General features: G+C 50.2%; 47 protein-coding genes and 2 pseudogenes (1 of these 49 running past the window's edge). 26 read left to right on the forward strand and 23 right to left on the reverse strand.

Going from position 1 to position 57,671, the window contains the following annotated elements; all coding sequences use genetic code 11:
- Window positions 1-276 precede the first annotated feature (276 nt).
- Window positions 277-1,884, forward strand: coding sequence for an NAD(P)/FAD-dependent oxidoreductase (locus AC1RVX_RS27155; RefSeq protein ID WP_493219713.1), 1,608 nt, complete (start codon window positions 277-279; stop codon window positions 1,882-1,884).
- Window positions 1,885-1,973: 89 nt separating this feature from the next.
- On the opposite strand, the gene AC1RVX_RS27160 is transcribed toward AC1RVX_RS27155, so the two are convergent.
- Window positions 1,974-2,801, reverse strand: coding sequence for an HDOD domain-containing protein (locus AC1RVX_RS27160; protein ID WP_493219714.1), 828 nt, complete (start codon window positions 2,799-2,801; stop codon window positions 1,974-1,976).
- Window positions 2,802-3,257: 456 nt separating this feature from the next.
- Between AC1RVX_RS27160 and AC1RVX_RS27165 the strand changes: the two genes are divergently transcribed.
- The 4 genes from AC1RVX_RS27165 (at window position 3,258) to AC1RVX_RS27180 (ending at window position 6,507) form a co-directional block, all read left to right on the forward strand.
- Window positions 3,258-3,743 (forward strand): CinA family protein, encoded by a 486-nt coding sequence (locus tag AC1RVX_RS27165; RefSeq protein ID WP_493219715.1) that lies wholly within the window; start codon window positions 3,258-3,260, stop codon window positions 3,741-3,743.
- Between the two features lie 7 nt (window positions 3,744-3,750).
- The gene (locus AC1RVX_RS27170; protein WP_493219795.1) at window positions 3,751-4,476 is read left to right on the forward strand and encodes a response regulator; all 726 of its coding nucleotides are present in this window, start codon (window positions 3,751-3,753) and stop codon (window positions 4,474-4,476) included.
- Window positions 4,473-5,498: an ATP-binding protein gene (locus AC1RVX_RS27175; RefSeq protein ID WP_493219716.1), complete on the forward strand. Its 1,026-nt coding sequence runs from the start codon at window positions 4,473-4,475 to the stop codon at window positions 5,496-5,498. Before AC1RVX_RS27170 ends, AC1RVX_RS27175 begins: the two co-directional genes overlap by 4 nt.
- A gap of 160 nt (window positions 5,499-5,658) precedes the next feature.
- Window positions 5,659-6,507, forward strand: a complete 849-nt coding sequence (locus AC1RVX_RS27180; RefSeq protein ID WP_493219717.1) for an EF-hand domain-containing protein — start codon at window positions 5,659-5,661, stop codon at window positions 6,505-6,507.
- Between the two features lie 109 nt (window positions 6,508-6,616).
- Here the strand turns inward: AC1RVX_RS27180 and AC1RVX_RS27185 are convergent, their stop codons facing one another.
- Window positions 6,617-7,249: a flagellar basal body-associated FliL family protein gene (locus tag AC1RVX_RS27185; RefSeq protein ID WP_493219718.1), complete on the reverse strand. Its 633-nt coding sequence runs from the start codon at window positions 7,247-7,249 to the stop codon at window positions 6,617-6,619.
- Between the two features lie 281 nt (window positions 7,250-7,530).
- Here AC1RVX_RS27185 and AC1RVX_RS27190 point away from each other — a divergent pair, with 281 nt between their 5' ends.
- A complete protein-coding gene (locus AC1RVX_RS27190; protein ID WP_493219719.1) occupies window positions 7,531-8,610 on the forward strand; it encodes an acyltransferase family protein in 1,080 nt (359 codons plus the stop codon).
- Window positions 8,611-8,646: 36 nt separating this feature from the next.
- On the opposite strand, the gene AC1RVX_RS27195 is transcribed toward AC1RVX_RS27190, so the two are convergent.
- The 7 genes from AC1RVX_RS27195 to AC1RVX_RS27225 all read right to left on the reverse strand — a co-directional run bounded on the left by AC1RVX_RS27195 (window position 8,647) and on the right by AC1RVX_RS27225 (window position 15,338).
- Window positions 8,647-9,267, reverse strand: a complete 621-nt coding sequence (locus AC1RVX_RS27195) for a lysophospholipid acyltransferase family protein (RefSeq protein WP_493219720.1) — start codon at window positions 9,265-9,267, stop codon at window positions 8,647-8,649.
- A 156-nt stretch (window positions 9,268-9,423) separates the two neighbouring features.
- Window positions 9,424-10,038 (reverse strand): nucleotide-binding protein, encoded by a 615-nt coding sequence (locus AC1RVX_RS27200; RefSeq protein ID WP_493219721.1) that lies wholly within the window; start codon window positions 10,036-10,038, stop codon window positions 9,424-9,426.
- A gap of 121 nt (window positions 10,039-10,159) precedes the next feature.
- Window positions 10,160-10,873: a pseudouridine synthase gene (locus AC1RVX_RS27205; protein ID WP_493219722.1), complete on the reverse strand. Its 714-nt coding sequence runs from the start codon at window positions 10,871-10,873 to the stop codon at window positions 10,160-10,162.
- Between the two features lie 47 nt (window positions 10,874-10,920).
- Window positions 10,921-12,915, reverse strand: coding sequence for a sensor histidine kinase (locus AC1RVX_RS27210; protein WP_493219723.1), 1,995 nt, complete (start codon window positions 12,913-12,915; stop codon window positions 10,921-10,923).
- A gap of 24 nt (window positions 12,916-12,939) precedes the next feature.
- Entirely contained in the window at window positions 12,940-13,776 is an 837-nt protein-coding gene (locus AC1RVX_RS27215; RefSeq protein ID WP_493219724.1) for a substrate-binding periplasmic protein, read from the reverse strand.
- 208 nt (window positions 13,777-13,984) lie between these two features.
- The gene (locus tag AC1RVX_RS27220; RefSeq protein WP_493219725.1) at window positions 13,985-14,590 is read right to left on the reverse strand and encodes an outer membrane lipoprotein; all 606 of its coding nucleotides are present in this window, start codon (window positions 14,588-14,590) and stop codon (window positions 13,985-13,987) included.
- 136 nt (window positions 14,591-14,726) lie between these two features.
- Window positions 14,727-15,338: a TetR/AcrR family transcriptional regulator gene (locus tag AC1RVX_RS27225; protein ID WP_493219726.1), complete on the reverse strand. Its 612-nt coding sequence runs from the start codon at window positions 15,336-15,338 to the stop codon at window positions 14,727-14,729.
- A gap of 274 nt (window positions 15,339-15,612) precedes the next feature.
- On the opposite strand from AC1RVX_RS27225, the gene AC1RVX_RS27230 reads away from it, so the two are divergent.
- The 3 genes from AC1RVX_RS27230 to acuI all read left to right on the forward strand — a co-directional run bounded on the left by AC1RVX_RS27230 (window position 15,613) and on the right by acuI (window position 18,524).
- Complete coding sequence (locus tag AC1RVX_RS27230) at window positions 15,613-16,401, forward strand: SDR family NAD(P)-dependent oxidoreductase (protein ID WP_493219727.1); 789 nt, start codon at window positions 15,613-15,615, stop codon at window positions 16,399-16,401.
- Window positions 16,402-16,442: 41 nt separating this feature from the next.
- Window positions 16,443-17,405, forward strand: coding sequence for an alpha/beta fold hydrolase (locus AC1RVX_RS27235; RefSeq protein WP_493219728.1), 963 nt, complete (start codon window positions 16,443-16,445; stop codon window positions 17,403-17,405).
- Between the two features lie 132 nt (window positions 17,406-17,537).
- Window positions 17,538-18,524 (forward strand): acrylyl-CoA reductase (NADPH), encoded by a 987-nt coding sequence (acuI, locus tag AC1RVX_RS27240; RefSeq protein ID WP_493219729.1) that lies wholly within the window; start codon window positions 17,538-17,540, stop codon window positions 18,522-18,524.
- Window positions 18,525-18,928: 404 nt separating this feature from the next.
- On the opposite strand, the gene AC1RVX_RS27245 is transcribed toward acuI, so the two are convergent.
- The 4 genes from AC1RVX_RS27245 to AC1RVX_RS27260 form a co-directional block, all read right to left on the reverse strand.
- On the reverse strand, window positions 18,929-20,122 hold the full coding sequence (locus AC1RVX_RS27245; RefSeq protein ID WP_493219730.1) for an aminotransferase-like domain-containing protein: 1,194 nt from the start codon (window positions 20,120-20,122) through the stop codon (window positions 18,929-18,931).
- Between the two features lie 55 nt (window positions 20,123-20,177).
- Window positions 20,178-20,636, reverse strand: a complete 459-nt coding sequence (locus tag AC1RVX_RS27250; protein ID WP_493219731.1) for a RidA family protein — start codon at window positions 20,634-20,636, stop codon at window positions 20,178-20,180.
- Window positions 20,637-20,875: 239 nt separating this feature from the next.
- Window positions 20,876-21,748, reverse strand: a complete 873-nt coding sequence (locus tag AC1RVX_RS27255; protein WP_493219732.1) for a DMT family transporter — start codon at window positions 21,746-21,748, stop codon at window positions 20,876-20,878.
- Between the two features lie 37 nt (window positions 21,749-21,785).
- Complete coding sequence (locus AC1RVX_RS27260) at window positions 21,786-22,397, reverse strand: LysE family translocator (RefSeq protein WP_493219733.1); 612 nt, start codon at window positions 22,395-22,397, stop codon at window positions 21,786-21,788.
- 173 nt (window positions 22,398-22,570) lie between these two features.
- On the opposite strand from AC1RVX_RS27260, the gene AC1RVX_RS27265 reads away from it, so the two are divergent.
- Window positions 22,571-23,992: an aminotransferase-like domain-containing protein gene (locus AC1RVX_RS27265; protein ID WP_493219734.1), complete on the forward strand. Its 1,422-nt coding sequence runs from the start codon at window positions 22,571-22,573 to the stop codon at window positions 23,990-23,992.
- 29 nt (window positions 23,993-24,021) lie between these two features.
- Here the strand turns inward: AC1RVX_RS27265 and leuE are convergent, their stop codons facing one another.
- Both leuE and AC1RVX_RS27275 read right to left on the reverse strand, forming a co-directional pair.
- Complete coding sequence (leuE, locus tag AC1RVX_RS27270) at window positions 24,022-24,678, reverse strand: leucine efflux protein LeuE (protein WP_493219735.1); 657 nt, start codon at window positions 24,676-24,678, stop codon at window positions 24,022-24,024.
- 49 nt (window positions 24,679-24,727) lie between these two features.
- The gene (locus AC1RVX_RS27275; protein ID WP_493219736.1) at window positions 24,728-25,813 is read right to left on the reverse strand and encodes a GGDEF domain-containing protein; all 1,086 of its coding nucleotides are present in this window, start codon (window positions 25,811-25,813) and stop codon (window positions 24,728-24,730) included.
- 389 nt (window positions 25,814-26,202) lie between these two features.
- Here AC1RVX_RS27275 and cysS point away from each other — a divergent pair, with 389 nt between their 5' ends.
- On the forward strand, window positions 26,203-27,576 hold the full coding sequence (cysS, locus tag AC1RVX_RS27280) for a cysteine--tRNA ligase (protein ID WP_493219737.1): 1,374 nt from the start codon (window positions 26,203-26,205) through the stop codon (window positions 27,574-27,576).
- A gap of 69 nt (window positions 27,577-27,645) precedes the next feature.
- Complete coding sequence (locus tag AC1RVX_RS27285; RefSeq protein WP_493219738.1) at window positions 27,646-28,266, forward strand: hypothetical protein; 621 nt, start codon at window positions 27,646-27,648, stop codon at window positions 28,264-28,266.
- Between the two features lie 25 nt (window positions 28,267-28,291).
- On the opposite strand, the gene AC1RVX_RS27290 is transcribed toward AC1RVX_RS27285, so the two are convergent.
- Window positions 28,292-29,062 (reverse strand): type 2 periplasmic-binding domain-containing protein, encoded by a 771-nt coding sequence (locus tag AC1RVX_RS27290; protein ID WP_493219739.1) that lies wholly within the window; start codon window positions 29,060-29,062, stop codon window positions 28,292-28,294.
- Window positions 29,063-29,331: 269 nt separating this feature from the next.
- Here AC1RVX_RS27290 and htpG point away from each other — a divergent pair, with 269 nt between their 5' ends.
- On the forward strand, window positions 29,332-31,242 hold the full coding sequence (gene htpG / locus AC1RVX_RS27295; protein ID WP_493219740.1) for a molecular chaperone HtpG: 1,911 nt from the start codon (window positions 29,332-29,334) through the stop codon (window positions 31,240-31,242).
- A 78-nt stretch (window positions 31,243-31,320) separates the two neighbouring features.
- Here htpG and AC1RVX_RS27300 read toward each other — a convergent pair whose 3' ends face one another.
- Both AC1RVX_RS27300 and AC1RVX_RS27305 read right to left on the reverse strand, forming a co-directional pair.
- Entirely contained in the window at window positions 31,321-31,827 is a 507-nt protein-coding gene (locus AC1RVX_RS27300) for a DUF3016 domain-containing protein (protein WP_493219741.1), read from the reverse strand.
- Window positions 31,828-32,084: 257 nt separating this feature from the next.
- Window positions 32,085-32,537, reverse strand: a complete 453-nt coding sequence (locus AC1RVX_RS27305; protein WP_493219742.1) for an outer membrane lipoprotein — start codon at window positions 32,535-32,537, stop codon at window positions 32,085-32,087.
- 175 nt (window positions 32,538-32,712) lie between these two features.
- Between AC1RVX_RS27305 and AC1RVX_RS27310 the strand changes: the two genes are divergently transcribed.
- From AC1RVX_RS27310 to AC1RVX_RS27335, 6 genes and pseudogenes are all read left to right on the forward strand, one after another.
- Window positions 32,713-33,219 (forward strand): DNA-deoxyinosine glycosylase, encoded by a 507-nt coding sequence (locus tag AC1RVX_RS27310; RefSeq protein ID WP_493219743.1) that lies wholly within the window; start codon window positions 32,713-32,715, stop codon window positions 33,217-33,219.
- 168 nt (window positions 33,220-33,387) lie between these two features.
- Entirely contained in the window at window positions 33,388-34,206 is an 819-nt protein-coding gene (locus AC1RVX_RS27315) for a spermine/spermidine synthase domain-containing protein (protein ID WP_493219744.1), read from the forward strand.
- 22 nt (window positions 34,207-34,228) lie between these two features.
- Window positions 34,229-36,010 carry a type IV pilus assembly ATPase TfpB gene (gene tfpB / locus AC1RVX_RS27320; protein ID WP_493219745.1) on the forward strand — a complete coding sequence of 594 codons (1,782 nt, stop codon included), beginning with the start codon at window positions 34,229-34,231 and terminating at the stop codon, window positions 36,008-36,010.
- 23 nt (window positions 36,011-36,033) lie between these two features.
- A pseudogene (locus tag AC1RVX_RS27325) lies at window positions 36,034-37,377 on the forward strand (CHASE domain-containing protein); the annotation flags it as partial.
- 168 nt (window positions 37,378-37,545) lie between these two features.
- Window positions 37,546-38,235: pseudogene (locus AC1RVX_RS27330) on the forward strand (histidine kinase dimerization/phospho-acceptor domain-containing protein); the annotation flags it as partial.
- A gap of 15 nt (window positions 38,236-38,250) precedes the next feature.
- A complete protein-coding gene (locus AC1RVX_RS27335) occupies window positions 38,251-38,760 on the forward strand; it encodes a sensor histidine kinase (protein ID WP_493219796.1) in 510 nt (169 codons plus the stop codon).
- Here the strand turns inward: AC1RVX_RS27335 and AC1RVX_RS27340 are convergent.
- Window positions 38,685-39,602 carry an SDR family oxidoreductase gene (locus AC1RVX_RS27340; protein ID WP_493219746.1) on the reverse strand — a complete coding sequence of 306 codons (918 nt, stop codon included), beginning with the start codon at window positions 39,600-39,602 and terminating at the stop codon, window positions 38,685-38,687. The two genes, AC1RVX_RS27335 and AC1RVX_RS27340, sit on opposite strands and share 76 nt — an antisense overlap.
- Before the next feature lie 255 nt (window positions 39,603-39,857).
- Here AC1RVX_RS27340 and AC1RVX_RS27345 point away from each other — a divergent pair, with 255 nt between their 5' ends.
- Window positions 39,858-40,598, forward strand: a complete 741-nt coding sequence (locus AC1RVX_RS27345; RefSeq protein WP_493219747.1) for a substrate-binding periplasmic protein — start codon at window positions 39,858-39,860, stop codon at window positions 40,596-40,598.
- Between the two features lie 443 nt (window positions 40,599-41,041).
- On the opposite strand, the gene AC1RVX_RS27350 is transcribed toward AC1RVX_RS27345, so the two are convergent.
- A complete protein-coding gene (locus AC1RVX_RS27350; protein WP_493219748.1) occupies window positions 41,042-42,619 on the reverse strand; it encodes a methyl-accepting chemotaxis protein in 1,578 nt (525 codons plus the stop codon).
- 473 nt (window positions 42,620-43,092) lie between these two features.
- Between AC1RVX_RS27350 and AC1RVX_RS27355 the strand changes: the two genes are divergently transcribed.
- The 3 genes from AC1RVX_RS27355 to AC1RVX_RS27365 all read left to right on the forward strand — a co-directional run bounded on the left by AC1RVX_RS27355 (window position 43,093) and on the right by AC1RVX_RS27365 (window position 47,783).
- On the forward strand, window positions 43,093-44,118 hold the full coding sequence (locus AC1RVX_RS27355; RefSeq protein WP_493219749.1) for a CDP-6-deoxy-delta-3,4-glucoseen reductase: 1,026 nt from the start codon (window positions 43,093-43,095) through the stop codon (window positions 44,116-44,118).
- Between the two features lie 296 nt (window positions 44,119-44,414).
- A complete protein-coding gene (locus AC1RVX_RS27360; RefSeq protein WP_493219750.1) occupies window positions 44,415-45,605 on the forward strand; it encodes an acetylornithine transaminase in 1,191 nt (396 codons plus the stop codon).
- 156 nt (window positions 45,606-45,761) lie between these two features.
- Window positions 45,762-47,783 carry an alpha/beta hydrolase family protein gene (locus tag AC1RVX_RS27365; RefSeq protein WP_493219751.1) on the forward strand — a complete coding sequence of 674 codons (2,022 nt, stop codon included), beginning with the start codon at window positions 45,762-45,764 and terminating at the stop codon, window positions 47,781-47,783.
- Here the strand turns inward: AC1RVX_RS27365 and AC1RVX_RS27370 are convergent.
- Window positions 47,766-48,659, reverse strand: coding sequence for a LysR family transcriptional regulator (locus tag AC1RVX_RS27370; RefSeq protein WP_493219752.1), 894 nt, complete (start codon window positions 48,657-48,659; stop codon window positions 47,766-47,768). The genes AC1RVX_RS27365 and AC1RVX_RS27370 overlap by 18 nt on opposite strands.
- A 140-nt stretch (window positions 48,660-48,799) precedes the next feature.
- Here AC1RVX_RS27370 and AC1RVX_RS27375 point away from each other — a divergent pair, with 140 nt between their 5' ends.
- Entirely contained in the window at window positions 48,800-49,813 is a 1,014-nt protein-coding gene (locus AC1RVX_RS27375; RefSeq protein WP_493219753.1) for an NADP-dependent oxidoreductase, read from the forward strand.
- A 62-nt stretch (window positions 49,814-49,875) separates the two neighbouring features.
- Here AC1RVX_RS27375 and AC1RVX_RS27380 read toward each other — a convergent pair whose 3' ends face one another.
- Complete coding sequence (locus AC1RVX_RS27380; protein ID WP_493219754.1) at window positions 49,876-51,660, reverse strand: glycoside hydrolase family 44 protein; 1,785 nt, start codon at window positions 51,658-51,660, stop codon at window positions 49,876-49,878.
- Between the two features lie 213 nt (window positions 51,661-51,873).
- Here AC1RVX_RS27380 and AC1RVX_RS27385 point away from each other — a divergent pair, with 213 nt between their 5' ends.
- Window positions 51,874-55,224 carry a S41 family peptidase gene (locus tag AC1RVX_RS27385; protein ID WP_493219755.1) on the forward strand — a complete coding sequence of 1,117 codons (3,351 nt, stop codon included), beginning with the start codon at window positions 51,874-51,876 and terminating at the stop codon, window positions 55,222-55,224.
- A 188-nt stretch (window positions 55,225-55,412) separates the two neighbouring features.
- Window positions 55,413-57,263 (forward strand): hypothetical protein, encoded by a 1,851-nt coding sequence (locus tag AC1RVX_RS27390; RefSeq protein ID WP_493219756.1) that lies wholly within the window; start codon window positions 55,413-55,415, stop codon window positions 57,261-57,263.
- Window positions 57,264-57,282: 19 nt separating this feature from the next.
- Here AC1RVX_RS27390 and AC1RVX_RS27395 read toward each other — a convergent pair whose 3' ends face one another.
- Window positions 57,283-57,671, reverse strand: partial view of a DUF2189 domain-containing protein gene (locus tag AC1RVX_RS27395; protein ID WP_493219757.1) — the final stretch only. 430 nt of this gene lie beyond the right edge of the window; the window shows 389 of its 819 coding nt (coding positions 431-819); the start codon falls outside the window, past its right edge; it ends in the stop codon at window positions 57,283-57,285.

Genomic DNA, 57,671 nt, shown 5'->3' on the forward strand with positions numbered 1-57,671 from the left:
ATTGGCTTTGTAGGGTGCGCTGCGCGCACCGGACTTGGGCTCGCATCAGAATGTCACCGGTCGTATGCCTTGCTTGTATATTCGGTGAGAAAGGGTGCGCGTGGCGTACCCTACCAGGCTTCGTGGATTATTGGGTCTGTATATACAGGGATTTCCCTTCAATGAAATCCTGATGCCTCTGTCACATGCGGTTAAAATACGGGATTCATCAAACCATTCCACCAGCCCGCTGCTATATACGAGCAATGGGCGCTTAGTGTTATCCGGACCGAATTTATGTTGCGCATTACCGATTTACAACTCCCGCTAGACCATACCGACGCCGAGCTGAGGGCAGCCGTATTAACAGAGCTGGGTATCGATGACAAGGAGCTTGTCAGCTTTTCCATTTTTCGCCGTGGTTATGATGCACGCAAAAAAACCGCGATCGTTCTTATTTATACGATCGATGTCACCACTACGCTGGATGAAGACTTACTGCGCCGTCACAAGAATCGCACCCGTCTGTCCCCGACCCCGGATACAGAATACAAATATGTCGCCCGCGCTGGTGATACGCCATTTCAACGCCCGGTAGTCATCGGCTTCGGCCCCTGCGGTCTGTTTGTTGCACTGCTGCTTGCGGAAATGGGTTTTCGCCCTATCGTTCTGGAACGTGGAAAACCAGTCAGGGAACGTACCAAAGATACCTGGGGACTGTGGCGAAAACGTGAATTGGATCCAGAATCGAACGTGCAATTTGGTGAAGGCGGTGCTGGTACTTTTTCTGACGGTAAGTTGTACAGCCAGATCAAAGATCCCAAGCATTATGGTCGCAAGGTATTGGCAGAATTCGTCAAGGCTGGGGCACCGGAAGAAATTTTGTATGTGAGCAAGCCGCACATCGGCACATTCCGCCTGGTCAAGATGATAGAGGAAATGCGCCACAATATCGAAGCCATGGGCGGAGAAATACGTTTCCAGCAAAAAGTGACTGATATCGACGTAGTGGACGGCAAAGTCCAGGGCGTACATCTGAATGACAGTGAATATATAGCCACATCACACGTGGTGTTAGCTATAGGCCATAGTGCCAGAGATACTTTCAAGATGATCGCTGATCGCGGCATCTATGTAGAAGCCAAACCATTTTCCATAGGCTTTCGCATTGAACATCCGCAATCCGTCATAGACAAGGCCCGCTTTGGCCCAAATGCTGGCAACAAGATTTTGGGGGCAGCAGACTACAAGCTGGTTCATCACGCAAAGAATGGTCGTTCAGTGTATAGCTTTTGCATGTGCCCCGGCGGCACCGTAGTGGCGGCCACATCCGAACCAGGTCGGGTAGTGACAAATGGGATGAGTCAATATTCACGCAATGAACGCAATGCCAACAGCGCCATCGTGGTCGGCATTACACCAGCAGATTACCCCGGCGACCCACTGGCCGGCATTGATTTGCAAAGAAGGTTGGAAGAAAAGGCGTATGCCATGGGGGGCAGCAATTACAATGCGCCAGGCCAGTTGATTGGCGACTTTCTGGCCGCGCGCGCCTCGAACGAACTTGGTAGCGTAGAACCATCCTATAAACCGGGCATTACCTTGTGTGACCTGGCCGAAGCATTGCCAGAATTCGCCATTGAGGCTATGCGTGAGGCTATCCCGGAATTTGACAAAAAGATCAAGGGCTTTGCCATGAAAGACGCGATACTGACAGGCGTCGAAACACGGACTTCTTCACCAATACGTATCAAGCGCAATGACGATGACTTGCAAAGTCTGAACACCCGCGGCTTGTTTCCGGCAGGCGAAGGTGCTGGATATGCGGGCGGTATTTTATCTGCTGCAGTAGATGGTATCCGTGTTGCCGAAGCAGTGGCGCTTGATATACAAGGCAATGATTGATCTTAAATCAATCATAAACAATCATAATCAACAGAGGGAAATAGCCGTTCAAGCTATTTCCCTCTGTTTTAGTTTGCCTGCATGTTGAATCAGCCCAACAAATCCTCCAGACCGGCACTCAACTCACTCAGAGGCGGCATATCGACCATGACCGCATCGGGTTTAAACCCTAATTTTTGCGCCACATCTGCTGGGAAGGTCGCATCCTGCTCTTCTTTTGAATAATGATTTTCTTCGCACCGCGCGCACCAGGATGCCACGTGAACAATGGCGCCGACCTGATCAAATGCAGTCTGCTGCAAAGGTTCCGCACAGGCTTTGATGGCCGTCGCAAAGGTATCAGGGAAACGCCAGCGCTTTGAGAGCTCGGCACCGACATCAAAGAAATTATACCCAAACGAGGTTTGCTCTACATCTGGCCTGCGTACATCAAGAGGCCCCGCTATTTTATCTATCTCCAGCATTTGCTCTGGCATGCCCGCATGCATCACCAATTGCCCTATGGCATGCATTAAACCAACGGTAAAGGCAAAGTCCGAATTGGCATGCGCTTTTTTTGCCAGCCATTTTGCCACCACAGCAGTATGCAAGCTATAACGCCAGAATTGCTTGAGATCAACACCTGGCATGGATTTGAAACCACTGGTCAGACCGCTACTAACGACCAGGGTACGTACCGTCATAAAACCCAGCATCATTACGGCATCATCCACAGAACCGACTGTTCTTGAGGCATGGTAGTAAGACGAATTTGCCAGACGCAACAACTTGGCACTCAGCACCTGATCGGCAGAGAGTTTTCTGGCAATTTCCTCGATAGACACTTCATCATTATTAAAACTGTCTATCACTTCCTGCACAACCTTGGGAATGGAAGGCAAAGCATTTTGTTGCTGGAACAGTGTCTCGATTTTCATAGGGCATCTCCTTTCGATTAGGGGACAGCTACTACACGTCTCTCTTGCATGTCTGGAATTGATATACCAGTCAGTAAGTTGCCCAGAACTCATTTCATCAATCAAAACGAAACGCGTTCTAATAATGCGAAGGCATTAATTGTTGCTATAAAAAATCATACTCTGATATGCGTTTTTCAGAAATGTTTTTTTTGATATCAACTGTGTTTTAAACATAAGGCACAATTGATGCAACGTATTTATTCATCCCTATGGTGTGAATTCTGAGGAATTTTCATGTATCCGTCTTGATTTGTGTCTAAACATAAAGCGAATATAGACTGACTTTCCCTTCTTGCTTCCTCAATTCCAGATGATTTACAAACACTATGCTGTCTTTGCTTCACTTCCTGCCAGACATGGTGGTAAAGTAAGTTTATGCAAGTCATGCCGCAGTAACCAGACAGGAGACAAATCATGAAAAATGCACTTGAACTCGCAGCGAAGGTCGGTGAAGAGCTCAAATCAAGAAAACTCATACTCACCATTGCTGAATCATGTACTGGCGGCGGTGTCGCCCACGCTATCACAGAAATTGCCGGCTCTTCAGAATGGTTTGACTGTGGTTTCGTCACGTATTCGAATTCATCTAAAACTGAATTACTGGATATTCCTGCGGCACTCATCGCCCAACACGGTGCAGTCAGCGAGGAAATCGCTGCTGCCATGGCGCAAGGCGCTATCGCCAATTCGGAAGCACATATTTCCCTTTCCACTACCGGCATTGCGGGGCCTACCGGTGCAGTGCCAGGCAAACCTGTAGGTACCATCTGCTTTGGATGGCACATTGGCGGAATCACGCATACAGAGAGATTAGTGTTCGCTGGTGACCGCCAGGCTGTACGTGAGCAGACCGTGGTGCATGCTCTCGATAAATTACTCAGGTTTGTCAAGGAGTTGTGACTTGTCAATGAACACAGGGCGTCTCCAGGTATTACTGGTTGATGATGATGCAGACATAGGTCAATTGTTGAGCAATTACCTGGGAAAATTTGACATCGCCTGCGTCGCTGTGCAAGATGGTGTGGCGATGCAGGCGGCAATGCAAACGCAAGACTTCGATGTCATTTTGCTCGATTTGATGCTGCCAGGCGATGACGGCCTGACTTTGTTACGGAAACTGCGCCGCCATGCAAGCACGCCCGTCATCATGCTAACGGCCAGAGGTGAATTCGCCGATAAGATACTGGGACTGGAATCTGGTGCTGATGATTATCTGATCAAACCACTGGATGTCCGTGAACTGGTGGCGCGCATACAAAGCGTGGTCAGACGTAGCAGCGCCGCGATACGGCAAACTCAAGAAGTGGTTGAACATCAGCAAACGGAATTGCGCTTTTCATCCTGGACCTTGCATCTGGCAAGCCGCCAGTTGCGTAGCCCCGACAAACTGGTCATCCCCTTGTCCAACGCTGAATTTCGCCTGTTGCATGCCTTCATCCACCGGCCTGGCCAAGTGCTTAGCCGCGACCAGTTGCTGGACATTGCCCGCAATAAGTCCAGCGAAGTATTTGACCGCAGCATAGACTTACTGGTATCCAGATTACGCCAGAAGCTGGGAGATGATCCACGCCATCCAAGCATGCTGAAGACCATACGCGGCGAAGGCTATATGTTCAGCGCCAGCCTGAAATGAAACGACTGGTTCGCGACACCATCTTCAGTCGCCTGTTTGGCTTGGCCATGGCCGCTGTCGTGGTCAGCCATATCGCCACTTTCGTCTTGTTGTTTGTATTTCTGGGTGATCACCGGCCGCCACCCCAACCAGGACCACACCTGCATCATCATCCTGAGCCCGGCTTGCTGAATGGCCCCTTTATGGGTTTTACCCTGAGCATGCTATTGCAACTGTTGGTGTTGGCAATCGCAGCATGGATAGGTTCACGCAGTCTGGCACGCCCCATGCAGGAACTGGCTGCTGCTGCCAGTACACTCGGGGATACAAAAAAACCCACGCCCATACCAGAGACAGGTCCGGAAGAGGCACGGCAAAGCGCACTGGTATTCAATCAGATGCAGCAACGTCTGTATCAGCAAATGGAAGAAAGAGAGCGCTTTCTGGCAGCGGTTTCCCATGACCTGCGTACCCCACTGACACGCATGAAATTGCGCATTGCCCAGTTACATGAAGACGATAATGGTGAAAAACTCTTGCAGGATGTAGAAGAAATGCGACTCATGCTTGACGCCACTCTGGAATACTTGCGTGGTAGCGAAGAAACACTGCAGATGCTGGACGTTGCTTCTCTGGTTGCCGCGATTGTTGACAATATGCAGGACGAGGGTAAAACCGTCACAATGCATGGCACAGCCAGGCCGCTGCCAGCACTGCCAAACGAACTAAGACGCTGCCTTTGCAATTTGCTGGAAAATGCCATTTTTTACGGTAAGTCTGCAGATATCTGTCTGCAGGATAGCAACGCAGAACTGTTAATACGTATCACAGATCAGGGGCCAGGTATTCCCGAACAGGAACTGGAAAACGTCTTTTCACCTTTTGTCCGTCTGGCTACATCGCGCAATAAAAATAGTGGCGGTGTTGGTCTGGGCCTGAGCATCGCCAGAGAAATCGCCAGGCGGCATCGTGGTCTATTGACACTAAGCAATCGTACAGATGGTGCTGGTCTGGTCGCAGAATTGCATCTGCCGCGCCATTAGAATTCAAGCTCACTTGTTACAGACTGTACCTTCCTCACTACGTATCTTTACATTTCCCCTCACTTTGTGTCAGCACCGATACAAAGCCGACACAAGCAGGCAACATCGGAATGACACACTGACATCTGACTGATAGTGGTTTGACTTCAAGGAGGATGCGATGACAAGCGTAAGTGGCGTTAGCGGCAGCAGCAATTATTTTTCCCAGGCCAGCAGTGGTGTTCAAAGACATGGACGCGGCGATCCTGCAAAAATAGCAGGCAGCGTATTTTCCAAGCTGGATACGAAAAACCAGGGTTACCTGGAAATTTCAGATCTGGAAACGGCTTTCGGAAGTATTTCTGACACCTCGTCCAGCACAACCAGTTCAACCACTGCCAGTACCGGTACGAGCAGCACCTCCAGTTCATCTACGGTCAATGATTTGTTCAAAAAACTGGATAGCAATGGCGACGGTAAAGTCACCAAGGATGAATTCACCAGTGGCATCAAGAAATTGAGTGATGCGCTGGAAACCCAGTTCAATGCTCGTCGCACAAGTGGTTCGCCTCCGCCCCCACCACCACCTGATGAAGGTGGTCAAGGTGAGGATGGTGGACTGGACAAAACCCAACTCACAGACCTTGCTTCGAAAGTAGGTGAAACTAATAGCAGCGCCGGTGCAGCATTGACTCAGGTAGCCCAGAACTTTGAGGCCGCCGATACGAATCAGGACGGCAAGGTCAGCATACAAGAATCAATTGCTTATCTTGAAAAAACAGCGTCTGCTGCCAGCGCAGCGACAAGTGGCACTACCAGTACGAGCAGCAGTTCTTCCAGCACGTCAACCAGCAACGACAGTACTGGTACCAGCACTACCTCGGGCACCAGCAGCACGACTGCAAGCTCTGGCACGGATAGCGCAAGCAGCACCAGCGATGCCGCCATCTTCAAAAAGGCTCTGCAATTGTTGCGTGCCTACGCCGTCCCGCCACAAGATCAGACCCAGGGTCTTTCAGTAACGGCCTGATTGGATTGATGCAGCGCTGATATATCTGCAAGCAGATTATATAAGCAAAAAGCCAGAATGGTCCTTGAAGACTATTCTGGCTTTTCTACCTGCACTCACCCAACCTGATCTAACCTGGATCGCGGTTTTGCATGAGCAGCTCATTAATCAATACTGATTCTATCTTGTCGGTTTCCAGTGCCTTGTTCAATCCTTCTTTCAGTTGCGTCCTGACCAGTTCAAATCCAGCTTCCGAGTGCAAGTCGTCAGGGTTCACTTTCGCCAGTTCTATCTGGTAAAAAGTGGCCAGGGCCTTTTTGTTTTCAAATAACCACTCTTTGTCCTCATCCCTGACCTGTATGGTGACCTGCATGCGTATTACTTGGCCGTCAACATAGGCAACCTGCTGCGGTAACACGATATAGCTAAGACCAGCCGCATTACCATTTACTGAACGGAAATAGAAAAAACCCGCTAATAAAACAGCAAATCCAAACAAGATGATCAGCGCAGCATATCGTCCAAAATGATCAGACTCTGGAGCTTTTTTTACTCTATTAGCAAGCTTTCTTTCCAGTGCTGGCTTTTTAGATGCTACGTCGGAAGAAGATCGACTGTTGCCGGGAACCGGTCTGGCCGCAGGCAATGGCGGATCGGCATCAACATCTGGCGCAACAAGATCAGGCGCTTTGGGTTCGCCATCTATCGATTCAAAATCCAATTGCGCACTTAGCAAGCTCGCCTTTGACCTGTCTTTCGGCATACTAACCTTATCCACCAAATGTCATGTGTCTGGATATTATATAACTTTCCTCAAAGAAACTTTATGAGGAACTAATTTACCTTTGATTTTCGTTCCATTTTACTGAAATTAAGTGACCGCTTGATAAAATCGACGCAATCGCCATCACTGGAATCCGGTTTATTTTTATCAGAAAAACAAACTTCCTATGGTGCCGCGTCAACATTCGTTACAAACTAAGGGTATAAAACACTAGCTGATTTCGCTATCATGGCGACATTTCAAGCCTTTGTATTAGCCGCATGTCAACCTCCACCACACTTTCTGACCGAAATTCCAGCATAGACAATATCAAAGCCGTTTTGATATTTCTGGTGGTTTTTGGTCACCTGATTGAAATTTATGTCGGTGAAGACCATATGCTGCGCTCCATCTGGATCTTTGTATATGCTTTCCACATGCCGATGTTTGCGCTCATGTCCGGTATGTTTTCCAAAGCCCAATGGAATGAAAAAAGTGCAAGTCAATTGATTTCTGGCGTTGTTGTCCCCTTGCTTGCCTTTGAGATCATTTATGAACTGACTGAATTTGCTCTTAAAGGCAGTGTCAGCGTGTATGCCAACCTGGTGGCCCCTTATTGGATGCTGTGGTATCTGTTGAGCCTGTTGTGCTGGCGGCTGCTATTGCCGCTGTTTGCGCGCATACAGTTCCCGGTCATGCTGGCCCTGGCCCTGTCTCTGGTGGCGAGCTATTCCGAACATGCAGGTTATTTTCTTGGTGCCTCCAGGACCCTGGTTTTTTTCCCTTATTTTTTATTGGGCTGGCAACTCGGGCATCATGGCTTAACAAACAAGAACAAAGGGAAACTGGTTTTCAGCACACTCATTGTGCTGGCTGCTTTTATTGGCTCATTCATGCTGCAAAGCGATTTCGATTATCGCTGGTTCTACGGCAGCTATTCCTTGCACAGACTGGAAATGGCGACGCTGGCCGGCTCAGCTTATCAGTTACTGCAATATGCAGTCTCGACCATCATCGGCTTATCTGTCCTGTATTTGTTGGCACAAAAAGATTTGCGCCTGTCCGGTATAGGAAGCCGATCCATCTACGTGCTGGTATGGCACGGCATGGCGCTGATTATTTTGCAGGAAACAGGTGTCTTACGTCAAATTTTCAAACTTGACCATGGACTGGCACTGCTCATTTCGGCTGCTGTTTCAATGGCTATTGTCTGGCTATGCGCTCACGAAAAATGCGCGGCACTGACCAAGCGCTTTATTCTGGATCCCATGCGCTGGCTGCTGATAGCACAAGGTAATGGCGGTAAACCGATAACAGTCGCTACAGAAGCGGGCGAAAAAGCACTGCATCAAGAACCTTAATTCATTCGTGACCATGTGCTGACATGGCTATAGCTGTCAATCCTTGTTTTGAACTTTGTTCCCAGTCTGTATAGTTTCACTGTCAAACTGTTGAGGATTTTTGCCAGAAATACTGCAATAGAACTGTTGAATCTCTGCCATATCTGCACCTATATCGCCCGTTGGCACAAACATCTTGCCTATCCCACCTGTTTTACGCTTGAAATCCAGATATCCCAACGCAATGGGTACCCCGGCACCCAGGGCAATGTAATAAAAGCCTGTTTTCCAGTGAGTTACCTTGCCCCTGGTACCTTCTGGTGGCACGATCACAGTCAAGCGCTGATTTTCATTGAAAGCATCCACGGTTCCCTGCACCAGGTTACCGGATTTGCTACGATCCACTGCAATTCCGCCTAACCAGCGCATGATACCGCCTACGAACCGGGGAAACAGACTTGATTTACCCATCCAGTACACGCGCAGGCGCAAGGCAAAACAAACCATCAGGGTAACCGGAAAATCCCAGTTGCTGGTATGTGGTGCAGCGATCAATACATATTTCTTTTCTGTCGGGACTATGCCTTCAAGCTTCCATCCTGCTAGCCTCAAACAAAAGAGCGAGATATAACGCATGAATGCATTGATGACAGGAGTTTCAAAAATAGTAAGATGCATGCCGTAAGTCTTTGATAACAAAAGAGAATTCTGCCTTCTCTTCAAGCAAGCGGCATTATAGTGAGCTACGGCAAATATGGGGGAGTAAATCTGGAAGTTTTTCCAAATTTCACGAAGTTGCAATAACCTGTCACATTGACTGAAATGCGGAATGGCTTAAGTATTTCTCAGCCATTTCAATACGCCTTCCCATTGCGGCAAGTCTTTCTCGACGCGGGAGGGTGCCACATCCCAAAGCGTGGCACCATGGGCTGCCAGTTGTATGTAGTTCTGGGTGTCGCGCAAAAACCCAAGCACTGGCAAACCCAGTTGACCAACATAATGATCCAACTGATCGGCGGCACGGCTACGGGTATTCACACGCATGCCCAGTATGCCAATCTGACCATTCAGCTTCATTTTGGACAGAGATTTCAAAAACTCTTCAGTCGCCAGAATATCGAAAATTGATGCCTGCAAAGGGATGATGATCTTGTCGGCCAGCTTTAACACGGCTTCCAGCTTGTTGCCCTTCAAGCCTGCAGGGGTATCCAATACCACATGAGTGGTTCCCTTGGGTGGTTTCAACACATTGCCGTCGGCAATATCCCAGGGGTGAATAACAGGCAAGTTGTCAGGGCGCAAAGACAACCAGGTACGCGATGACTGTTGCACATCGGTATCACCCAGCATGACCTTGTGCCCCTGCGCAGCAAAATAGCCCGCCAGATTGGTAGCAACCGTGCTTTTTCCTACCCCACCCTTGGGATTGACAATGGCAATGACTGGCATGTGTGTTCCTTTTATTCAATTCATGGAAGTGATGTCTGCCAATCAAGCAGGCCAGCTTCCCAATTTCATGTCTGAAACCAACAAACTACAAGCAAAGCATTTACGTCAACAACAATTGTACCTATGGTACCAGCAAGCCAAGTTGTTCGGGTGTCAGGTAACACCATTCGCCTTCCGCAATACCCAGCGAAGCCAGCGTCAGCTTGCCTATGGCAGTACGCTGCAGGGCTGCACAATGGTTGCCTGCTGCGGCTAACATGCGCTTGACCTGGTGATATTTGCCCTGTTCAAGCACGATTTCTACCTGATGTTCATCCAGCTTCAGGCAATGCACTGCGGCCAGCGGAGCAGGTTCATCGTGCAGTTTAACGCCTTGCAACAACAATTTGACCAGTTCCTCGGTCACCGGTTCCGCCGTTGTTGCCTGATACACCTTGGGCACATGTCGCTTGGGTGAGGATTGCGCATGAATAAACGGCCCGTCATCCGACATCAGCAACATACCCGTCGTATCATGATCCAGACGCCCAACCGGCTGTACGTCACGCCAGCTGAATTGTTCCGGCAACAGGGTCAGCACACCGGGGTGATGACTGGGCTTGCGTGAACATTCAAAATTCGGCGGTTTATTGAGCACAATATAAACGCGTTCACGGTATTCCCAGTTTTCTTCAAAAATCTGGAATTGCAGGCCACTTGTTTCAAAGCTCAGCTTGGTACTACGTACCACTTCACCATTGACACTCACTTCGCCATCCTCAACCAGATCGCGACAGTATTTCCGGGTTCCAAATCCTTGCGACTGCAAGATTTTATCTAAGCTTAATTTTGTCATGACGCGACTTTATCAGATGTAGCCCCTACCTTGCTAGCAGGCTACGCTCATTCAACACTGACCAGTACATCATCATTCAATTTTGGGACCAGTGGCAAGGTGATTCTAAAAGTGGTTCCCTTGCCCAGCTCACTTTCCACTGCGATATTGCCACCCAACACGCCGGTAATCAGGTTGTACACAATATTCAGGCCCAGGCCGCTCCCTCCCTGTCCAAGACGAGTCGTAAAGAAAGGGTCAAAAATGCGGCTGAGATTTGCTTCTGGTATTCCCTTGCCATTGTCACTGACCAAAATTTCCACGAATTCCTCATCAACTATCTGAGCAGAAATAGACACAATCCCGCGATAATCCCCTTCAAAAGCGTGGATGAAGGCATTGTTGATCAAGTTGGTCAGTACCTGGCCCAAGGGCCCTGGATAACTGTCCATCAACAGCTTGGGCGGCACTTTATGAACAATATCATGACGTGTCTTGCGCACCATCGGACCCAATGTGACAAACAGCTCAGACAACATTTCATCCAGGGCAAAAACGCGCCGGTTTGCACTGGTGCGATCTACCGCTACCTGCTTGAAGCTGATGACCAGCTCTGATGCCTTGCTCAAGTTACGAAGAAGCAAGTCAGCCCCAGTCTTGGCATTCTTTAAATATTCTTGCAGTACCGACCGGCGCATCCCTTTATCAAATTCCAGCAATACATCGTCAGTGTGCTGTGCCAGTGTGCTGGCCACCGTGACACTGGTGCCGATAGGTGTATTTAATTCATGTGCAATGCCTGCCACCAGAGAACCTAATGCAGCCATTTTTTCAGTGCGCAAAAGCTCACGTTGGGCCCGCTGCAGGTTTTCCAGCACCACCGTCAACTCACTGTTTGCCGCTTCCAGCGCCTGGGTCCTTTCTGAGACCCGTCTTTCCAGCGTGGTATTCATATTCCGGATTTCCTGCTCATTCTGGCGTTTTTCGGTAATGTCTTCCTGTACCAGAATAATCAAGGGTTCATTTCCCAGACGTATCATGCGTCCTGATATTTGGCAGAGAATGATTTTTTCCTGGCGACCGCAGGTCAGCCATGCCTCGTAATCATGGATTTCACCATCACGCTCGACAATACGCAAAATTTCAAAGAAGTCATTTTCGCTGCGCCACAAAGCTTTCTGTGTTTCGGTATCACTCAGAATTTCATCATGTGACCATAGAAACTGCCTGACCCAGGCGTCGTTGACGTCTATCATGTTGTACTGCTGAGCCTTGCGTATAACTGTCATGGCGACTGGCGATGCCTGGAAGATGCCAGTGAATTTTTCTTCAGTAACCTTCAAAGCTTGCTCAGCACGCAAACGTTCATTCAATTCTTGCTGCAAAACAATATTTTGTGCCTCACGCTCAGTAATCAAACGCCCGAGATTCAATCGCATTTTATCGAGTCCCTGAGCCAGATTACCGATTTCATCCTGACGCAACCATTCCAGCGGCTGATCAAGCTTGCCCCGCGCCAAGCGACCCGTTGCCATCTGCAACTCCTGTATGGGTCTGACGATGCGGCGTTCGAACAACAACCAGATCAGGAAGAAAGAAAAGATCACCTGTACCAGCAAAGCAGCCCCTAGTTTCAGGAAATCTGCCCACAATTCTTTTTCTATGTGTTCCGTGGTCAGTTCCAGCATGATCGTGCCTATCACTTTGGTTTCCAGCAAGATAGGTCTTTCCTCATGCAGGAATTTGGCATCGGCTTTCTTAAATTTGGCACTGCGCGCAAAAATGGATTTGGATTCGTCAAATACTTCTACGCTGACCACCTCCGGGTTACGCATGACAGCCTGGATAAATTGATTGGCCACAGCCTTGTCTAAAGTCCACACTGGCACTGCCATTGCTCTTGATAACATATCAGCATACTGCGACATGGGGTTGCGGACGCGTAACTGCAACTCGCGTTCGTAGCGATCCTGTACCAGAAAACGTCCCAGCACCATTGCTGGCAACACAATCCCAACTACAACACCAAGAATAAGAATTTGCCTGAGAGAAAGCGTACGCAAAGGGTTACCTGTCGTAAGCGACAATTACTTCGATTGCTGCTTGCGCCATAACTGTATATTTGACGCAATCAACTTATTCATCACGTTCTGCTTGTCCAATTTATAAACGGCCTTGGCAATTCGTCCACGCAATTCTGGGGTGTTGCAGGGAGATTTATGTGACAAGGTCAGATACAAATTTTCATTCGTGATGGGCGGCGAGACAGTTTTCAGTCCCGTGATATTCAACTTGGCCACATACGCCAGGCCAGGGTCTTCTTCGTAAATCAGATAATCGGCACGTGAGAGACTCAGCATCTTCAACGCCTGTTCAAGGCTGGGTACCATGGAAATTTTCAGCGATTCCTTGGCATAGCGGTCAAATTCTTCGCCAAAGCTATTGTTGATGACAGTTACCCCTTGCTTGCCAGCCAGGTCCGCCCATTTTTTGTATGGAAGATTAAAATTACCGCGAGTCCAGATCACGGTGCGTGTCTCGCGAAAAGCGGGATAAAAATAATCCATGTATTCTAGTCGTGGCAAGGTAAAAAATGCACCCGCCAACAAATCGACACGTCCAAGTTTCGCTTCTTCCTGTACCCGTCCCCAAGGACCAACATATTTAACGTCAATGGGTATACCAATTTCCTTGGACAGTAATTGCATCCATTCAGCATTGGCACCAATCAGGCGATTTTCATCTTCAGGGTCGCGCCACAAATACGGCGGATATTCAGGGTTACCCGTTGCCAGCAATCCCTTACAGGATTCGTTTGCATGAACAGCAAAGCTGACTACCATCAATGCTGTCAGCACCACCCAGCTGGCAAGCTGCCATGCAGCGTTGGTGGAAGGAATAGCTTTGCAAAAGTACTGCTTCATAGCATAACCTTCTCAGCATAATTGGTGGTAAATAGACGCTTAAGTCTAACTGCTGGAATTAGGCTTGGCAAGAAAGTAGTTGTGCCTGAGGAACGGTTTCCAAAAAGAAAATAATGACCAGCTATTGCTGGTCAATTACTTCGGCCAACGGACAACCAATATACGCTATCGGCTTAAATAGGCCTGGTCTAAATCAGCCCTGCTTGATTCAACGTCTGGTGATACTGTTACCATTACCTTTCACCAAGTCACCGGAAACCATCCCGGGGTCATGCTCAAAACTAAAAGTTTGTTTGTTGCCACCTTCAAACACAACCGTGACGTTCCAGATCTTGGTCGTTTTCACTTTCTGCTCGATTTTGTGGCCAGCCATGGCACCACCAGCTGCGCCGGCAATGGTAGCCAAGTCACGTCCAGTCCCGCCACCCACCTGATTTCCTAGCAAGGCACCCGCAACCCCGCCAGCAATGACGCCCAGCGCACCGCCCTCACCTTCCTTCTCTACCATCTCTACCGCCACCACTTTGCCGCATTCCGGGCAGAGGGGTTCTGCTCTGGCTGCCGCAGGCTGAGATTTGCTCATGTTTTGCCTGGCCTGGGACAATGCTGCATTGTATTCTGCCTTAGCATCACGCAAACATTGCATCCTGGCCGATGATGTGGATGCATCTGCACACAATTTTTTATCATCGTTGTAACGGACAGAAGCGCGCTTACTTTCCTCGGCATAACGCTGCTTGGCTGTAGGGTTTTGCGCAAATGCGCCAGTCACTGCTGTCAACATCAGACTGGCTATCAGCACTTTTTTATTCATGTAAAGCTCCTTGATTGAAAATTGGATGCACAGGCACCGTGATCGCATTAGCGACAACTATATAACGGTGAGAAGCAAAAAATTGATGACATAAATCACAATAATTGACAGTTCTTGTTCTATTTTAAGCCAGAGGTTAACCAGGGTGGCGCTCGCCCACAGGCGTGTTCGTTGTCGCGGACGGGTTCAATGATGCGAGAATCTTGTCGCGACAGATCAACAGGATTTCGTCGGCCAGGGGCGAATCGTCCGGGCAGGCGCGCGACATTGCAATGGCGCCGACCGCGTGCGCCAGTACGTCGAGAGACCTGGCTCGCGCCCGGTCTGCATCTGCACCGTCCAACGACATGTCCTGCTGACTCAGCGCAGCCAGCAGGCTCTCGATGCCAGCCGCAAACGTGGTCCTGACCGCTTCTGGTTGACGTGCAGCATCCCCGCACAGCGCAGCCATCGTGCAGCCGGCCCCACGGGTGTCACGGTGCTCACGAGAGAGATAAAGCCGCACGAACTTGGACATATCCACGCCAGCGGTCAGCGCCGCAGCTTGTGTAATGGCGCAGGCCGCCGATTCCGCCATCAGATCGGCCTTTGAGCGGAAGTGCTTGTAGAAACCGCCGTGGGTGAAGCCAGCAGCAGCCATCAGATCGGCAACGCCAACTCCATCGTAGCCGCGCTCCCGAAACAGGGTAGATGCCGTCTCGACAACGTGTGCCCGGTTGGCCTGCGCCTGGGCCTTGGTGATCTTCATTTCTCGTCCTCGGTGGATTTAAGCATGTATGAAGGCCTCATTATATATTGATGATGATCATAATCAAAGTCTTGACAATTTAGATTATGATCGTCATCATTATGAAAATTCTCAACATCAGAGACTGAAACGACATGATCAGGAACACAATTTTCGAACCGTACGACTTGGACGATGGCGCCAAAGGCTATGTTGACTACCCCACCCTTGCAGACGCTAACACCCAGTAAGCTCAGCAGGAACTATTCACCTTCACAACCCAAAGAGAAAAAACATGACTACATCTACCTCCGTTCTTATTACAGGCGCCTCCACCGGCATTGGTGCCACTTACGCCGAGCGTTTCGCACGCCGCGGCCACGACCTCGTGCTGGTGGCGCGCGACAAAGTACGACTGGATACCCTTGCGGCCCGCCTGCGTCAGGAACATGGCGTTGCCGTCGATGTCCTGCCAGCTGACCTGACCAAATCCAGTGACCTGATCGCCGTCGAAGCACGTCTGCGTGATGACGAGCACATCGGAACGCTGATCAATAATGCCGGGATCGCACAGTCTGGCAGTTTCATTGAGCAGACTCCCGATCAGGTCGAGCAGGTTATTGCGCTCAACACCGTTGCACTGGCACGGCTCTCAAATGCGGTTGCTCCGCGCTTGGCGCGTGCTGGTAAAGGCGCAATCATCAACATCAGCTCAGTCGTTGGCCTGGCGCCTGAATTCAGCATGTCGGTCTATGGTGCAACCAAGGCCTTCGTGCTGTTTCTTTCGCAAGGCCTGCACTTGGAACTCTCGCCCAAAGGCGTCTATGTCCAGGCAGTGCTTCCCGCTGGAACCTACACTGAGATTTGGGAGCGTGCGGGTATCGACATCAGTACCTACTCCAAGATGATGAAAGTAGACGACCTGGTTGATGCTGCGCTGGTCGGCTTTGACCGTCGTGAGCTCGTCACCATTCCGCCGTTGCAAAACGCTGCACGCTGGGACACGTTCGATACGGCGCGGCAAGCGCTGCTTTCAGATATTCAACAAGCGAACGTGGCCGGGCGCTATCTGCCACAAACCTGACCTGACCGTCTTCCCCCCAACCTTACCCGAAGATCCACGCCATGCCGTCTCTAATAAAAGCCACCCTTTGCCTCCTTGCTCTGTCCGCAGCGCTTGTTTCACCTTTTGCTGCAGCCAGCAATGCGATTGCAGCGGACGTCGATACCACCACTGCGACCACACAACAGGGGTTGACGTGGAAGGATGTACCTACGCAGAGCGTGTCCGCCAGCGGCGTGGACTTCGCGTATCGTGAACTCGGGCAACACAACGGCGGCACTCCAGTGGTGTTCCTTGTTCACCTGGCAGCTGTTCTGGACAACTGGGACCCACGTGTTGTTGACGGGTTTGCTGAAAAACATCACGTGGTCACATTCGACAATCGTGGCGTCGGGGCATCGACGGGCACGCCTGCAAACACGATTGAACAAATGGCGGACGACGCCATCACTTTCATCAAGGCCAAGGGATTCAAACAGGTCGATCTTTTCGGCTTCTCGATGGGAGGAATGATCGCGCAAGAGATCGTGCTGAAGGAGCCTGATCTGGTACGCAAACTGATCCTGGCTGGCACAGGACCTGCGGGTGGCCCGGGTATCAGCACGGTAGCGGGTGTGGCCAACTACGACTTGCTCCGTGCGACCTTCACCGGCCAGGATCCAAAGCAATATCTCTTCTTCACGCGCACGTCGAACGGTATCGAGGCTGGAAAATTCTTCTTGAAGCGCTTGCAAGAGCGCACCGAAAACCGCGACAAAGAAATCACAGTGCGAGCCTACGTGGCGCAGTTGCAGGCACTCGGCGCGTGGGGACAGAAGCATCCGGCCGATCTCTCGGTGGTCAAGCAACCCGTTCTTGTGGCAAATGGCGATGGCGACCGGATGGTTCCGACCAGCAATTCGTATGACCTCGCCAAGCGCCTTCCGAATAGCCAGTTGATTATCTACCCTGACGCTGGCCATGGTGGGGTGTTCCAGTACCACGACGACTTTGTATCCAAAGCGCTGGTATTTCTGGCGCAGTAACACAAAGGGGGAGAGCCGCATCCCGACGAACGAGCGCACCGCACCCCAGCGGCGGACTAAGTTTTCTTCCCTTTTTTCTATTCTGAATGATGCTTAGCATATTAAACCCGTGCCCCCAAAGGAGAAATGACCATGACATTCAAAGCGCTGCTTACCACCAAGACGGGCGATGTAATTTCTACCGCCTTGATCGACTTCGACGAAGCCGACCTGATGCCGGGCGACGTCACCATCGCGATCGACTACTCGACGGTGAACTACAAGGACGCGATGGCGATCAGCGGCCACTCGCCGGTGATACGCCAGTTTCCGCTGATTCCGGGCATTGACTTCTCGGGCATCGTGGAAGCCTCGTCGCACGCAGGATTCGCTGTGGGCGACCGCGTTGTCGCCAACGGCTGGGGTCTGAGTCAAACCCACCATGGCGGTTTCGCGCAAAAGGCGCGCGTTAGCGGCGACTGGCTGGTCAAACTGCCTGACGTGTTTTCAACGCGCGATGCCATGGCAATCGGTACGGCAGGGTACACCGCGATGCTGTCAGTGCTCGCTCTGGAGCATGCGGGAGTGACACCGGACAAAGGCGACGTGCTGGTGACTGGGGCTGGCGGTGGCGCCGGCTCCATCTCTATCGCTTTGCTGTCCAGACTGGGTTATCGGGTGGTCGCCTCGACCGGGCGGCTGGAGGAGACTGAATACCTGCGCGAACTGGGTGCGGCCGAGGTGATCGATCGCCGCACGCTGTCCGGGCCAGGCACCCCGATCGCCAAGGAACGCTGGGCCGGCGCGATAGACTCGGTGGGTAGCCACACACTGGCCAACGTGTTAGCGCAGACCCGCTACCGCGGCGCGGTAGCGGCCTTCGGGCTCGCGCAGGGCGCGGACCTGCCCGGCTCGGTGCTGCCCTTTATTTTGCGCAACGTGACCCTGGCCGGCATCGATTCGGTCAACGCGCCCCAAGATGTGCGGCTGCAGGCATGGGCCCGTCTGGCCACAGATCTGGACTTAGGCAAGCTTGCACGCGCTACGCAGGTGGTCGGCCTGGCCGATGTGCCCGGCCTTGCAGGTCCGGTACTCCAAGGTCAAGTACGTGGCCGCACGGTCGTGGACGTCAACGCGTAAAGGCCGAACCCTACGACATCACATCAATTAACTGACACATGGGCTTGCTCCGTTCACCAGCGTTCGCGTGGTATTGAGCATGAATACACTGTGACCTGCTGGTACAACCTCACACAGAAAGCTGGGTATCAGCGTATCGCGCGGGTCGACGGGCGGCACCTGAGCTTGTGCCGTCTTGTCCGCAAGAACGCCTAAAGAAGCCCCGTTTTCTGGCTGTCAGCTAAAAACCAAACGAAGGAAAAGCAGAACGGGTTGCAGAAAGCACCGCATATGAAGAACCCGGTTCCCCAGGAAAGCTCGTTGTGGCAAGCCTTAGCGAATATCAGCCGAAACAGGCGCTAACGCCGCGGTTAAATAAAAAAACCCGCCATCTGGCGGGTCTATGCCGAGGATAACAGAGACACTTACAGTTTTGCCTTGATCAGCTTGCCGAGTATTTCCACACCTTTATTGATACGCTCTGGTGATACAGTCACGAATGACAGGCGGAAGGTATTGGGTGCTGGGTTATTGGCATAGAAAGGTCCGCCAGGAACAAAGGCCACGTTTTGCTGTATCGCTTCATCCAGCAACTGCTTGCTGTCCATGTGTGCTGGCAAGGTGACCCAGATGAACATGCCGCCTTCTGGTCTGGTCCACTGCACGCCGTCAGGGAAATACTTGCTCATGGCTTCCAGCATGGCATTGCATTGCTTGGCGTACAAAGTACGGATGGTAGGAATATGCTCAGTCAGGAAACCGTCCTTGATGACTTCATACACCACCATCTGTGTCAATTGTGCAGTATGCAAATCTGCCGCCTGCTTGGCTTGTTCCAGCTTGCGTATCAGCGGTGCAGGGCCGACTACATAACCAAGACGTATGCCTGGTGTCAACACCTTGGAGAAAGAACCCATGTAAATTACGCCGCCCGGATTCATGTTCAGCATCTTCGGCAAGGGTTCGCCGGTATAGCAAAGATCACCATAAGGATTGTCTTCGATCAGCGGTATGCCCATGCGTGCGCAGGTTTCCACTAGCTCAAAGCGGCGTTCTACGGACAGGGTGCGACCGGTAGGATTCTGGAAATTCGGCAGTGCATACATCAGGCGTGCGCCTGCCCCCTTGGCAGCGACAGATGCTGGCACAACGCCATGCTCATCCGTATCCACCGATTCAAATTCAGGGCGATACACAGAAAAAGCCTGCAAAGCACCCAGATAGCTAGGTGTTTCCACCAATACCTTGCTGCCTTCGTCAACCAGCACCTTACCGATCAGGTCCAGACCCTGTTGTGAACCAGACACCATCAGCAATTGCTCAGGCAGGATTTTGGAATCACTGGTAGACAAAGAATCCGCCAGAAATTCGCGCAATGGCGCATACCCATCGGTAGGACCATATTGCAGGGCCGACTTGCCCTGTTCCGACAATACCTTGTCAAAGGCAGCACGCATGCGTTCTACTGGGAAGGTTTCAGGGGATGGCAATCCACCAGCGAAAGAAATAACTTCAGGACGCATGGTCACTTTCAGAATTTCGCGGATGGCCGAGCTTTGCAACTGCTCTGCACGTTGGGAAAATTTCCAATCTATCGGGCTGGGATTCTCAAGTTTCATGCTGGTCTCACTGTATAAGGATTGCCATCACAGGCAGGTTATCGTTTTATAAAATTTAAGCGATTTCGGCGATCAATTCGATTTCCACACAAGCTCCCATAGGGATTTGTGCCACACCAAAAGCTGAACGGGCATGCTTACCCTGTTCACCAAAGATTTCGCCTATCAGTTCGGAAGCACCGTTGGTCACCAGATGCTGCTCGATATAGTCAGGTGTGGAATTTACCAGGCTCATGACTTTGACGATGCGTTTGACACGGTTCAGGTCACCACCGCAGGCAGCCTGCAAGGTCGCGATCAGATCAACCGCTACGGCACGTGCCGCCAGTTTGCCTTCTTCGGTGGAAATATTTTTACCCAGTTGACCTACCCAAGGCTTGCCGTCTTTTTTGGCAATATGGCCAGACAGGAAAACCGTATTTCCGGTTTGTGCATACATTACATAAGCCGCAGCCGGAGTTGCTACTGCTGGCAGTTCAATGTTCAGTGCTTGAAGCTTTGCATAAAATGACATGTGTGTTTTTCCAGAAGAAGTTGGACAGCCCTCACTGGCCTACTTGATTAAATTAAGTTTTAATTATTATTTTTTGCAAAAATCTGCTTCTGCAAAACGAAGAATCTCGCTCACCACTGGCAAAATGAGAAATCTTCTTTATTGGGCCTCTATTGTAAGCCCCTGCCTTCCCGATTAACACCCCCAAAGCTGGCGTTGAAGGCAGATTAAATTTGGTCATGGCATTTTTCCAGGCAGGTTCAGCGTTGAATATTCATACGCCGTCCCAGACCCACCACCACAATGACCGCCAGGGCAAACAGGATTTCTGTGCCATTCAGGGCTTCACCCAATATGACGGTTGCCCCAAGCAAGCTTAAAAAAGGTTGCAGTAATTGCACTTGTCCTACACGAGCAATCCCGCCTAGCGCCAGCGCCTTGTACCAAAAGAAGAAACCGATAAACATGGAAAACACGGATACATAGGCAAATCCGGCCCAGGCACGGCCCGATGCCTGAACGCCGTAATGCCAGCCCAGCCATACGGTTATTGGCAACAATACCGGCATCGCCAGTAGCAAAGCCCAGGAAATAACCTGCTGCCCGCCCATACTTTGTGACAGACGTCCACCTTCGGCATAGCCCATGGCGGCAGCGATCACGGCTACGAACAGGGCCAGGTCAGCCATCTGGAAAGAGCCACCACCCTGCATCAAGGCAAACACGATCACCAGACCACTACCGAGCAAGGCCATCAGCCAGAAACCCGTGGATGGTTTTTCATTAAAGCGCAGTGCCGCAAACAGGGCCGTTGCCAGCGGCAAGATACCCAGCACGATGGCACCGTGCGAAGCTGGCACATGTGCCATGGCGATAGAACTGAACAAGGGGAAACCCACCACCACACCCAGCGCCGTGATCAGCAAGGGCTTCATTTGCGCACGTTGCGGCCACTTACCACCCTGCATCAATAACAAGACACCGGAACAACATGCTGCCACCACGGCCCGCCCAAGCGCCACAAATACCGGATTCAATTCCGCCACTGCCATACGGGTGAATGGCAGGGTCAGGCTGAAGATGATGACCCCGACCAAACCCAATACCATGCCCTTGTTTTCCTGTATCACCATAACGAACCTGTCTGTTCAAATAAATTATCAAGCATAGTCATGAAGTCACCAGCATGGGATACAAGGACAATACCAGCAGCAAGGCCATGCCATAGTTGAAGATGCGCAGATTACGTTCCACCTTCAGCAAATGCCTGACTTTGGCACCAAACAACACCCATAAGCTAATACTGGGTAGATTGATCAGGGCAAACAGACCGGCTGCCAAAGCAACGATCCAAAAACCGCTCGAGGCCGGAATATAAGTACTGAAAGCACCCAATGCCATGATCCAGGCTTTGGGATTGATCCATTGAAACGCAGCCGCGCCCATAAAACTCATGGGACTAGCTTTATGTGTACTGTCTGGCGTCTTGCTTTCCAGCGGTCCGGCATTGGCGATATTCCAGGCCAGGTATAGCAGGTAAGCTGCACCGCCCCATTTCAAGACAACATACAGCCACGGAAAAACCGCAAACAGACTGGCAAGGCCAACACCAACGGCCAGCACCAATATCATAAAACCTAAGTTGATACCCATCATATGTGGCAAAGTGGCACGAAAACCGAAATTCACGCCAGAAGCCAGCAGCATCAGATTATTTGGACCCGGAGTAATCGAAGACACCAGGGCGAACAAGGCAAAGGCCATCAAGGTATGAATTGCCATATCAATCTCCCTGCCTGCGACATGTATTTGCTAGTCTGCTCATTTGTATTCTCCTGTTTTTGCTTTAGTGTTGTGCTATCCTAAACGCAAAAACCAATACAGTACCAATACACTATAACCAATAATATTCGTACTGTAATGGCCTCTCACCCATTACAGCCGGGAGACATGACATGCTGACGCCAACTTTTTATATTTCACGCGACTCTGGCGGCTCGCTGGTAGAACAAATCGTTAATGCCGTCGCAAACCGTATTGACGACAAATTGTTGCGCACGGGTGCCCGCATGCCTTCTATACGCCAGTTTGCTGATGAGCAGGCAGTATCCCGCTTTACCGTGGTGGAAGCCTATGACAGGCTGGTCGCCAAGGGTTATCTGGAATCACGTCGCGGCGCTGGTTTTTTTGTACGTGAACGTGCATCGATGCTCAACAATGTGCCGAGTACACCACAGGCGACTCCCCCCACCCAGCAACTGGACGTGGTGTGGCTGGTACGCAATATGTTTCGTCAGTTGCCGCCACAAAAAATGCCAGGGTCAGGTGTCTTGCCGCATGACTGGCTCGACGGTGAACTGGTCGCCAATGGTCTGCGTGCCATCAGCCGCCTGAACCAGAACCTGTTACTGCATTACGGTACCCAGCAAGGTTTTTTGCCTCTGCGTCAGCAGTTGCAACTGAAACTGGCAGAACTGGAAATTGCCGCTTCGCCCGAACAGATAGTCATGACCAGTGGTGTCACTCAGGCGCTCGACCTGGTAGCACGCGAATTCACCCAGCCCGGCGACACCATCTTTGTTGATGATCCTGCCTGGTTTTTGATGTTTGGCTCTTTTGCCATACTGGGCACTAAGGTGATAGGCATACCGCGCCTGCACGATGGCCCGGATGTCGCCAAACTGGCAGAGCTGGCCGCCTTGCACAAACCCAAGCTGTATATCATCAATTCGGTTTTGCATAATCCGACCTCGACATCTTTGTCTGCCGCCAAGGCTTTTCAAGTCTTGAAAACCGCTGAAGAACATGACTTCATCGTCGTTGAAGATGATGTGTATTGCGATATGCACCCTGGCCCGGCAGTACAGGCAGCGACGCGCATAGCGGCACTGGACCAATTGAACAGGGTGATCTATCTGGGTGGTTTTTCCAAGACACTGGCAGCAAATCTGCGAGTGGGCTTCATCGCCACCTCGCCCGAACTAGCAATACGCCTGGCAGACCGTAAAATGCTGTCAACCCTGACTACAACCGAAATTGGCGAAAGAGTGGTCTACAAGATACTGTCAGAAGGGCACTACCGCAAGCACGTTGACCGCATACGCGTGAAATTGGATGGCGTCCGCGATGACATCACCAAACGCATTGAACAACTGGGAATGAAGGTGGACTATCGCACGCCGGCAGGCATGTTCTTGTGGACAGAAACCGGCTGCGACACCAACAAGCTGACAGAGAAAGCCATGGAACAAGGTTATTTGCTGGCGCCTGGCAGCCTGTTTTCACCCAGCCAGTTACCCTCCACCAAGATGCGCATCAATATTGCAGCGATGTCCGACCCTGGTGTGTGGGAATTTTTGAAACGCGAAGTGGGTTGATGTCTGCGCCCTTTCGCCGGAAATGTATATCAATGCAAGCTGGCGTTCGCCAGCTTGACACCAAACCAGACAAACAGGCTACCAACGGCACTGGACAGGCTGGCCGACAAACGACGGCGCTGGCTGAAACCGCGCGCCAGACGAGCCCCCAAAAAAATCAGTACGGATAAATATAATGCGCTAAAGAACATCACTACTGCACTAAGGATAAGGAAGGGAATCGCTGGTGTCGGGTAATTGGGATCAATGAACTGCACGAAGAAGGACAGCAAGAACAAAATCGCCTTTGGGTTCAATAAGCTGATCACCAAAGCACGCTTAAACGGATTCTGCATATTCACGGCTACCGTCTGGTTTTCAGTCACCGTCACCGCCTTGTTACGCCACTTCTGAACAGCGCCCCAGATCAGATTAATACCCACCCAAGCCAGGTAGGCAGCACCTGCATACTTAACCACCATGAATAAGGCCGGGTAGGTACGCAAAATACCAGCAGCACCCAGCGCCGTCAGCATCAGCAAAACACTGTCACCAACAAAAACACCCATTGCGCCTTTATAGCCCTCACGCACGCCACGTGCAGTTGCAACTGCCAGCACATAGATGGAATTCGGCCCTGGCAACAAGATGATACCCAGTGCCCCCAGCACATAAGTCCATAAATCGGTTACGCCATAAAAACTCATTTTTCCTGTCCTCACAAATAGCTGAATGATGCTGTAAATTTGCTACAACTTATACCGGTACAGTCTCAAGATTACCAGTTTGTTCAGCATGCTGCTCATCTCTTACCAATGCCTCGCCAGCTCTGCGCATCAAGCTCAGTGCAGTATCGCCTTCACGCAAGGTTGCCGTGCGTACCGAAGCACTGATTTTCATCTCCCTGCCAGATACTGAAATTGGCATGGCCACCACGGTTGCACGTGCGCGGTCGGCAATTCTATTAGCATCTTCCGCAGATGCTTCCGGCAAGAGGACACAGAATTCCTCGCCACTATACCGTGCTATGCAATCATAAGAACGCATGGCACGTTTGACACGCCGAGTGACCTCTACCAGGATTACATCCCCGACCTGAGGTCCATGGATGTCGTTGATATGCTTAAAATCATTCAAATCCAGCACCAGAACCGATAACTGTTTGCCAAGACGTAAGTGGCGTTGCAACTCTACATCCGAAACACGCATGAACTCACGCCAGTTCGCCACACCAGTGACCGGATCGGTGTTTGCCTGTCTTTCCAGCTCCTCTTCGGCACTCAGCAGTTTTCTTCTGTACCTATGCACATAAGCAGCAATGGCGTGACCCGTAATGGCAATCGCAGGCAAAATCAATACCACACTGGCAGCCTGGGAAAAAGTAGACGACTGTTTGTACAACAATAAAAAACAGGATGCAGCCACAAATGCAAACAGAGGAGTACGCAGCTGGTTCAAAGCGAGCGGCAGAGAGATGAATGCCATCAGTATCAGCCAGGCATCGACCATGTAATGCCCAAAATAGTCACGCGGCAAACAGGCATTGCTGATAAATTGTGTCAGTAACACCGCCACTATCCAGTTCATGGCGTAACGGTCCAGTACCGGTACATTCTCTACCCTGACATATTGCCTGACCAGCCATAGCGAATAGCCAAATACGGACAAGCGCAGCAGCAACAGAACAGCCAATGTCCAGCCAATATCATGGAACAAGACATCCACCAGTGCCAGCGGTAAAAATGCCCACAGCATGATACGCATGACCCGGCGTACTTGTGCCCTGTCCTGCTTGGTGTATTGAGAACGATAATTTTCTTCGCTAACGTCTTTGTAATTCATTTGCATTCCAAAACCTGTTTTTATGTCGTTTTTACTTCTGGCTGCAACTTGTAAATCCAATACCATTTTTAGCTATCTGCGCATATCTATGCTACATTCTCATCCTGAACTTCTGCCATCTCAGATAAGCCAGATTAAATCTTACTTAATTATATGCCCCACTTGGACCAGCAACATGTTAAACATTGCATAGGCAATATGCCTGTGTCATACATGCGTGCGCCAGCAAACATATACACACCAACTGACATGCCAATCAGCACACTGATCTTCTGCTCAAGCTGTTCTTGTTGTTGAGCCTGCACGATTAGCGCAGACCGGCCTGGCTCTGTCCTGTGATGCCCCAAGCCCCACCCAACGAATTCTGACTTTCATATTTTTCTAACAAGATGGACATACTTCTCTACGACAATTGGGAACGCCGCCTGCGCCCCTTCAGCCCACTGAACAAAGACTGGGTCGGCCTGTACTGCTGCGGCCCTACCGTGTATGACTATGCCCACATCGGCAACCTGCGCACCTATCTGTTTGAAGACTTGCTGCGTCGTGTTCTGGAATGGAATGGCTATACCGTGCGCCATGTCATCAACATCACCGATGTCGGCCATCTGGTGTCGGATGGTGACGATGGTGAAGACAAGATGGAAAAAGGTAGCCGCAAAGCGGGTGAATCTGCCTGGCAAATTGCAGACCGCTTCACAGCCGCCTTCAAGGATGACTTGCAAAAACTGCACATCCTGGAACCGGCCATCTGGTGCAAGGCCACTGACCATATCGCAGAACAGATTGATTTCATCGCAGCCATAGAAAAAAATGGCTATACCTATCGCACCAGCGATGGCATTTATTTTGACACCAACAAGCAGGATGACTATGGTTTCCTGGCACGCATCAAGCGTGATGCCATCAAGGCTGGTAGCCGCGTAGAACTCGGTGAAAAACTGCATGCGACCGACTTCGCCCTATGGAAATTCAGTCCGCCGGACGAACATCGCCAAATGGAATGGGACAGCCCGTGGGGCCGTGGTTTCCCTGGCTGGCATATAGAGTGCTCGGCCATGTCGGCCAAATACCTGACACCCTGGTTTGATATCCATTGCGGCGGTGAGGACCATATCGCCATCCACCACAGCAATGAGATTGCGCAAAACCAGGCTTGCCATGGTACCCGCCTGGCCAATTTCTGGATGCATGGTTATTTCCTGCAAATCGATTCTGGCAAGATGTCCAAATCCAGTGGCGAATTTTTGCGACTGCAAACCCTGCTGGACCAGAATATTGATCCGCTGGCATATCGCTACCTGTGCCTGACCGCGCATTACCGCAGCCAGATGCAATTCAGCTTTGAAGCTCTGCTGTCGGCACAAACTGCCTTGCAGCGCCTGCGCGAGACTTATCATGCCTGGCCAGCAGGCGGCAACGTCAACGCCGAATACCGCGAGAAATTTACAGCCTTCATCAATGAAGACCTGAATGTCCCGCGTGCATTGGCACTGGTTTGGGAAATGCTGAAAGCAGATTTATCTGACGCCGATAAAAAAGCCACGCTGACCGAATTCGACCGGGTATTTGGTCTGGGCCTGGCACAGTGGCAACCCAGCGTACTGGAAATTCCGGCGAAAGTACAAAACCTGGCAGAGCAACGTCAGGCTGCGCGCAAGGCCAGGAACTGGGCCGAGGCAGACCGCCTGCGCGGCGAGCTGCATGCACTAGGCTATGAAGTGGAAGATAAAGCCGACGGTATGCAAATCAAGGCACTGTAAATTTAATGTAGTGAACTTCAGGGGAGACAATCGTTTCCCCTGTTTTTTTTCAAGACATGAGGAAGCATCATGCAAAAAATTCAGCTGCTGAGCAAAGCAGCGATCATCGCCAGTTTGGTCATGTTGCCAGGTCTCAGCCAGGCTGGCACTTATATAGAAGGCAAAGACATCCCTGCCGATTTACTCCCTTTTATAACAGCCAACACCAAGCTGCTTGCCTTTGTCAGTGCGGACCTGAATGGCGACGACAAAGCTGACTATGTGTTTATTCTGGAGAAGCAAAAGAAACTCCCATCGGATGAAGATATGGAACAGGGTCAACGTCCTTTACATATCGCCATACGCCAGGCTGACGGCAAATTAAAACTGGTCAAGACCAATGAAAAAATCGTCCTTTGCTCTACCTGCGGCGGCATGATGGGTGATCCATTTGCGGACCTCACGGCAGGCAAGAAGAGCTTCACGGTATCTCATTACGGCGGTAGCGCCTGGCGCTGGGCGAATGACTATCAATTCAATTATTCGCGCAAGGACGATACCTGGCAATTGGTGAAAGTGTCTGAATCATCCTTCCACACCAGCGAGCCAGATAAAGCCAAAGAAAAGATTTATACACCCCCGAAACATTTCGGGAAAATTGATATCGCCGATTTTGACCCGGAAAAATTCAAGGGCGTGGGTGTCAGGTAAAGATCATGCAGACTATCCCAACGGATTATTTTGCTGGTAACAAACCTGCCCTGGGGTCTTTCATGAAATCATCGAGTATGCGCGCAATACTGCCGTCATTTTTCATCGCCAGTAAAGTCGCACTAATGGTTTTTGAAGTCACGCTGCTGGCAAACTCTGGTCTGACACGCATGACATGGGCGCCATAGGAAATAACCAGACTGGGGCCTAATAAGTTTGTTGATGCGGCTTTCCCTGCCGCCGCCAGGATCGCCGGCTGACTGCCGACAATACCTGAAATGCGTCCGGCTTCAAGCATACGCATACCATTCTCCAGCGTATTGATTTCGACCTTTTTGATGCGCTCATCCTGTCCGAATGCCCCATAGTTCAGTCTGCGCATCATGCCTATACCCCGCTCCATAGACAGGGCAATCAAATCCTCATAACTTTTCAGCACTGCACCACGGTGAGCGACCACCAGAATAGGGAATTGCGTCACCTCAGACAAAACACTGCCATCCTGATCGCTGAAATTTTCAGTCTGTGAAATACTATAAGCTTCTTTATCAGCGGGAAACATTAATACATGACGGGAACTGGGCACCACCAGAAGTTCCAGCGGCACACCCGATCGCCTGCGTAATTCATTGACTATGCGTACATTGATGCCGTCATAGCCTCCCTTTCCATCCTTGCTATCTTTGGCAAAAGCAAAAGGGGCAACCTCTGTCAGATAGACGTTGACGGCACCAAGTGCAGGTACGTAGCCGCAGAGCAGGTAAAAACAGAGCAGACTCGTTACTTTAAGCAACATTGCTACTACCCTATACCAATGAAAATATCCAAGGAATATGCACTGCTATATAAGGGAAGTCTAGTATTTTTTACAAAAAACAAGTGTTCACAAACATCTTAAATCTAGAAATACCAAGAAATAATATTGACATGCATTTTAAGCAATCATCTTGAAATCCGCCAAAGCGGCCTCACCTTCCCTCTGCTCAAGCATTTGCCACAAAAAGCAGCAGGCAAGCAATTGCCACCTATACCAATGAAAAACCATTGAAATCTTTGAGGGAAACCATGTCAGAAAAACAAACCCTGGGCTTTCAGGCCGAAGTCAAACAACTCTTGCAGTTGATGATTCATTCCTTGTATTCAAACAAGGAAATATTTTTACGTGAACTGATCTCGAACGCATCCGATGCAGCAGACAAACTGCGTTTTGAAGCCATCAATGATGCCAGTCTGTTTGAAAGCGACCCTGACCTGCAAATCCAGGTCAGCTTCAACAAAGAAGCGCGCACCATCACCATTGCTGACAATGGGATAGGTATGAGCAAGGCAGATACGATAGAACATCTGGGTACGATCGCCAAATCCGGCACCAAGGAATTTTTCGGCAAACTGTCAGGTGACCAGCAAAAAGACGCGGCCATGATAGGCCAGTTCGGCGTCGGCTTTTATTCTGGCTTTATTGTCGCTGACCGCATCACCGTTGAATCCCGTCGCGCCGGTCTGCCTGCAGACCAGGCTGTACGCTGGGAATCTGAAGGTGCTGGCGACTTCAGTGTGGAAGACATAGAAAAAACCGGTCGCGGTACCAGCATCACTCTGCATCTGCGCGAAGGTGAAGATGAGTTTTTGTCGGCATGGAAACTGAAATCGGTGATCCGTACCTATTCCGACCATATCTCCCTGCCTATCAAAATGCAAAAAGAAGAATGGGACGAAGAGAAAAAAGAACAGGTATTGAAAGACGAACTGGAAACCGTCAACCAGGCCAGCGCCTTGTGGGCACGCAGCAAATCTGAAATTTCGCCTGAGCAATATGACGAGTTTTACAAACACGTATCGCATGATTACACAGCGCCACTGACACATACCCACAACCGCGTTGAAGGCCGCAGCGAATATACGCAATTGCTGTATATCCCGGCACGTGCGCCGTTTGACCTGTGGGACCGCAACAAGCGTGGTGGTATCAAGCTGTACGTGAAACGCGTCTTCATCATGGACGACGCCGAACAATTGATGCCGGTCTATCTGCGTTTTGTCAAAGGCGTCATTGATTCGAATGACCTGCCTTTGAATGTCTCCCGCGAAATCTTGCAGGAAAGCCGCGACATCAAGGCTATCCGCGAAGGTTCCACCAAGCGCGTACTGGGTATGCTGGAAGACCTTGCAAATGCTGATGGTGATGAAGATGCGCAGGCCAAGAAAGACAAATACGCAAGCTTCTGGAAAGAATTTGGTCAGGTGCTGAAAGAAGGTATCGGCGAAGACAGTGCCAACAAGGAGCGCGTCGCCAAACTGCTGCGTTTTGCATCTACCCACAATGACAGCGATGTGCAAAATGTTTCGCTGGCAGATTACCTGGCACGTGCAAAAGAAGGCCAGGACAAGATTTACTATGTCACGGCTGAAAGCTATGCCACAGCCAAGAACAGCCCTCACCTGGAAATCTTCCGCAAAAAAGGGGTCGAAGTCTTGTTGCTGACTGATCGTGTGGATGAATGGATGTTGTCCTTCCTCAATGACTTCGAAGGCAAGGAACTGGCATCCGTCGCCAAAGGTGGCCTGGACCTGGGTCAGCTGGAAGATGAAGCAGAAAAGAAACAGCATGAAGAAACGCAGACCGAGTTCAAGGATCTGGTCGAGAAAATGAAAACAGCCCTGGCCGATAAAGCCAAGGATGTACGCGTCACTTTCCGCCTGACTGATTCACCAGCCTGCCTGGTGGCAGATGAACATGATTTGTCGGGCAATCTGGCACGCATGCTGAAAGCTGCAGGCCAAAACGCGCCGGACTCCAAGCCTATTCTGGAAGTCAATCCTGACCATCCACTGGTTCAGAAATTGAAATATGAAGAAGCTAAATTCAGTGACTGGTCACACATCCTGTTTGACCAGGCCTTGCTGGCCGAAGGTGGCAATCTCAGCGATCCTAGCGGTTTCGTGAAACGCCTGAACGAATTGCTGTTAGACAAATAAGTTGATCCTTTAAGCAAGTCAGCTCAAAAAAAACGGACTCAGTTCAAACTGAGTCCGTTTTTTTATGCCACATCAAAATCAGCGAGCAGGAAAAATCTTTTCCTTTTGCTGTTTAATGAACCAGTCATGCAGCATCTGTTCTTCATACTGGAAACTGGTATGGCCGCTGGCAACCCCCATACGCATGAGGAAACTCATGTCCTTCACATCTTCATCGCCAGATGCTACGACTTTTCCCTGCTCATCCTTGAGACTGAAACTAAAGTGCATGCGTGGCCAGTATAAGTCGCGGATCACACGAACATCACTCACCATAGGACTAAAGAATGGTCTGACATCGCCAGCCAAGTCCACATCTGTGACTGTAATATCCCATTCATAACCATCTGGCAGTTTTTTTGCCAGATCATCAAACATGCGGTCAAATTCCTTGATGACCCTTTCCTGAAAACTGACCTTGCTTTCATTCGTAGGACGAATATCGGTAAATTTCTCCGGCTCTTGCCAACTGACCTTAGCGCTACCAGCATATGCCGGTCCGACCAGAAAGGTGGTCAGCAACAATACGGTACAAATCTTTTTCACTTTGACCTCCTTTTACCTGTGCACTGATGACACATTGATGCGTCCGAGCCCTTACTATACTTGAATTCCGGTTATTTCCAACCCATGCTGCATAGCGAGAGGGTGTACAGAAAATCAAGCCGCTTTGCTCTTCAAGCATAGTCGATGAAAACAAAAACGACCAGACTAGCTGGTCGTTTCCGGGGGCAAATTTGTGACAAGATTTTTCAGTCCCTGGCATCAATCTGCCAGGTTAAAGATGCTATTTCCTGCCCGAATCAATGCGTTACACGGGTGGTTCTGCCATTCGACAGCAAACGTACTCTGTCGCCAACACGGAATGGTTCATCCGCATCCTGGGTAATGGCCCTCAATTCGCCATTATCAAGTTTGACTGTAATTTCCAGACCAGGCACCTGGGTCGCGTTCTTTTCTACATTCTGTCCTATCATGCCGCCAGCAATCGCGCCGACAATACCGGCCGCCAGGGCACCGTTACCCTTGCCTATCGATGATCCGGCAGCAATACCACCCAATGCTGCACCTGCAGCAGTCCCAACACCGCTTTGACCACGGTCTATGGTGACATCGCGTATCGATTCTACATAGCCCATACGCACACTTTGTTCATTCTGAGTCTGTCTGGCGTTGTACACACTACCTGAATTGTGTGACGTGACGGCACAGGCACTCAGGCTGGCTACCGCAGCCAGAATAATAAGACGCTTCAAGATAAACTCCTTTGTCATTTCAATCAATACATCACTACTAAACGCACTACTGTTAATAACGTTGACCAGTAAAAGACGGGGTAAGTTCAAAACCCAGATTACAGAGGCAAGCGAAATTGGCAAATGCTTGCTAAGCTGCTAGCAGATTCCACCCCACCCCACGAAAGAGCAAGGCATGCAGGCCGAAACAACTTTGCCACTATTACAAGGCTTTCCACCCGTCATCGATCAGTCCACTCAAACCCTGATACTTGGCAGTTTTCCCGGAGAAGCCTCGCTGCATGCAGCTCAATATTATGCGTATAAACAAAACCAGTTCTGGCGCCTGATGTCAGCCTCGCTAGAAACCGATATGCTGGCCCTCAATTACCCGCAACGGCTGGATTGCTTGCTGACGCATGGTGTCGGTTTGTGGGATGTATTTCATTCCTGCATACGATCTGGCAGCCTGGATTCGGCCATACGTCAGGGCAAGCTGAATGATTTCACCAGCTTGCAGGCACAACATCCGCAGTTGCGGAAACTCTGTTTCAACGGCCAGACGGCGGGGAAAATGGCTGGCTATTTCAATGAACGCGGCTACCAGACCGCAATCCTGCCCTCATCTTCCCCGGCTTACGCCATGCGTTCTTTTGAAGACAAGCTGCTGGAATGGAAAGCGCAATTCAAATCAGAGATGTAATGACTCTCTTAACAGCGTAGTGCGGACATTACAGACGACGTGACTACTTAGCCAGTTTATGCCCAAAAATCTGCCCAAATGATGCATTTTCAGGCAAAAATCATGACTGGCAACAGGAATCATGTAAATTTCCTTTTTAAGCGCCAAGTGACTGGTTAAAATAAGCCCATGCTAATCAAACGAAAATCCATAGAAGCCGAAGCAAACCATCGTTCCGGCCCCAAAGCTGCGGTTACCCAAAAAGCCAACCGCAAACCCAAATTTGCCCCGGTTACCCTGTCTGAATTCGACGGCGTGCGCTTTCTCCATTTCGGTACCGAATGGGTGCAAGGTGCCATGCGCCTGCGCAAACCAGATGCCTTGGAACTGGAATACGCTCAACAGATGATGGCCTGGATGCTGTTCATTGACACACCTGAACATCTGGTACAACTGGGTCTGGGGACTGGCGCGCTGAGCAAATTCTGCTACCGCCAGTTTGTGAACGCCCGTGTGACCGCAGTGGAATTGAATCCCTCGGTCATTGCCATTTGTGAAAGCATGTTCAAACTGCCAGCGAACGACGAACGTTTGCAAGTGCTGGAAATGGATGCCCTGGATTATGTCAATGATGAAAACAATCACGGCAGCGCTGATGCCATGCAGGTAGACCTGTATGACGCCACCGCACGTGGCCCGGTACTGGACAGTGCAGAGTTTTATCAGTCCTGCGCAGCCTGTCTGAAAGACGACGGCATACTGACCGTAAACCTGTTTGGCGACCACCCCAGTTATGCCCGTAACCTGAAAGCCATGCGCTTTGCCTTTGACCAGGTACTGTGCCTGCCAGAAGTCCACGAAGGTAATGTGGTTGCCATCGCCTTCAAACAAAGAAAAACACTGGACTTTGACAGCCTGTATGAGCGTGCTGAAAAGATCAAAGCCAGCAGCAAACTTCCAGCCAAGTCCTGGGTCAACGGGTTAAAAGCCACCCGCAATCCAAACTGATTATTTGAGACGCCAAAAGAATATGAATAAACCCGCACACCGCAGCTTGAATCTTCAGCAGATTTTTACCTGGCTGATGGCAGACGGCATCGTCCTCAAGGAAGAAGCCAAAAGCCATTTTAACGCTGCCCAGGGATTGCTGAAAAATGGCCCCGCTTCCATGCATCCGCTGACGGCAGTTGCGCAGGTAAAATTACATTCAGCCATTGCCCCACATATTTTATTGACGCTGGACTGGCTGACCGAATGGGCAGCAGGCAAAGTCAATATGCCTTTCTACCGCATAGACCCACTGAAAATTGATTTCACCAATGTTTCAGACGTGATGTCGTCTTCGTACGCGACACGCTTCAACATCTTGCCGGTAGAGTCCAACGCCAATACCGTCGTCATCGCCACTACCGAACCGTTCAATCTTGAGTGGCAACAGGAAATCCTGAAATTCACACGCAAGGAAATTCGCCTGGTGTTGGCGAATCCGCTGGAAATTTCACAATACATTGTTCAGTTTTTCTCGCTGGCCAAGTCGATCAAGGATGCGCGCAAGGCCAACAAAAATGATGCTGCTCTGCGCCAGAACTTTGAACAATTGGTCGAACTTGGCAAAGCCAACAAACAGGTTGATGCCAACGACCAGCACGTCATCAATATTGTTGACTGGCTGTGGCAGTTTGCCTTTGACCAGCGTGCCTCAGATATTCATCTGGAGCCAAAGCGCGATATCTCCATCATCCGTTTCCGTATCGACGGTGTGCTGCATCAGGTCTATCAGGTACCAGCCACGGTCATGATCGCCATGACGGCACGTATCAAATTGCTGGGTCGCATGGACGTGATCGAAAAACGACGCCCGCAAGATGGCCGTATCAAGACCAGGACCAATGATGGCCAGGAAGTGGAGTTGCGTCTGTCCACCCTGCCTACTGTCTTTGGCGAAAAAATGGTCATGCGTATTTTTGATCCGGAAGTCGTGGTCAAGACACTGCCCGAACTGGGCTTCCCCATCAATGATGCGAAGCGCTGGGATCACCTGACCAGCAAACCGCATGGCATCATCCTGGTGACCGGGCCTACCGGTTCTGGTAAAACCACCACGTTGTACACCACCCTGAAAGCATTGGCGACACCAGACGTCAACGTCTGTACTGTCGAAGACCCTATCGAGATGGTGGAAGGCTCCTTCAACCAGATGCAGGTACAGGCTTCCATCGACCTTGGCTTTGCGGACGGCATACGAGCGCTGATGCGTCAGGATCCTGATATCATCATGGTGGGTGAGATCCGTGACTTGCCCACGGCAGAAATGGCGATACAGGCAGCACTGACCGGCCATCTGGTTCTGTCCACCCTGCACACCAATGACGCGCCTTCTGCCATCATGCGTTTGCTGGAACTGGGTGTACCATATTATCTGCTCGAAGCAACCATCATCGGTATCCTGGCACAAAGGCTGGTACGAACCCTGTGCATACATTGCAAATCTCCTGATGGGGAAATGCAGGATGCCGTCTGGTCATCTTTGGTGGAAGACTGGGGCATTCCCAAGCCACAAGCTATTTATCGCCCGGTCGGCTGTCCAGAATGCAGGCAAACCGGCTTCCTGGGCCGTACCGGACTGTATGAATTGCTGACGGTCACCATTCCGTTCAGCAAACTCATCACCGAAGAAGCTGACATCCACGCACTGCGCCTGCAAAGTATCAAAGATGACATGAAACCCTTGCGCATCGCCGGTGCCTATAAGATCATAGAAGGGGTAACCACCGCCGATGAAGTATTGAAAGTGACTTCATCACTGATTTAGCGACGTTTTCAGGGCAAGCAGGAATGCATCCAGTACCGTCCAACACTTCCATCACAAAGCGGCGACTACTCCTGCAAACCCTGGTGGTTGCCTTAGTCTATGCCGCACTTGGACGGCTGTCCTTGTTGCTGGCGATTCCGCCCGGCTACTCGATCGCGATTTACCCATCTGCAGGTATCGCGCTCGGGGCGGTTTTAACAGGTGGCTACCGCTTATTGCCCGGTGTTGCTGCAGGTGCCCTGTTCGCGAATCTTCTCATCAATCTTGAAATTAGCGGCAGCCTTGATGCAAGCGCCTGGATAGCTTCATTTGTCGTCGCTGCCGGCGCGATGCTGCAAGCTGCCGCTGGCTGCCGCATGATAAGATTTCATTTGCGGGATGACCTGTCACTCGGTACCGACAAGGTTATCTTTCAATTCTTTTTTTACGGTGCCCTGATCGCCTGTCTGATCAATGCCACCATCAGCGTTACCACTCTTGTGGTGCTCAATATCGTACCCTGGCCGGAATTCATCAACAACTGGATAGGCTGGTGGACAGGTGATACCTTCGGTGTGCTGACGATTACCCCCATTGTCATGGTCATGTATGGCAAACCACGCGCAATTTGGTATACTAGGAGATGGAGCGTCATGTTGCCACTGCTGGTCTGCCTGTTACTGGTCATTACGGCGTTCTCTTTTACACGCTATCGTGAAGAGCAAAAGCAGCAACTTGAATTTCGCCTGAAAGCAGAACGTGTGGCCCAGAGCCTGCAAAACAAGCTGGACAGCCATTCCGACATCATGCGTAATGTCGAACGCCTGTACGCCAGTTCAAATCATGTGGACCGGGGCGAATTTGCCACTTTCGTCAGCCCCACCATTGCCGATAAAAAAACCATCTCCTTTTTGGCCTGGGTGCCTAAAGTCACGCAATTGGAAAGGGAAAATTTTGAAGTATCCGTCCTGCGTGAAGGCTTTGCCAATTTCCAGATACTGGAGATGGATGAGCAGCAGCATCTGGAAGAGGCAAAAGTAAGAGATGATTATTACCCAGTCAAATACGTAGAACCGTTTGCCCGTAATCAGCCGCTTTTTGGTTATGACATGGGCTCCAGCATATTACGCAGGAACGCCGTCGAAGATGCCCGCGACAGTGGTAGTCTGACTGTTACCGATCCGCTTACCTCTTTCGATCCCGCTGATCAGCAATTACATGTGTTGCTGTTCGCCCCTGTGTATGAACACAGCAAGCCCTTGGACAATATCGAACTAAGAAAGGCCGCATTTTCCGGTGCTGCGGTCAGCATGTTACGCATGGGGAACTTGGTCAAAGACACGCTCTCTACCGAAGACCTGAAAAATGTCAGTGTCAAATTCTATGACCTGTCTTACCCAGGGAAGAAAGGCATCTTTCTTGACGATATTGCAGAAATCGACAATCGTTACCTGTTCCAGGCCACCATCAATTTCGGCGGCAGGCAATACGCTTTCCTGGCTCAGCCTTCTTCAGAATACTGGAAATCTCATGTTGCCTGGATTACCTGGATCACCATGGTGGGCGGCCTGCTGTTCACCGGGCTTTTAGGTGCTTATCTGTTAGTCGCCACCGCACATACCTATGGCATAGAAAAACTGGTGGCGCAAAGAACCGCACAGTTGCATGATAGCGAAGAAAGATTGCGCACCATACTCGACAATGCGGCTGAAGGCATACTCACTACCGACGAATATGGCATCATCGAATCGGTCAATCAATCAGCGGAAATTTTGCTCAAATATACGCATGGAAGCCTGACCGGCCAAAACATGCTGAGTTTGTTTCCCGATCCCGATTCGTGCTCGGTACTAACACGTCATTTGACAAGTTCGCCCCCCAGCATGTCGCTTGAAGAAACGGGCGGAAGTGACAGAGCAGAAGTTACTGTCAGAAACAAAAACAATCATGACGTGCCGGTAGAACTGGCCATTACTCGCGTCCAACTGGGACTGAAAGTGTTATTGGTCATTATCATGCATGACTTGTCTGAAAAAAAACGGGTGGAAAAACTCAAGACTGAATTTGTCTCTGCCGTTTCACATGAATTGCGTACACCATTGACCTCCATACGTGGCGTACTTGGTCTTTTGGTTGGCGGGGTAGCCGGGGAAATTCCGGACAAAGCACGCACCATGCTGCTCATGGCAAATGACAATGCCACCCGTCTGACCGCACTGATCAATGACTTGCTGGATTTTGAAAAACTCGAATACGGCAATATGCAGTTTCATTTTGAAACCTTGTCACTAGACGAACTGGTACAAAACTCCATACAGTCAAATCTGGGATACGCCCAGAATTTTGGTATCGATATACGCTGTAAACTGTTGGCTGAACGCATCTTGCCGGTCAGGGTAGATTCGCAGCGCTTCACTCAGGTTTTGTCAAATTTGCTGTCGAACGCTGTCAAGTTCTCACGCGAAAATGGGAGGGTTGATGTCACCGTCAGTGCAAACGCGAATCATGCACGTGTTGAAGTGCGGGACTATGGCATTGGTATTTCAGAGGCATTCAAAAGCAGCATTTTTCAGAAGTTTACACAGGAAGATGCCAAGGCGACCCGCAAATATGCAGGTACCGGTCTGGGGCTTAGTCTGAGCAAGACCATGATAGAAAAAATGGGTGGGGAAATCGGTTTCCACAGTGAAGAAGGTCAGGGTTCCGTCTTTTTCGTCATCTTGCCGCTGGAATCCAGCGCAGCCAGTACCCCCTCCCTGACCGAGGCATAGCGCAGGCGTGCTCCTAACTCCTGCTTGATACGCTGATTTTGCAGTCGCCGCGATTCCGACATAAAAGACATCAGCACCGGGCTGACCTGTTGGGCCAGTTCGTTTCGTGGCAAGCGTGGCGGGCGTGATAGTTCAAAAGCATCTGCCACCAGGTCAAAATAACTAGCCATCTTCATGTCGCTGTCATCCACCGCATGATAAACACGGTTCGGTGAAGCACGAAACAGGGCCAGCCGTATCAACTGTGCCAGATCATCGGCATGAATATGATTGGTGTACACATCATCAGCATCCATCAGTGCTGGCGTGCCTTTGTGCAGACGTTCCAGCGGCAGGCGATCTGCCGCATAAATGCCTGGCACGCGCAAGATGGACAGACGCGATTTGGTGCGTCTGGCCCAGGCACGCAAGCAGCGTTCAGCAGCAACACGTCGCGTCGCACGGGCATTTTGCGGCTTCACACTTCTGGTTTCATCAAATTCAGCACCACCACAATCACCATACACGCCGGTGGTACTGACATACACCATATGACTCTTGTCAGCCAATACCGCAACCAGGTTTTGGGTGCGGATGTCGGTATCACCCTCGCTGCGCGGCGGGGCAAGATGTACAACCCGCTTTGCCAAACCCGCCAGCCGCGCCAGGCTATCTGGTTCGTCAAGATTCGCCAGAATGGGTACAGCCCCTGCCGACCTTAATTCGGCGCAGCGGGCTACGTGACTTGTCACAGCGAATACACGGAAATGCGTCTGCAATAAAGGCAGCAAACGCATGCCCACATCGCCACAACCCACGATTAGCAAGCGCGGCTTGCCGATTTGCATACATTGTTTTGTCATGTTCAGAATTGTATGCCAAAGTCTATCTCTGTGATTTTCACAACAGGCACCGTCAAATTTGAGGGATAGATAAAACACATTTCATGGCCTTGCGCCCACAAAACGAGGTGCAAAAAAATTTGCGCTTTTACCACAGTCAAGTCACAAGGAATATGGCAGTATCTGTCCATACACCCGTCAAATCTGTTATAGGGACTGCATTATATCCCTGATGTTAACTTGTACAAATGCCTGGAGACATACGAAGGACAGTTAATGAATATGATGGCCTTGCTAATCGCGACGAGTCTCGCCACAGAAACACCTGCGACTTTGCAGATTTCTGTCAATGTTGACTCTGCAACCGGCGTCATCGCCGCTTCCATTCTAGGTGAAGTATACAAACAAGCCGGACTACACTTTTGCATTATCAATCTGCCTCCCCTGCGCGCGACCAAAGAGGCCAAAGCCGGTCATATTGACGGTGAGGTGCTGCGACCACCCAATTATGCTGCGGCACACCCAGAGTTGCTGCGTATCGATCCCCCTTATATCGTGGTTGAAACGCTTGCTTTTGCGAAAAAAAACCGCGATCTCAGCATCAACAATAAAAGTGATTTGCGCCCCCTGAAAGTAGGTATAGTCCGTGGAATCATGAACGCTCAAAATGCCACTGACGGCCTGACTGGGATCACGTTTGCAGACACTTCAGAGAGCCTGTTCAAAATGCTGGTAGCTGGTCGCATTGACGTGGCAGTTGATTCCAGATACAGCGCCTATAGGGCCATGAACAAAATTGCGGCAACCGATGCAGTATCAGAAAAAATGGTCTTACTGACACAACCCGCTCATCACTATCTGAATATCAAGCACAAAGCACTGGCTGCGAATATCGCCAGTACGATCAGCCAGTTCACTGTCAATGGAGATCTGCAGCGACTGACAAGAATTGCTGAATCGGATCAGTTGAAAAGAGACGCTACCACAGCAACGCTTTCTATCAAGAATTGCAACTGAATTGTATAAACAGACTCAGCAGATAGTTGTGTGCGACCTGTTCACAAGCAGCTTGTTCAAGCCAGTGTAAAAACGCAAAAACAGAATCGTCAAACTTGAAATACAAGCCTTATGCCTCCCCCTATCGAAGGGGATATCATGAAACATCGCTTATTTTTATCAGCAAGCCAAATCAGACAAAGGGCTTGATCGCCTTGCTTTTGTCGGTACAAAAACCAATGCTGGTACCCCGACCGTGGGTCGCCAAGCCACCATACTTTCCGATCGAATTGTGCTCATCTTGCAGTCCAGCGCGGGTTATGAGGCAAACCCTCCGGGAGCTGGCCGCATTTACTTTTTTGCGGGCGCATTGAAGCGCGATGTGACACTGTATCCCGAATCGCCTTGCTCGCACTCATCCCTATTTATGAAATGAGTTCTAATATTAATAACAGAAGCTGAATTTATCTTGGTGTCGCCCTGCGTACAGGATGTGCATCCAGCCTGAATACGCTGACCGCATTGGTCAAATGCACTGCCTGGTCTTGCATGGATTGCGCAGCGGCGGCTGCTTCTTCCACCAGTGCGGCATTTTGCTGCGTGACTTCATCCATCTTGATGATGGCCGTATTGACTTCTTCAATGCCACTGCTTTGTTCTGTCGTGGCAGAGCTGATCTCATTGACGATATCATTGACTTTACGCACGCTGTCAACCACTTCTTCCATGGTACTGCCAGCCTGGGTAACCAGCTTGCTGCCGACACCGACTTTTTCTACCGAGTCATTGATGAGTTCCTTGATTTCTTTGGCTGCGGCAGCACTGCGTTGCGCCAGATTGCGCACCTCGCTGGCAACCACGGCAAAGCCACGGCCCTGTTCACCTGCCCGTGCGGCTTCTACCGCAGCATTCAGCGCAAGAATATTGGTCTGGAATGCGATGCCATCAATGACACTGATAATATCCACAATTTTGCGGGATGAATCGTTAATGGAACTCATCGTCGCGATTACTTCGCCAACTACCTCACCGCCCTTCCCTGCCACGACAGTAGCGGTCGCAGCCAGACTATTGGCATGACGTGCATTGTCTGCATTTTGTTTGACGGTGGAAGTCAGTTGCTCCATTGCAGATGCAGTTTCTTCCAGCGATGCTGCCTGTTGTTCGGTCCTGCTGGATAAATCAAGATTGCCAGTAGCAATTTCACGCGACGCGATAGTAATGGCATCAGTACCTTCACGCACCTGGCCCACCAATTTCTGCAAGCTTGTATTCATCGTTTGCATGGCTCGCAACAACTGGCCGATTTCATCTTCGGAACTTACTTCAATTGATACAGTCAGATCGCCACTGGCAGCGCTTTCTGCAATACTGACTGCCGCACGCAATGGCCGGCTGATCAGGCGCGCAATCCACAAGGCCAAAATCACACTCAGTAACATGGCAACTGCCATGATGCCAAATATCCATAAACGTGACGATGTAAACAGGCTGTCATTCGTCGCAGAGGCGCGCTCACTTTCTGCCTGACTCAGTTCAACCAGTTTATCAACCAGATCATTTACACCACGAAATAACTTAACGGAGTCACCCCTGATGGCTTTGCGTGCCTCTTCGGTATTTCCAGCACGTGACAAGGCCAGTAATTTTTTGCTGGCCTCACCATATGACGCGAAAGACTGAGCCAAAGAATCGAATAACTGTTTTTCTTCCGGCGAGCTGACCAGCAAGCGATATTTGGATTCATACCCCATAAATTCCGTGGTGCGGGATTGTAAACTTTTTTCGTAATAGCTGTAATCAGCTTCTTCGCTCGACAGAATGTGCTGCAACTCGGACACGCGCATGCGGTTGAGGGTTGCCTTCATGAGAAGTGCATAACGCACGCTGGGTAAAGTGTCGGTAAGAACACCGGTGGAAGCCACATTCAGACGCGAGATTTGAACAATCCCAAAAATGCCGGTGGCCAGTGTCAGACTCAAGGCTACCAGAAACGAAAGCAACAATTTGTATGCAATCTTCAAATTCAGGAACCAGCTCATATAAACTCCTTTAAAGTTTTATACGACGACACTGTCGCCGTGTTTTATACTGCATAGCACAATTTTTATTTTCAGACAGCGCTCTGCAAATAAGAAAACCGGGACTTGGATCAGCTAAGGACCCATTCAACAATTGTACTGTGTTCCATGTCAAAAAATAATTAAGATGCGTTAAATAAACACTAAAAATGATAATGGCGGCATGCAACTTCCCCTGGGCTGTGATTAATCACAGCAAGCCCGCGTTTCCATGTGCTGCTTGCCAGCGTTGAACTTTTTCCCGTTTGCTGCCAATTTGTGCACGCTTGTTGGTCTTGCCGGATTTACGCTATCATGTGCTCCCGCTTGATTCCTGTTTGATTCCTGCCTGGTTCGAGTTCAGCGCTCTGCGAGCAGCGCTAATCGAGCTTGATTCTCCCGGTTTCAACACCTTGAATTCAACAATAGACAACACTTATTTCAAAACATATCCGATGACTTTTCATGTAACTGTCACCCCTAGTGGCCGTCAATTCAGCTGTGACGAAGATGAAACCGTGCTGTCAGCCGCCCTGCGCGCTGGCATTGTATTGCCATATGGTTGTAAAAATGGTGCCTGCGGCTCTTGCAAGGGAAAAGTTGCCAGTGGTATGGTTAAACACGGGCCACACCAGGAACGTGCGCTGCCAGAAACCGAAGAAGCACAGGGCATGTCCCTCTTCTGCTGTGCCAAGCCGCAATCTGACCTGATCATAGAAGCACGGGAAATCGTTGCTGACGGTGATTACCCAGTCAAGAAAATGCCCAGCCGCGTCGCCAAACTGGAAAAGCTGTCTGACGACGTGATGTTAATTGCCCTGCAATTGCCAGCCAACGAACGCCTGCAATACCGTGCCGGTCAGTACATAGAATTCATGTTAAGAGATGGCAAGCGCCGCAGCTACAGCATGGCAAACGCGCCCCATTCGGACGAACATATCACCTTGCATGTACGTCATATGCCAGGTGGACTGTTCACTGACCAGGTCTTTTCCACGCTGAAGGAACGTGACATTCTGCGTTTTGAAGGCCCGCAAGGCACCTTCTTCCTGCGCGAAGATAGCGAAAAACCAATTATCCTGCTGGCTTCCGGCACCGGCTTCGCACCGATCAAGGCGTTGGTAGAGCACCTGATCCACATCGAATCGAAGCGCCCTGTCAGTCTGTACTGGGGCGGTCGTCGCCCAGCTGATTTGTATATGGATACCTTGTGCAAGGACTGGGCAACGCAATTACCAGGCTTCAGCTATTTCCCAGTCATATCGGACGCCTTGCCGGAAGATGGCTGGACTGGTCGCCAGGGCTTTGTACATCAGGCTGTCATGGCAGATCATGCTGACCTGTCGGGCTATCAGGTTTATGCCTGCGGCGCACCTGTCGTGGTGGAGTCAGCCAAACGCGACTTCACGGCACTGTGCCAGTTACCTGCCGATGAGTTCTACGCAGATTCCTTTACCTTAGAGGCTGATCTGGCGAACTGACCAAGTTTTAGCTGTCACACCTTGCTATAAATGCATGACGTAAGAAATCATACAAATTTATTTTGACGCAGTGCGCAAAAAGTCCTACTATCCGTTTTATGAAAATTTTTACTGACATGTCCTCACCAAATATTGCACGACGTCGCAACTCGCCAAGCGAGCCTGGGCCGATGTAAGAGTGAGCGTGCGCGTAAAAAGCTGCACCACGAATATCCAGCCACAGGTTCCATCCTGTGGCTTTTTTTTACCTTGAATTTTTGTCTTTCCCCCACTGTAACGACCTTAGGAGTCTCGAAATGGAATTCAGTCAGTACAACGTAAATTCCCTGATGTACATCACACCGCGCCCCGAACTTGTGTTCGTCGAAGGCAAAGGCATGTACTTGACTGATCACAAGGGCAAGCGATATCTGGATTATCTGCAAGGCTGGGCTGTCAATTGCCTGGGCCACTGCCCCGACGTGATCCATGAAGCACTGGTCAGTCAGTCTAAAAAATTGCTGAACCCGTCACCAGCTTTCTATAACGCACCTATGGTGGAGTTTGCCGATCTGTTGACTAAAAACTCTTGCTTTGACCGCGTGTTTTTTACCAACAGCGGTGCAGAAGCCAATGAAGGCGCAGTCAAACTGGCGCGCAAGTGGGGCCAGTTGAACAAGAATGGTGCGTTTGAAATCATTACCTTTGACCATGGTTTCCATGGCCGTACCCTGGCGATGATGTCGGCATCCGGTAAACCAGGCTGGGATACGATTTTTGCCCCGCAGGTCAGCGGCTTCCCCAAGGCTGATCTGAATGATATCGCTTCGGTAGAAAAACTGATCACCGATAAAACTGTCGGCATCATGCTGGAACCGGTACAAGGCGAAGGCGGCGTGATCCCAGCCAGCCCTGAATTCATGCAAGCCTTGCGTGCGTTGACCAAGAAACATGGCATCCTGCTCATCGTGGATGAAGTGCAATCCGGTATGGGACGTACTGGCGAGTTGTTCGGCTACCAGTTATCAAATATAGAACCAGACATCATGACCCTGGCCAAAGGCATCGGTGGTGGTGTACCGCTGGGTGCCTTGCTGTGCCGTGAAGATGTGGCCTGCTTCGTCCCGGGTGACCAGGGTGGCACCTACAATGGCGCACCTTTGATGACAGCGGTGGGCATCGCCGTATTCAATGAACTGACCAAGCCCGGCTTCCTGGCATCGGTCAAGGAAAAAGGTGAATACCTGGGCCAGCAGTTGGAAAAATTGTCTGCAGAATTCGGCATGCAGGGTGAACGCGGCTTCGGCTTACTGCGCGCCCTGAAGCTGGGTGACAACATCGGCGGCAAGCTGGTGGAAGCTGCACGCGATATGGAGCCGGTAGGCTTGCTGATCAATTCCCCTCGTCCTGATCTGTTGCGCTTTATGCCAGCATTGAATGTGACGAAAGAAGAAATTGATCAACTGATCAGCATGCTGCGTGTGGTGATACAGCAAGTCAAAAGCTAAGTTTCACTGGCTGCTTTATTTAATGATGGTCTGTGCGGCAAAGTCTGTGCAGATCAATTTTACATTTTTATAGCATCATAAATATTGCTTCCACAGCATGTTTGCTTTTTTTGAATGTGTATAATGCATGATTCAAATTAAACAATGGAAGCGCACATGCACAACTTGTATAGGCCTCTGGCCTGCCAAATCGCCTTTGGCGTTTTCAGCAGCCTGTTTTTACTCCACACCCCGGCGTCCCATGCGGCGACTGAGCCCATCCCGATCGCCAGTTTTTTTAAAGAATCCCAATTCAGTGACGCCCGTCTGTCACCTGACGGCAAAAACATTGCCATGATCATGAAGGGTGCCAACGACCGCATGGTGCTCGCAGTACTGGAAGTTGGCAAATTGCGTCCTGAAATTATTGCCAATTATGAAGATAAAGATGTCAGAACTTTTCATTGGATTAACAATGACAGGCTGGTGTATGACCTGACAGATCTGCAATACAAGGAAGTTCAACGTTTTTTTGGCCATGGCCTGTATGCCATCAATAAAGACCGTAGCAAGCGCCTGCGTCTGGTAACACATCAGTTCACTGGTACACGTACCAAGGTAGTAGGTAATGAATTACCCTGGTACACCCATTTCCTTGATATTGCACATGGCTCCGCGTCGCCAGACATCTATGTCATACAGGCAGTAGAAGCAGGTTCCAACGTGTTTGATTTGTATCGACTGAATACAATAACTGGCAATACCGAACTGATCCCCCGCCCTGGCAAGGTCAATACATGGCTGATAGACAAAGCCGGTGTACCACGTATTGCTGTAACAATTGAAAACGAAAAATCTGTCATTAATTATAAAGATCCAAAAACTGACGCATGGCGTAAGCTGGCCACAGCAGACTGGACCTCGTATGACAGGATTACTCCTGTATTTTTTAGCCCTGAAGGTGATTTATACGTACGCGCCAACAATGGCAAAGACTTAAGTTCATTGTACCGCTTCAACCTGGAAAAGAATCAACTGGACCCAGAGCCAATCATTTCACTCAAAGGCTATGATTTTGCTGGTCAATTGATATATAACGGACCGCAAAAGAAAGTGCTGGGCCTGCGTTATGAGATGAGCAGACCAGCAACTATGTGGTTTGATGAATCCATGGCGGAAAAACAAAAGCAGATTGATGCGCTTTTGCCCGACACCTTTAATTCTTTGCACTTCCCTTTTGATTTGAAAACCAATATCGCCCTGGTCCATTCTTATTCAGATGTTGCACCAGGCACATGGCAGCTGTTTGATTTCAGTACAAATAAATTGACACGCCTGGGCGTCAGCAAACCTGAGATTAAGCCGGAACAAATGGCAGAGAAAGAAATGCTGAACTATACGGCTCGCGATGGCATGCAGATACCGGTTAATCTGACTTTGCCAAAAAACGGCACAGGCAAAAACCTGCCAGCCGTTGTTTTGGTGCATGGTGGCCCCTATGTACGTGGCAATCATTGGAGTTGGGATCCGCAAGTTCAATTCCTTGCTTCACGCGGTTACGCAGTGATAGAACCTGATTATCGGGGCAGCGTAGGTTATGGTACAAAACATTTCAGTGCCAGCATCAAGCAATGGGGTCTATCCATGCAGGATGATATCGCTGATGCTGCTAAATGGGCTGTGGCCAAAGGCTACGTCGATCCTAGCCGTGTTTGTATCGCCGGAGCCAGTTATGGTGGTTATGCGAGCTTGATGGGGCTGATCAAAGACCCGGATATATTCCGTTGTGGCATAGAATGGGTAGGCGTCACTGACATCAATCTGCTGTACGACATCCACTGGAGTGATTTTTCAGATGAGTGGAAATGGTTTGGTATGCCTGTACTGATCGGCGATCAGGTCAAGGATGCTGCACAATTGAAGGCCACTTCTCCTTTGCAAAATGCCGACAAGTTGACCCGTCCTTTGCTGATGGCCTATGGCAAACGCGACCATCGTGTACCGATAGAGCACGGCACCAAGTTCTATAAAGCCGTCAAGGAAAAAAATGCCAATGTGGAATGGGTGGAATATCCAGAAGAAGGCCACGGTTTTTACCTGCTCAAAAACAATATCGATTTTTGGGGCCGCGTAGAAAAATTCCTTGAGCAAAATATTGGCAAGAGTCAACCACTGGCAGCGTCAGACACTGCTAAATAATCGCTCCTGTAAGAAGGCCACGAAAGTGGCCGTCTTCAATGCCAGCCAGTCACGTGCCGGATAGACTGCATATACCGGTGAGCCACTGGGCAATTGGTAATTGTCCAGGACTGCCACTAATTCCCCGCTTTGCAAGTGCTTGCTGACTATCAACCTGTCTATCTGCAAAATACCGGCACCAGAACAAGCGGCAGTCACCAGGGCAATGCCATTATTTGATTGGAAGTGACTGCTCACCCTGACTTTTCTGACTTCACCATGCTGTAGCAAAGTCCATTCATCATTTGCCCGGCCAGCGTTGATGTACAGCAGACAGGCATGCCGGGCCAAATCTTCTGCCACAACAGGGTAGCCTGCACTTGCCAGATAGGCAGGTGCTGCGCAAAGTATGCGCTGACTATCCACCAGCTTGCGCGCGATCAGGTTGGAGTCGTCCAGGTGAGCGACACGGATAGCGACATCAATTTGCTCTGCGATCAAATCCATCAACCTGTCTTCAACTTGCAGAACAAAATCAATTTGCGGATAGCGCTGGCAAAACTCGGTCATGACCGGCACCAGCCTGGCGACGGCAGGCATGGGACACGTGACACGCAAGCGCCCTCTTACTTCTTGCTGATGCTGGCCAGCCATTTGCTCAATGTTCGCCAGCGCTGCTTCAATGCGCTGTGCTTCATGCAAGACCTGCTCGCCGATCTCGGTCAGCGTCAACTTGCGGGTGGAACGCTGCAGCAACCTCGCCCCCAAATCCTGTTCCAGGGCAGCCAGTTGTCGCGACAGCAATGACTTGCCACAGCCCAATTGTATGGCGGCCTTACTGATGCTACCAGCACGCACAATGGTGGCAAATGCAGCCAGATGTTGTGGATTCAGCATGAAACATCCTTTTAATTGTCCTGTTTTTGGCAACAATATTATGCGATACAGTTACCTTATCAGGCAACAATATCCTGCCTATACTGTTGTTCATGGTTAGCGCTTTGCTGCCTTATTACATCACCCAAGGGAAAAACCAAATGAATACCATCAATCACCAGTTTCAGCTTGCCAGCCGCCCTCAGGGCAATGTCAAAGCCAGCGATTTTAACTATGTCACCGAGCAATTGCGCGATTTGCGGGATGGCGAAGTATTGATCAAGAATCTGTACATTTCACTTGACCCAGCCATGCGTGGCTGGATGAATGAAAGCAAAAACTCTTATATGCCACCGGTCGCCATAGGCGAAGTCATGCGCGCCCTGGCAGTCGGCCAGGTCGTCACCAGCAAGAATCCAAAATTTGTCGTCGGCGACCACGTCAGTGGCATACTGGGTATGCAGGAATATGCGTATTCCGACGGCAACGGCATCACCAAGGTGGATGCAAAACTGGCCCCCTTACCCTTGTATCTGAGCACACTAGGCATGCCTGGCATGACGGCTTACTTCGGTCTGCTTGAAGTCGGGCAACCTAAGGAAGGCAATACGGTGGTGGTGTCCGGCGCTGCCGGTGCCGTTGGTACCGTTGTCGGGCAAATTGCCAAAATCAAAGGTGCGCGCGTAGTAGGTATTGCCGGTGGTGCTGATAAATGCCGTTACCTGACCGAAGAGCTGGGTTTTGATGCCGCTATTGATTACAAGGCTGAAGATGTCAGCGCTGCTTTGCGCCAACATTGCCCGAATGGTATAGATGTGTATTTCGACAATGTCGGCGGTGATATTCTTGACGCCGCACTGGCACAACTGGCTTTTGGTGCCCGCGTTGTCATCTGCGGTGCGATTTCGCAATACAACAATACGACTCCAATCAAAGGCCCGTCGAACTACCTGAACCTGATGGTAAAGCGTGCCACGATGAAAGGTGTCATGGTGTCCGACTTTTATCCACGTGCCATGGAAGCTGCCATGGTCATGGGGGGCTGGATCAGCTCTGGAAAACTGAAAAGCCGTGAAGATATTGTCGAAGGTCTGGAAACATTTCCTGCGACATTCCAGAAATTATTCACAGGTGAAAATAATGGCAAGCTGATTCTGAAAGTCGCCAAGGCTTAAAGCGCTGACAAAAAAGCCGCTAGCATGCTAGCGGCTTTTGCGTCATTGACGTTTTCCAGAAATCAGGGCTTCAGTACAAAGTGCAACACCGAATGTGCTGGCAGGCTATAACTGAATTTGTTTTGCGAAATATTGCTCAATCCGCTTCTGGCAGTGACCGCGGTATTGGTGCCACTGACACCCCAGACCTGGGCAGATTTCAGGCTTACTGGATGGCTGATCTGGAAACTGCTGTTGAGTGAGCTGGTCAGACGATTGATGGCAATCACATGGACAACATTGGGATCATTGCTATCGATTGCTGCATATACCGCAGCGTTTGCATTATTGCTGGCTACTGCCTTGATCGAAGTGGCAGGAAAGACCGATTTATTGCCGTCATAATTTCTATAAATTTTGAAGCCGGAGGCGATAAAGCCTTCCGCGTCACCAAAATAGGTAGCCAGGTAAACACCCTGCTTGCCAAAACTGCCCAGAGCATCTGCCTGTGCAATGGCACCGGTGATATCTGACTTGCCACCAAAGTCATATTCGGTCACCGCCAATTTGGTGCCTGGATAAAAATCAGTAATGGCCTGCTGCAGCTTGGGCAGCATTTGCAAGCCACGACCATCGGTAAAACCATTGCCTGACTGTGTGATCCAGGTAGGTTCTACATAGGTCGCATCCCACAAACTGCGCGCAGCCTGCACCCGGTCAGTGGTGCTACTTGAAGCCTGCGGATAATAGTGAAATGAAAACACATCCAGCAAGCGCTTGCCCGCTGACTGGGAAGCCTGCTGCATCTTCGCCAGATAGGCACTTGCCATGGTCATGCCGTTATAGCGATAACGGTCACCACTGCCATTGCTGATATAGGGCTCAACATTGTATTGTACCCAGTCGGCCGGTTGATGCGATTGTGACCCGTCCCAAATTGCCCACAAGCTGAACAAACCCAGGTAACCACTAATGGCTGGGCCATAAGTTTCGGCCCCGCCGTCCATACGCTTAATGGTATTCGCCAGCGCGATATTTTTTTGTATGACATCGCTGACAGTTGTCACTTGCGGATAAAGATTGACGTGGGTACCACTGTCACCACTGCTGGTTGCCCAGTGGTGCCACAGATCAGGCTCATTATCAAGTTCATAGCCTTTGACGCCGCTGGCAGTCGCTGCTGCACCATACTTCTGCACCAGAAAATTGAGTTCTTCATCAATATAAACAACACCACCAGTCAATCCAGGAGTCTGGCTCAAGGCACCGACAGAGGCGGGCTTATCGTTGACGATATCCACCCAGCGTGCAGTATCTACATTGGAAGGCCCAGCAGTGCTTTGCCACAACTGCGAGCCATTGCAACTACCCGGCGGATTTAAATTAATAATATCTTTTGGTAACTTGCCAGCAGCAGGCAATTGGAGCAGGGAATAAGTACCCAACACCAGTGACTGGTCATGAAAACTCTTGAGAGCAGCACCAGGCGCATAATAAGCCAGGCCGGTAGTCTGGCTGGGATCGCCAGCACCAGTCATCGCACTCACGCCAGCATTCGACGAATTGCACCAGTCAGCACCTGAATTACTGACGCCATTTGTCCAGTTATAGCTGGTCATATTGTTTCCGCCCAAACGGCGTGACCGCAGGTTCAAACTTTGCAAACTGGCTTGTCCACCCTGATTTGCCCAACCAGCACGGCTGGTGCCGTCGGCATAGGCGTTATATCCATAAATCAACGGACTGATGGTTTTGTGCTCTGACTGACTATCAATAGAGAACGTGACATTCTGTGCCGAAGATGTTGAAAATTCTGCCGAAATAAAGAGAATTGCAAGAACTTTGCAAACGCTGACTTGTCTCATCATGACTCCTGGCCTGCTTGCCACAACATTTCTATGTGGAAACATTAAAACCAAAGTATGCCAGAAGTTTGCAGCCACCAATCAGCAGATATCTCATATTTTTTAACAATTGATGCAATTTTTGCCGTTTTATCAACGAGATTTGCTGCATATTTGGTACAAAAACTCAAAACATTCCCCCCATTCTCTTATATCCATACAGATACCAGACAACAAATGAGACTTTCGACACTTGCGCTTACCCTCAGCCTGGCAGGTTTGTTCACTTCGACCTCCTTTCCGGCGCTGGCCACACCGGCCTATTATCGTTTCCCCAGCATACGCGCAGACGCAGTGGTGTTTACTGCAGAAGGCGATTTATGGAAAGTGGCAAGTAGCGGTGGGCAGGCACAAAGGCTGACCACGCACCCGGCAGCAGAGGTTTTGCCAGCCATCTCGCATGATGGTAAATGGCTGGCATTTTCTGCTGCTTACGAAGGTCCAACTGAGGCCTATGTCATGCCCATGAGTGGTGGCGTGCCCAAGCGCATCAGTTTCGAAAATGACCAGGTGAACGTATTAGGCTGGACAACAAACGGCGAAGTGCTGGTCAGCACGTTGAACAGCACCGGCCCATCCTCCCATCGCGTAATCGCCGCCATCAACCCGCAGACCATGTTGCGCCGTGTCTTCCCGGTGGCAGATGCGAATGAAGCAGTGCTCGATGACAGCGGCAAGTACCTGTACTTCACCCGCTTTGGCCTGCAAATGACGAATGACAACGTCAAGCAGTATCGTGGCGGTGCCACGGCACAAGTCTGGCGTTATGACATCCAGGCCAAGACCGAAGCTACCCAGCTGTTTGCCGGCGACACCAGCAATAACCGCCGCCCCATGTGGTGGAAAGACCGTCTGTATTTTGTCAGTGACCGTAGTGGTGCTTTCAACATCTGGAGCGCCAATCCGGATGGCAGTGATGCCCGCATGCTGACCCAGCATAAGGATTGGGAAGTGCGCAATGCCAACCTGGGAGATGGCAAGATTGCCTATCAACTGGGGGCAGATTTGCACGTGCTGGATATCGCCAGTACCAAAGACCAGGCCATCGATATTGACCTGGTTTCTGATTTTGACCAGTTGCGCAAACGCCAGATCAAAACACCGCTGGAATACCTGAGCAATGTAGACATCGCTGGCAAGGAAGAACGCCTGCTGTTCACCGCCCGTGGTCGCGTGACAATTGCCAGCACCGGCCCACAACGCCGCATCGACCTGCCTATACCTGAAAATGCACGCGCCCGTGAAGCGGTGTTTTCGCATGATGACAAATCCGTCTATGCAATAGTCGATACCACGGGTGAAAATGAGATATGGAAATTCCCGGCCAATGGCGTAGGCAAACCGGAAATGCTCACCACCAATGGTGATGCCCATCGCTACCATATCTTTCCATCCCCGGATGGAAAATGGCTGGCACATACCGACAAGCGTGGCAGACTATGGTTACTCGATCTGGCGACCAAGGCCAATCAGCTGATTGATGACGCTGGCAAAATTGGGGCCGAAAAACAGGAAGAAATCGTCTGGTCACCAGACAGCAAGGCCATTGCCATCGTCAGGGCAGACAACAAATTGCAAAGGCCGCAAATAGGTTTGTATGCACTTGATAGCAAACAATTGCACTTCGTCACCAGCGACAGATATAACTCGCATGCACCGGTATTTTCAGGTGATGGACACTGGTTATATTTTTACTCTGAACGTAACTTCCAGGTCAGCAATCGTGCGCCATGGGGCGACCGCAATATGGGTCCACATTTTGAAAAACGCACTGGCATTTACGCGCTGGCCTTGCAGGCTGGCAATCGCTTCCCTTTCAAGGCAGATGACGAACTGAGTAAACCTGCGGACAAGCCAGCAGACAAGGCTGATGACAAATCAGCCGAAAAATCTGGCGACAGGACCGCAGACAAAGCCGCAGACAAAGCCACAGACAAAACCGGGGAAAACAAAAAGCCCGCAAAACCTGCCATACCAGCTATCCAATACGCCGGTCTTGCAGACCGCCTTTACCAGGTGCCACTGGCCTATGGCAATTATCGTGAATTGGCTATTGATGACAAGCGCCTGTATTTTTCAGAATTGGATGGTACCGATGGCAAGGCCATACTGAAGACCCTGGCTATCAGTAAAACTGCGCCACAGCCAGAAGTTTTCGCAAGCAACATACGTCAGTTTGATTTGTCTGCCGACAAAAAGCATGTGTTTTATCGCGTACACAGCACTACTGGCCCGGGTGATTTCATCATTGTTGAAGCCGGTGCCAAACAACCGACGGACATCAGCAAGGCCAAAGTAAATATCAGTGACTGGACCTTTTCCCTCAGCCCTAAACTTGAATGGCAACAAATGTATGCCGATGCCTGGCGCATGCACCGTGATTTTTTGTTTGACGATAAAATGCGTGGCGTAGACTGGAACAAAGTGCGTAGCAAATATGCACCGCTGGTAGATCGCGTGACCGACAGGGCTGAATTGAATGATGTACTGGGCATGATGGCCAGTGAAGTCAGTACCCTGCATTCACAAACCCGCCCTGGCGACGTCCGCCGTGCAGCACCGGAAGGTCAGGCTGCTTCGCTGGGTGCCGTGCTGAGTCGCACTAGCACTGGTTATCGCATCGATCACATTTATCATACCGAACCAGAATTGCCATCCGAACGTGCTCCGCTGTCGCAGCCGGATGTGGATGTCAAAGAAGGCGACATCATCACCGCCATCAATGGACAGCCCGCACTGGAAGCACGCGATATCTCCGACCTGTTGATCAATCAAGCCGACAAACAGGTATTAATGCATGTCAAACGCGGGGACCATGCGGCCCATGCCGTCATCGTCACACCCGTAAATATGATGAAGCATGCCAATCTGCGTTACAGCGATTGGGAGCAAAGTCGCAGTGAAGAAGTCAATAAGTTATCACAAGGCCGAATAGGTTATTTGCATCTGCGTGCCATGGGTGCACAAGATATCAACAGCTTTGCCCGTGATTTTTACAGCAACATTGAGCGTGATGGTCTGATCATCGACGTACGACGCAATCGTGGTGGCAATATCGATAGCTGGATCATAGAAAAACTCTTGCGTAAAGCCTGGGCTTTCTGGGCCGCACCAACAGCCGCTCCTTATGCCAACATGCAGCAAACCTTCCGGGGTCATCTGGTGGTATTGGTCGATGAGTTGACTTACTCTGACGGTGAAACCTTTGCCGCTGGCGTCAAGGCCTTGCAGCTTGGCCCATTGGTTGGCAAACGTACAGCCGGTGCCGGTGTCTGGTTGTCTGACGGAAATACCCTGTCCGACAATGGCATGATCAGGGCGGCTGAAAACGCGCAATTTGGTACTGATGGCCGCTGGCTGGTCGAAGGTGTTGGCGTGATACCGGATGTAGAAGTCGAGAACCTGCCACATGCCACCTTCAACGGCAAAGATCAGCAGTTAGAAGTAGCAATACAGTTGCTGGAAAAGAAACTCAAGGAACAACCTGTCAAGGCATTGATACCTCAAGCAATTCCGCCGCTAAAATAAATGTGAATACCCGTAACATGAAAAATCCCCGTAGCAATTGTTACGGGGATTTTTTATCCTCAAAATCAACCAAAGTACCAGCATATACTTTGCTGTAACTCAAAGTGAGTCAGCGCACAGACGCAACACAAATGACCTAATATAGTAGGAGACAAATCAGAAAATGTCGCGTAGAAAGCAGGCACAACATGAACATCCCGTCAGTCGCTTCTGTTACGACACCCTCACTGCAAACTGTATCAGCCACTAGCCTGAACGCAGTCAATGTGATCTCGTCAGGAACAAGCACCAATCCAAGCTTACTGGATGCAATCCAAAGCAATAGTATTGTTGTAGACGTTTCTACTTTGGGTGAATTGCTTGCCAGCACAACGCGATTGCAAAGCAAAAAAACGACCACAGCTGTAACAAGCAATACAGCAGTTCAGGCAGATACCACTCAGACTAATGTTGACCTTGCGCAACTTACGCTGATTGCAGAATTATTTGTAGACAGTTTTAACCGCCTCCAGGCAAGCAATTCGAGTCTGACAGAAAATCCTTTATTACCGACCAACAACGATAGCTTGCTACAAGCCATGAATGCCACTAGCGCGAATGCGGCTGGCACAACTCTATTTGAGCAACTGGCACAAATAGGCATCAATTTGCAAAACACCGCTCTCCCGGGTAATGACACGTTATTGACCCTGGACTTAGCGACATTTCAAAGCGCCCTAACCCAAAATCCATCCGCGACAATATCTTTATTGACACAATCCCTACAGCTTTTGGGAAATGCAGAGACCAACCTGATTATCCAGAATCAGGAATTCTCCTCTGGTAATATTTCTACTGCTGCGAGCACACAAAAAACAGCCGTTACCAGTACAACAAGCACGGCTGGTAATACCAGCCCTTTACCATTGACGACTACAAGTGAAGTTGTTCCTGCCGGCACGGATCTCCTTGTAAGCCAGGCGCTGACGACTGAAGCGCTGCTGTCAGCGATAACCAGCACTAATAATTCCCAAGTTGAAATTTCAAATACCAGCCTTGCATCCAGTTCTACATCGCCCGCTACTGTCATCGATCAGCTTACGGCTGCCAACGGTATTTCAGCGGCAACCGAAACAACTTTTGCAGCACCGTCAGTAACAAATAATGCTGTAACGGTCGATCAATCTAATGCACTCAACACGGTTGGAAACAATATAGTCACACCAGCCACCGCATCTTCAAATAAAGTAGAAACTCGGGAGCTCCCTGGCACCACATTGAGTACGAATACGCAAGCCCAGTCAGTTTTATTAAATACTCAAGCTCTTGCTACAGTCGCACTGAATAACGCAAGCAAGCTGCAAGCAAACCTGGCATCTCAGAAGGAGACTCCTGTGGAACTCCCATCGGTATCATCATTGTTGGTAAATAGCCCATCAGCAAATGGTGAGGTGACTGTTCCGGTGAAACTGAACAATATTGTCACATCAGAGCAAATTGCCCCCGAAGATCAAGTAGCCACCAGTCAAGCCATCAGCTTTCCTGAAGTGCTGCAAGCTAAAGTTGACCTGACCAATCCGGTATCGGGCGTGGACAATACACCGGTCAATAGTTCGCTTTCACCGGTAAGCGTGCCTGCCGCACCAAGCACTTCTACACCAAGCACTTCTACACCAAGCGCTTCTACATCAACCGCCACGACCAGTATTCAGCCAAGTGCAGTGCCTGTTGACAATACGGCGACAAACACTGCTACAGCTACCGGCATCAATGGAGTACCAATGGCCATCAATCCCCTGATTGCGGCAGCAGTGGCTGCGTTTCGAATGGGGGATGGAATTGAACATACCGCGATCAAAAAGAGAATGATTCCAGACAGCGATACAGTGACAGCGCCAGAAGTGGTAACGGCAGTGCAGCCAGTCAAGCTGGACTTACACGAGCACCCAGGCAATCAGCCACATGATACAGCAGCAAACCGCGCCTATCATCAGGCAGAAGACCTGGGCCAGCCAGAAAAAGCAGGAGACATCGCAAGCACAATCAATCTGGACGTGTAATCAAGTTACACTGAACATCTCACGCGCGGTCAGCGGCAGTCCCAACAACTTCCTTATACGCATGCCAGGTGGCATGGCCAATGATGGGCATGATGATCAGGAAACCAATGTTCCAGGTCATGAAACCCAGTACTACACTGCCAATAATGAGTGATGCCCATACCATCGTCACCGGTACATTGACGAACAGAGCAACACAGCTGATGATCATGGACGTGATGGCATCGGTGTCCCTGTCCAGCATCAACGGTATGGAAACCCAGCTGATCGCAAACACCAGACTGGCGAAAATAAAACCTATGCACAGATAGACGCCCAAAAATTCCAGATTATTCAAGGAAAAAAGCTGTGCCAGGAAACCATGCATGGTTGGCATACCCTTGTTGTAGAACAAGGCAAAGATCACCA

It is taken from the genome of Undibacterium sp. GW821-FHT11B02, from assembly GCF_058808955.1.

Bases quoted from the DNA above. Each gene is read 5' to 3' on its own strand.
- AC1RVX_RS27185 (WP_493219718.1), bottom strand. From the start codon at position 7,249: ATGCCGAAAGACAGGTCAAAGGCGAGCTTGCTAAGTGCGCAATTGGAT.
- AC1RVX_RS27380 (WP_493219754.1), bottom strand. From the start codon at position 51,660: ATGATGAGACAAGTCAGCGTTTGCAAAGTTCTTGCAATTCTCTTTATT.
- AC1RVX_RS27310 (WP_493219743.1), top strand. From the start codon at position 32,713: ATGCAGGCCGAAACAACTTTGCCACTATTACAAGGCTTTCCACCCGTC.
- htpG (WP_493219740.1), top strand. From the start codon at position 29,332: ATGTCAGAAAAACAAACCCTGGGCTTTCAGGCCGAAGTCAAACAACTC.
- AC1RVX_RS27200 (WP_493219721.1), bottom strand. From the start codon at position 10,038: ATGCCAGTCATTGCCATTGTCAATCCCAAGGGTGGGGTAGGAAAAAGC.
- AC1RVX_RS27335 (WP_493219796.1), top strand. From the start codon at position 38,251: ATGCAGTTTCATTTTGAAACCTTGTCACTAGACGAACTGGTACAAAAC.
- AC1RVX_RS27365 (WP_493219751.1), top strand. From the start codon at position 45,762: ATGCACAACTTGTATAGGCCTCTGGCCTGCCAAATCGCCTTTGGCGTT.
- AC1RVX_RS27180 (WP_493219717.1), top strand. From the start codon at position 5,659: ATGACAAGCGTAAGTGGCGTTAGCGGCAGCAGCAATTATTTTTCCCAG.
- AC1RVX_RS27175 (WP_493219716.1), top strand. From the start codon at position 4,473: ATGAAACGACTGGTTCGCGACACCATCTTCAGTCGCCTGTTTGGCTTG.
- AC1RVX_RS27265 (WP_493219734.1), top strand. From the start codon at position 22,571: ATGCTGACGCCAACTTTTTATATTTCACGCGACTCTGGCGGCTCGCTG.
- AC1RVX_RS27190 (WP_493219719.1), top strand. From the start codon at position 7,531: ATGTCAACCTCCACCACACTTTCTGACCGAAATTCCAGCATAGACAAT.
- AC1RVX_RS27315 (WP_493219744.1), top strand. From the start codon at position 33,388: ATGCTAATCAAACGAAAATCCATAGAAGCCGAAGCAAACCATCGTTCC.
- AC1RVX_RS27170 (WP_493219795.1), top strand. From the start codon at position 3,751: ATGAACACAGGGCGTCTCCAGGTATTACTGGTTGATGATGATGCAGAC.
- AC1RVX_RS27255 (WP_493219732.1), bottom strand. From the start codon at position 21,748: ATGGTGATACAGGAAAACAAGGGCATGGTATTGGGTTTGGTCGGGGTC.
- AC1RVX_RS27360 (WP_493219750.1), top strand. From the start codon at position 44,415: ATGGAATTCAGTCAGTACAACGTAAATTCCCTGATGTACATCACACCG.
- AC1RVX_RS27205 (WP_493219722.1), bottom strand. From the start codon at position 10,873: ATGACAAAATTAAGCTTAGATAAAATCTTGCAGTCGCAAGGATTTGGA.
- tfpB (WP_493219745.1), top strand. From the start codon at position 34,229: ATGAATAAACCCGCACACCGCAGCTTGAATCTTCAGCAGATTTTTACC.
- AC1RVX_RS27275 (WP_493219736.1), bottom strand. From the start codon at position 25,813: ATGAATTACAAAGACGTTAGCGAAGAAAATTATCGTTCTCAATACACC.
- AC1RVX_RS27370 (WP_493219752.1), bottom strand. From the start codon at position 48,659: ATGCTGAATCCACAACATCTGGCTGCATTTGCCACCATTGTGCGTGCT.
- AC1RVX_RS27290 (WP_493219739.1), bottom strand. From the start codon at position 29,062: ATGTTGCTTAAAGTAACGAGTCTGCTCTGTTTTTACCTGCTCTGCGGC.
- AC1RVX_RS27385 (WP_493219755.1), top strand. From the start codon at position 51,874: ATGAGACTTTCGACACTTGCGCTTACCCTCAGCCTGGCAGGTTTGTTC.
- AC1RVX_RS27160 (WP_493219714.1), bottom strand. From the start codon at position 2,801: ATGAAAATCGAGACACTGTTCCAGCAACAAAATGCTTTGCCTTCCATT.
- leuE (WP_493219735.1), bottom strand. From the start codon at position 24,678: ATGAGTTTTTATGGCGTAACCGATTTATGGACTTATGTGCTGGGGGCA.
- AC1RVX_RS27355 (WP_493219749.1), top strand. From the start codon at position 43,093: ATGACTTTTCATGTAACTGTCACCCCTAGTGGCCGTCAATTCAGCTGT.
- AC1RVX_RS27235 (WP_493219728.1), top strand. From the start codon at position 16,443: ATGCCGTCTCTAATAAAAGCCACCCTTTGCCTCCTTGCTCTGTCCGCA.
- AC1RVX_RS27220 (WP_493219725.1), bottom strand. From the start codon at position 14,590: ATGAATAAAAAAGTGCTGATAGCCAGTCTGATGTTGACAGCAGTGACT.
- AC1RVX_RS27285 (WP_493219738.1), top strand. From the start codon at position 27,646: ATGCAAAAAATTCAGCTGCTGAGCAAAGCAGCGATCATCGCCAGTTTG.
- AC1RVX_RS27375 (WP_493219753.1), top strand. From the start codon at position 48,800: ATGAATACCATCAATCACCAGTTTCAGCTTGCCAGCCGCCCTCAGGGC.
- AC1RVX_RS27260 (WP_493219733.1), bottom strand. From the start codon at position 22,397: ATGGCAATTCATACCTTGATGGCCTTTGCCTTGTTCGCCCTGGTGTCT.
- AC1RVX_RS27245 (WP_493219730.1), bottom strand. From the start codon at position 20,122: ATGAAACTTGAGAATCCCAGCCCGATAGATTGGAAATTTTCCCAACGT.
- acuI (WP_493219729.1), top strand. From the start codon at position 17,538: ATGACATTCAAAGCGCTGCTTACCACCAAGACGGGCGATGTAATTTCT.
- AC1RVX_RS27165 (WP_493219715.1), top strand. From the start codon at position 3,258: ATGAAAAATGCACTTGAACTCGCAGCGAAGGTCGGTGAAGAGCTCAAA.
- AC1RVX_RS27390 (WP_493219756.1), top strand. From the start codon at position 55,413: ATGAACATCCCGTCAGTCGCTTCTGTTACGACACCCTCACTGCAAACT.
- AC1RVX_RS27225 (WP_493219726.1), bottom strand. From the start codon at position 15,338: ATGAAGATCACCAAGGCCCAGGCGCAGGCCAACCGGGCACACGTTGTC.
- AC1RVX_RS27155 (WP_493219713.1), top strand. From the start codon at position 277: ATGTTGCGCATTACCGATTTACAACTCCCGCTAGACCATACCGACGCC.
- AC1RVX_RS27345 (WP_493219747.1), top strand. From the start codon at position 39,858: ATGAATATGATGGCCTTGCTAATCGCGACGAGTCTCGCCACAGAAACA.
- cysS (WP_493219737.1), top strand. From the start codon at position 26,203: ATGGACATACTTCTCTACGACAATTGGGAACGCCGCCTGCGCCCCTTC.
- AC1RVX_RS27250 (WP_493219731.1), bottom strand. From the start codon at position 20,636: ATGTCATTTTATGCAAAGCTTCAAGCACTGAACATTGAACTGCCAGCA.
- AC1RVX_RS27230 (WP_493219727.1), top strand. From the start codon at position 15,613: ATGACTACATCTACCTCCGTTCTTATTACAGGCGCCTCCACCGGCATT.
- AC1RVX_RS27350 (WP_493219748.1), bottom strand. From the start codon at position 42,619: ATGAGCTGGTTCCTGAATTTGAAGATTGCATACAAATTGTTGCTTTCG.
- AC1RVX_RS27340 (WP_493219746.1), bottom strand. From the start codon at position 39,602: ATGACAAAACAATGTATGCAAATCGGCAAGCCGCGCTTGCTAATCGTG.
- AC1RVX_RS27195 (WP_493219720.1), bottom strand. From the start codon at position 9,267: ATGCATCTTACTATTTTTGAAACTCCTGTCATCAATGCATTCATGCGT.
- AC1RVX_RS27215 (WP_493219724.1), bottom strand. From the start codon at position 13,776: ATGAAGCAGTACTTTTGCAAAGCTATTCCTTCCACCAACGCTGCATGG.